The following is a 57,671-nucleotide window of genomic DNA, read 5'->3' as shown; positions in this document are numbered from 1 at the left end:
AGGGCAGCCGGGGGCTTTACGACTATCTGCAGAGTGTGCAGGGCTATTTGGCACCTCCTATATTCGTGGTCTTCTTCTTCGGCATTTTCAATAAACGCCTGAACGCAAAAGGGGCTCTTTCTGCCCTTATTGTTGGGTTTGGGCTGGGCCTCTTCCGCCTGGCCATTGATACGCCGGTGATGCTGACCGAAGGCTTTGCCTACGAAGAAGGCTCAATATTCTGGATTATCAACAATACTTTCTTCCAGTATTACAGCCTGTTTATCTTCCTGGTGTCTGCTGCAACCATGTTGATTGTCAGCTATGCCTCGGAAGCACCGGATTACAGCAAGATCAGCGGACTGACCTTCGGTACCGTAACCGCCGAGCATAAAGCAGAAACCAAATCCAGCTATACGCGTGGTGATGTGATCATCTCAGTGCTGGTGGTGGTATTGATTTTCCTGGCGTATATTTACTTCAACGGTTAAGCCGGAAGACTTTGGGGCTGAGACGAGTGGTGGTTCCAACGATCGTCTCGGCTTTCTGCCTGATTCTGTAAAGCCCTTACGATATGAAAACGCTCCACTTGTTCCCGTTGCTGCTGCTAAGCCTTTTGGGGTGCGCTGATGCAACGATTCCGCCTTTATCTAATGCCTCTGGCAGCCTGCAGTGTACGCTGGGTATTGATACGGAGGGTCAGCCATTTTACCTCTTGTCTTATCAAGGCGCTACGGTACTGGATACCTCCTACCTGGGTATTCGCCTGGAAGGTGCGGATTGCACCCGAGATATGGAATGGGTATCGGTAGGGGAGCCTTCCCTGAAGGCAGTGCGGTATTCCATGACGCATGGCAAGCAACAGACGGTCCGTTACACTGGGCAGCAGTACCGGGCTGTTTTACGGAACGCAGCCGGGTTTGAGTTGGAATTCCATTTTTACTTATCGGAACAAGGGTTTGCCTACCGCTACTATTTTCCGCGCGCACCAAAGGACAGTATCCTGGTTTTGGAAGAAGCCTCCGCGTATGGCTTTCCCAATTCTACACTGGCCTGGATGCAGCCCATGTCCAAAGCCAAATCCGGATGGAAGGAAACCAACCCGTCCTACGAGGAAAATTACCTGATGGAGGTTCCTGTCTCCACCCCTTCCCCAATTGGCGAAGGGTTTGTGTACCCGGCTTTGTTTAAGGCCGGAGCGCATTGGTTGTTGGCTACGGAAGCTGATTTGCACCCGGGTTATTGCGGCACGCGGTTGCGGTATGATAGTATTTACATCGGGCATTCAGCATATTGCCGAAATTCCGGAAGGGATGCAAAAAATGCCAGCGTACGTAGCTGATTACCTGCGGGATATCCCAACGCAATGGGAAGAAGTGAAATTCCTGGACGGATATCCGGGAAAATACGCAGTGATCGCACGCCGCAAGGGAGAAGTCTGGCACGTAGCGGGCATCAACGGAACGGATAAGGAGATTTCAGTGCGTTTAGACCTTTCATTTGCTACCGGGGAGCAGGGGGTACTGCTGTACGATGGCCCGGATGGGCAGATATGGAAAGGGGAAGCTTCGGCGGGCCCGACTGTTGTCCGCTTGCCAGGCAGCGGTGGTTTCGTGATTAAAATCTGATGAAGCACGCGCCCATGAATCAAATCAAGAAAAAGGACCGTGATGAAGTTTTGGACTGCAGGGCTATTATTTTTAACCACAGCGTTCGCTGCCGCCGCACAGGACCTGACGGAAGGCCTGGTGGGCTACTACAGTTTCTGCGGATGTGAGGCAACCGACTATAGCGGGAACGAAAACCATGGAACCATCATAGGAGACCCCGCCTGTATCCCCGGCATCAAAGGCGAGGGCTTTCTCTTTAATGAGAATGGCGGGAATACGGGCTGCAGCACAGTCAATACAGACTTCATAGAGCTGCCCACCTTTGGCCCTATCTGGAGCGAAGGCATTTCAATCTGCGCCTGGGTGGAATACGAAAACATCGCCAACTTTGAGCGCATAGTGGATATCGGTAATGGAAGCGGGGACGATGGTGGCGCTCCGGTATGGTTTGGCAGGGAAGGCAATTCCGATAACCTGACGTTGGAAAGCTGGGTCAGTGCAGATCCCAATGCCAACCGCACTACTGGGCGCCTCGTGGCAGAAGGCGCCATCACCAACGGGCAAATCGAGTTTTACTGTGCGACGATTGGGGGCGATAGCATGAAAATTTATGTCAATGGTGTATTGGTGGCGCAAAAAGCGGGGCATCCAATCCTCAATGTAGAGCGCACTTCCAACTACATCGGCCGGTCCAATTGGTGCAACGCCGATCCTGATTTCCATGGGTTTATGGATGAAGTCCGGATTTACAACCGGGCACTGTCTGCCGCGGAAATCCTTCAGATGTACGAAGCCCCTTTCTTTGCCACGCCACCCGTAGTGGGCATCTGCCTGGGCGATAGTGTACAGCTCCTGGCGCAGGGTGGGGCAGCCTACGAGTGGTCGCCATCCAACTACCTGAGTTCAGATACAGTCGCGGCTCCTATGGCTTCACCACCGGTGCCGACCGAGTACAGCTGCAAAATCATTTTTCCGGATGGTTGTTTTATCACTGATACCGTATTGGTTGAAGTGGATCAGGATACCATGGTAGCCGTAGACACCACTATTTGTGCCAATCAGGATTACTATGGGTATCAGACACCAGGTACGTACAAGGATGTATTCACGACTCGTTACGGCTGCGACAGCATCCGTGTGCTGCAGTTGTCGGTACTGCCCAATTTTCTTTCTGCGGAGGAGGTTCTCATCTGCGAGGGCGAAAGTTACCGGGGGTTTACGGAAACAGGTATTTATGAAGACACCTTGCCTGCGCTTACCGGTTGCGACACCCTCTACCGGCTTTCGCTTCAGGTGGAAAGCCCTGTTATTAATAATTTGGGCATACAATCTGCAGACTGTGCCAGAAATAATGGTGCCATACAGTTTGAAATAGGGGAAACCAGCCGGGCTATTATGGCCTCCCTCAATGACGCGCCGCTTTCAACTTCTGATGTATCTGGATTAACGCCCGGAGCCTATGCGCTGCGCCTGACAGACGATGCAGGTTGTACCCGGGATACCCTGCTGACGGTTCCGCAGGCTGATTGCCCCCTTTACGTCCCTTCCGCTTTTTCTCCCAACGGTGATGGCCGGAACGACCGCCTCCGTCTCTACGCCTGGCCGGAGGCAGGGATTACCATTCGGACTTTTCGCATCTACAATCGCTGGGGCAGCCTGATGTATGAGGCAGAAAATTTCGCACCCAATGATTCGGGCTATGGCTGGGACGGGACCTACCTGGGCGAACGGCTTAACAACGGGACTTACCTTTACACTATTGTCGCTGTAAATGCGAGGGGAAAAGTGACTACCCTGACCGGTGACGTTCAGCTGGTGCCCTAACAAAAAAAGGGCAGCGCTTCTGCGCTGCCCGACAGTCAAAATAGTGTATGAATAGTAGTAGTAGTTAACGCTTGGTGCTCTTAAAGATCTTCTCACTGCGGACCTGACCGCTATCGTAAGCTTCCGCTTTTACATAAACGCCAGGCTCAAGATTGTTGAAGTCTTCCCCAACCTTCCGGCCGTCCATAGTGAAGTAGGTTACGCTGATGAGTTTGCCGTTAGGCTTGTCTTCAAAGATTTCCGTTGTAGAAGTCGAAAAATTAGGTGTAACCGTTATGTTCTTCATATAGCTGTACTGCGGGTCGAAGAAGGTGCCATCCGGGCGCATATTGTCACTCCAGAATGACCCGGTTCCAATCACCAGGGTTGCAGCATTCTGCATAAAATCAATGATCTGACTGTAGTCTGTGAGGTTGCCCGCGATGGTCACATCTGTGCTGCTTTCATTATAAGCCAGCTGATTGTCCACGTAAACGGCATAGCCTGTTTGGGTGAACTGCAATTTTACATTTCTCCACTGATTGCCGCCCAGGAAATCGGTATCGATTCCAAAGTCGATCAGGTTGGCGTCAATGAACATGCCGTTGTTAAAGCCCAGGTAAGAGCCATTGGTGAAATACATCCGGCCCAGGGCATCATCAAATAAGGCAATGAGGGAGCCCAGGACTTTGATCGAGTCCACACCTTCATAATTGTATACATCAAAGGCAATTTCTGCTTCTGTGAAGTCCTGCCCCATCAATGGATTGTCAAAAGATACATCAGGATTAGCCGCAGTCGAGGCCGCCTCTGCGACATCGATGACGAGTGCTCCTTCAAATGTTGTTGTGAATACCGGGTCAATGGCGCTGATGTCAATTGTAGTTTGCTGGGCGTGAACCGCACTAAAAGCCAGAACGGCCACAATGAGAAAGTAAATTTGTTTCATTACACTGATTTTAGATGGTAGAATAATAGTTACCTGCTTATTTGCTGCCGCTCAATGGTTGGTTAAGCCACGAGAATTCCATCACAAGGTGTTGCAATTCATAACACTTTGCGGCCTGCAATCAGGACAGCCTTAATTTTTCTAAAGTAAAGATAATAAAAATAAATGTAAAAAGTACACTTATATTAAAAAAGCCCTGTACAATTCTGATCACTAGTGGTTTAGGTCATATCGGGCTGAGATTAGGGAATGGTAAGTTTTTAGTTGAGCGGGTGTAGATTGGGCGCAACTTCAGCTGCTGCAGATAATCCTATGAAAGCAATCTTTACGTAACTAAGAAAAAACCTTGGCTCTATGCGGCTTTGAGCGGGTATTCAAGGCACCGGCTCCGGACCTGTTGTTTATGGTTTTTGCATTTGGGCTGATACATGGTTTCGGTTTGTCTACCCGCCTGCAGTCGTTTGAGCTTGGTGCCGACCAGTTTCTGGCTAAGATACTGAGCTTTAATGTCGGCGTAGAGGTGGGGCAGGTCCTTGCACTCATCCCCATCGTATTTGTGCTGAAAAAAATACAGCAGGCGAAGCATTACCCGGTCTTTTACAAAGTCGTTAATATTGGCTTGATTGTGGCAGGGGCTGCTCTGCTAGCTTATCAGTTGTATGGATTTTTTAGTGGGCAGGGGGAAGTGGCTGCCACTGTACATACACATTCGTGATTGCATTTACTTTCCGGTCCAAATAACGAGCGCCCGGTGCTGTTGCAGCTACCGGGCGCTTTTTAATGCGATTAAATGTCAATTAATCACACGACGTAGTCCGCTCAATATCGCAGTAAGTCGACCACCAGGGGTTAAACTGATTGTCCTTCTCGTCGTTGCTCATCGCCAGTAAGGCCTCTACGTCATCCCCATACCGCAGGTGCATATGAATGGGGTCGCCATGTGGTGAACGGGAGAGGACGTACTTAAATGCCGCACAGTCTCCGTCGTAGTCTTCTACTTTTTGGAACACATCCCAGATGGATGTCTTGGACTGCTCCGGGAAGTAATGCGGGTCTGGCCGGCTGCCGATGTACTGATAGCCGCACTCCGCCAGCTTTTGCTCCATATCGTCATGGGCGTAGAAAGCCATACGGGAGAGCGAGCCTTTGTCCTCACTGGTTTTCAGCACGAGGCGGCTGGGGTTGCGTGGGTCATTTTCCGTTAGGGAGTCGTTGGGGTTCATCCGAAACTCTCCGTTCATCGCCAGGTAGCGGAAAGCCGGGCTGCCATCTGCATTGGGGTGGCTGTGTCCGTCGCCTCCATGCCCGTGGGTGTGGGTACCTGCACCATGATCATGCGTATGTGCTGTTCCGTCGTGAGTATGGGTGTGACCGTCTTCCGCATGAGAATGGGTACAGTAAACGATGAAGAAGGAAAGGGCTGCCAAAATCGAGGCAGCAACGATTGTACTCTTTGGGTTTTTCATATCTGCAAGGTTTGAATTTTTGTAAAAGAATAGAGCTGAGGCTTACCGCAAGGGGCGCCTCAGCCCAGCGTGTTACTCTTTAGAAGCCGTACCGTACGCCAACGCTGTAATTCCGCAGTGGAGCGGGCGCAAACGACCGGGCATCCACGCTGCCAAATACCGACTCTGCGTAGCGGGCATTAAACAGGTTTTGGATTTCCATGAAAATCCGCCCTTCCCTCGAAGACTGCTTGTTGAAATTGTAGAAGAAGGAAAGATGGGATACCGTATAGCCCTCGTAGGAAGCTTCGTTATCCGGCGAAATGAAGTACCGCCCCACATCCCGGAACCGGAAGCGGCTGCCAAGCCCGGACGAGGTGACATAGGAAATATCCAGTGTGCCGATGGTCTGAGGTACGCCAGTCAGGCCTTTGCCTTCCAGGTTGTCCTCCGGATTGTTGGTGATCTCTGTCTCAATGTAAGAGAAGGTACCCGCCAGGCGCAGCCCGGGCAGGGGCGTCAGCGCTATTTTGGATTCTACCCCCATGCGGCGGGTTGCTCCGGCATTGAAAAACTCCAGAGAGCCGGGCGGGTTCTCCACGATTTCGTTGGAAGAGTCCAGGATGAAACCGGCAACATCCAACTCCAGCCAGTGATTAGGCAGGTAGGTAGCACCTACTTCATACTGCCACAGCTGTACTGGCCCGAGGTCTAGCCCGGCTTCATATTTCAAAGCGCTATTGGGCAGCGAAAAGCCATTGGAAACACTCGCCCGCAGGTCGAACCCTTCATACAAGGTGGAGCGAACGCCTACCTTCGGGCTAACGTTGTACAGACCGTCAATTTGGTCATCCACTGCGTCTTGCCCGGGGTCATTCGCTTCAAAGCTGCCGAAGTAAGTGTCATACCGCAGCCCTATGGAAGGACGGAAGTAAGGGCTGATGTCAAATTCTCCCTGTGCATAAGCCGATACGGACTGAATCGTAAACAAGCGGTCCTGTGTCTGCGCCTGACGCACCCGGTCTTCGGTGGCCCAGCGCATCCGCTCCGTTTGCTCGCTGTAGAATTCCAGACCGGCAATCCAGTTGATGGAAATACCGGAGAGCTCACTGTAGCCATTCAGGCTGGCACCGGAGGCATACACATCGCGGGTGTTGAACCGCTCCGACTGCCCGCCGGGCTGGAAGCCAAACTTAGCAAAACGGGTAAATTCCTGCTGCACCGCATACCCAAACACCAGCAGGCGGAGGTTGTCGCTAAAGCTGTGGTTGAGATCAAGGCGCTGGGTGTAAAACTGCTTATTGCCGCCGTCGTTTTCCCCATTGGGGTCCTGCAGGTTCCGCCGGTCATCATCCTCAAACTGAGTTTCGGAAATGTAGCCCGGGGCATTCCACTCGCTGCTGTGGCCGCGCAGGGACAGGGCGATGTCCGTTTTATCGCTCAGATCATAAGAAAACCGGCCCGTGAGGTTGCCGCGCAGCGTTTCCGAGTTTTCGGAATACCCATCGGTGCGGAAAAGCTGGAAGGCGAGGTTGGTCTGCAGTTGGTGATCGGACGCACCGAGCGGGATGCCTTTGCCGATGGCAACCTGCGCATCAAAGGTGTTAAAAGAACCGCCGGTAACGCTTACGTCCTGATAGTTGCCGCCTTTGCGGGTCTCTAATGCCAAAGTGCCGCCCTGTGCAAACCGGCCGAACAGTACGGATGAAGGACCCTTATAGACCTTCATCGACTTCAGGTTGAGCGGAATGAGGACGTTCAGGTCGGCATAACCATCGGAGTGGCCCTCTGCTTCGTTTAGCGAGATGCCATCGATTTCCACACCAGCCTCACCGGCGTGCCCGCCGCCGCCGAATCCGCGGATGGAGAACTGATCGGCTACGCCTCCCTGCCGGTAAGCGACGAGGTCAACGCCCGGCACCTGCTCAATCAGCCGCAGGGGCTGTTCGATATTCAGGCTTTGGATTTCCTCCTGTCCGATGATGTCAACGGTAATGGTATTGTTTTCCCGGTTGAGGGCTTCGCCGCGGACGTAGATTTCGCTTAGGGAGGTTGCCGTCTGCCGGAGGGTGATGTCGACCTTTGCTGTTTGCCCGGCTGCTACTACGACGGGCTCGCTGTGGCGTTTGTACCCCACAGAACTTATGTCGAGGGTGTAGGTGCCCGGCGACAGGTTGGCAATGGTAAATTGTCCGGATTCGTTGGTGGTCGCGCCCTGGGAAGTGCCCCTTACGGCGACGTTGACGGCTACCAGCGGCCCTTCAGCATCGGATTGTATGGTGCCGCTAATATTGCCATTGGACTGACCCCAAAGCGAGGCTGTACTGAGACTGAATAGCAGGGCAAAAGTGAGTTTTATGAGTAGTTGTGTCTGTTTCACAATTATAATTTTTGACAGGCAACAGGAGGTTGCGTAGTGCATGTCCTGTTGCGTAAGGAATTGGGCCCGGGTTTTCCAGGCTTTAGAATACAGGCATGAAGGGGGCCTCACAGTACCACACCCATCTTCAAGAAAAGACAGGCTGTTTTTACTGCACTACGGTAGTTTAAGCCAAGCCAATCTGACTGCAAAGCAGAGCAATTGCTTCGGCACCTTCATGAAATAGAATAAATGGACGGAATGAGTTAGTTCAGGATTCTGGGAGGCGGGCAGGGTATAAGCGGGTGGACGGACTGATAAAGCAAAAGCATGCCGACCGATAGGGCACTGAGGCTTGTCTCGGGAGCAGAAGCATAATGCATTGTGCTTAGCAGTCCGGTAAGGCTCAGCATGAGCCAGTTGAGGTGGAGGAGGCACTGCTCGGAAGCCTCCTGATCAAATGCGCTAAAGGTATCCAGTAAAAAGGTAATGGCCCCATGATGCGTATGATGGTGGCCTGCATGGTGTGCCTCTGCATGATGATGGGCATGGCCTGCACCGTGGTGGTGCGTGTGCCAGTGGACTTCTTCTCCTTCAAGGGCGTGCGCTAGCCAGTGTATCAGGGCTCCGGTGCCTGCGCCAAAAATATTGACGCTAAGCATGACGAGCAGGAGATATGTGGTGGCTTTTTTCATGCGACTAAAGGAGTGTGTCTCTTTTAGTCAAGGTACGGCGATTTACCGGCAGGCAGATTAAAAACAGGGGAGATTCTTTTGCGAAAGCGGTAGATGCGGTCGTTTTAGGGCTTTTCAACCTCCGCTATTGACGATTGGCGGCCCATTTTAAGTACCCTTCCAGCTGACTCATGAGGTAGTAAGGGAGGTTGACCAAGCGGTATTCGTATCCGGCGGGTGTCCGGGCGTTCTCCACAGATATAGTATTATTGAGAAACCGGATGGCAAAGGGCGGTTGGCCGCGCTCTACAAACTGATGCAGGGACCGCAGCCTCCCCTGTGGCCCGGCTTTTACCTCAATCGGCAGGAGCTGCCCCTCATAGGGATAAACCAGGTCCACCTCAGCATTAGCGTTGGCTTTTTCTCTTACCCAGAAATGGGGCTTGAAATCCTGATTGTTGTGAAGTGCAATCAACTCCTGACTCAGTAAGTGCTGCACGATAAATCCCCGGTAAAGGCTGTTTAAGTCTGCCAGGCCCAGAAACTGCGATTGGATTTGGAGGGTATGATTCAGCAACCCCGTATCAATAAACTGAAGCCGGGGGCGTTTTTTCAAGTCAGTGATGACAGGTGGCGTAAGCTGTGTGGTGGGGTAAATTAGGCGAATCACTCTGGCCAATTCGAGGTTTCGGAGGGCTTCGCCCACTTCCCTTGAGCCATAGTTGGAATGGCCAAACCCTGCAAACTTAATCCGGTCATGCTCCATTGGCGCAGACCGGATGATGTGCCGCAGGACCTGCCGTTGCGTATTGTTACCGGCGTATTTCTCGATATCGTCCAGGTAAGCCTGCCAAAGACCAGCATAGAGAGGCGCAAGGCCGGACAGCGGTGTACCATCGGTGTAACGCTGTACCACTTCGGGCATCCCGCCAAGCAGAGCATATTCATGGAACAGGATGCGCAACTTTTCGTGTGCAAAATCCGGAACGGGGATGTGCTGTAATGCCTGCAGTGCCCGATCCTCGCCTTTCCATTGCAGGAACTCCTCAAAATTGAGCGGGTGAAGATAATAGTGACTGACCCGGCCAACCGGGAAACTCCTGACTTCACCCAAAGAGAAATCGAGCAACGACCCGGCAGCAACGACATGAATATCCGGGCGCTCTTCGTAAAAATAGCGTAGCAGCCGGATTGCTTGCGGGCTTTCCTGAATCTCATCAATGAAGAGTAGTATTTTTGAACCTGCACCGGAAATGTTGCGCTCGAAAAAAAGAGCCTCCATCAACTCGTTTACCTCGAGGTGCCGATGGAACAATGCCTGTATACCGGGCTTTTCAGCATTAAGTTCAATGAAATGATCAAAGTTGCTTGCCAGCATGCGCACGAGGGTCGACTTGCCTACCTGTCGGGCTCCGCGGATGAGCAGCGGCTTTCGGTTTGGGCTTTCTGCCCATTGGATCAAATCTTCTAATGCCCGGCGCTTTTTGATCATAAATCCAGGTTTTGTAATGAATAACCCCTTATTTATGACAAAAGTTGTAATGAATAACCCCTTATTTGTAACAAAACTGGGTTGGTTACTTTGAGCTGATGAAGCTCCGGGACGGATTTTTCCCTGTCACTTAGGTCTGTTAATACCTACAGGTCTAACTAAAGAGTGCCGTTAAATTGGAATAACTCTGTGCTGTACGCCTGTCTGATTGGCTATGGCAGACCGGTACAAAAGGCGAAATCTAAAGCGCTAATACATTCCGTACCTACGGCACGGATAAACTTTCGAATCCAAATTTTCTACCAATATAGCGTACCCAAAGGCACGCTAATTGTAGATTTAAAACCACTGTAATAGAGCAACAGCAAAAAAACGCTCGAAGCGTAAGAACAAATTTGTCAATATGATGTGCCTTTAGGCACAAAATCTAGGTAAAAAAGGGTTTAGGGAGAAGGCTCGTGCCGTAGGTACGGAATGTGAAACGCTAAACCAGGAATCGCTATAATAAAACAACATCCATGAGAAAAATCTTCGATGAATTTAAGGAGTTCGCGGTCAAAGGCAATATGATTTAAGTATTCTGGTTCACCAGCCACTCCCGCGCATTTACAAACGCCTGAATCCAGGGTGACACCTCATCCTGACGGCCAGCGGGGTAGTGCGCCCAGTTCCAGGGGAAGATGGAGCGCTCAATGTGCGGCATCGTAGCCAGGTGGCGGCCATCCGCGCTGACGAGCATAGCGGTGTTGTAGGCACTGCCATTGGGGTTGGCAGGATAGGCTTCGTATCCGTACTTCGCAACGATGTTGTAATCGGTTTCAGCGCCCTTTAGGTCAAATTTGCCCTCGCCATGGGAAATCCAAACGCCCAGGGTGCTGCCCTCAAGACCGGATAGCATCACGGAGTTATTTTTGCCGATTTTCACAGAAGTGAAACCGCTCTCGTGCTTATGGGAATCATTGAAATCCATCAGCGGGTGCGGATCCTGTTCCGGGTAGATGAGCCCGAGCTCCATGAATAGCTGACAGCCGTTGCAAATGCCCACCGAGAGCACATCCTCGCGGGCGAAGAAGTTTTCCAGCGCGGTTTTAGCCTGCTCGTTGTACTTGAAAGTGCCTGCCCAGCCCTTGGCAGAGCCCAGCACATCGGAATTGGAGAAGCCGCCCACAGCGCCAAGGAATTGGATGTCTTCCAGGGTCTCCTTGCCGGTCATCAGGTCGGTCATGTGCACGTCCCGGACTTCAAAGCCAGCCAGGTACAGCGCGTGAGCCAGCTCGCGTTCGGAGTTGCTACCCTTTTCGCGCAGGATGGCGGCTTTGGGTTTGTGGGCATTCTCTTTTAGCTCCGGCAGTCGGCCGCTGAAATGGGCAGGGAATTGGTACTGCAGCGGCTGTTTTTTGTAATTGGCGTAGCGCGCATCAGCCAGCCCGTTGGCCGTTTGCTTTTGGTCGAGCAGCCAGGAGGTTTCGTACCAGGCGTCCCGGAGTTTGGGGATGTCGAAGGTGTGCTGCTCCTCACCATTTTGGATGCGCAAAGCATCTCCGGCCGTTACTGTGCCGATGCGGTGGCAGGGGATGGGGGAATTGACCAGTGCGGTGGCGCTTTCTTCATCTCTGAGTTGCAAGACTACACCGGCATTTTCTGCAAACAACACCTTGATGATGTCCTGTTCTCCTAGCGGGCTCAGGTCGAGTTCGGCAGATAGATTATTGTCGGCGAAGCACATTTCCAGCAGAGTGGTGATCAGGCCGCCGGAGGCTACGTCATGCCCGGCAACGACAGCTCCGCTTTTTATCAGATCCTGTAGTGCATTGAAGGTATTCGCCAGCTTTTGAGCATCCTTTACGTCGGGCCCTTTCGAGCCGATCTTATTGCGGGCTTGCGCGAAGGAGCTGCCGCCGAGGTGGAAGTCATCCTGCGAAAGGTTGAGGTAGTACACCGGGCCAGCGTCCTTTTGGAAGACCGGCTCAACAACCTTATTGATATCCGAGCAAACGCCTACCCCGGAAATGATCACCGTACCCGGCGCCAGTACATCCCCATCCGGGTATTTTTGTTTCATGGATAGGGAGTCCTTGCCCGTAGGCACGTTGATGCCAAGTTCTATGCAAAAGTCAGACACGGCCTGCACCGCTTCGTACAGGCGGGCGTCTTCCCCCTCGTTGCGGCAGGGCCACATCCAGTTGGCGGAAAGGGAAACGGATTGGAGCCCTTCCTCCAGCGGAGCCCAGACGATATTGGTCAGTGCTTCTGCAATGGCATTCCTGGAACCGGCTTTCGGGTCGATCAGGGCATTGACCGGAGCGTGCCCGATGGAAGTAGCGACGCCATGTGGAGTGTCGTACCCCAGCGCCATAACGCCGCAGTTGTTTAGGGGTAGTTGCAGCGGGCCGGCGCACTGTTGTTTGGCCACCAGGCCTCCCACACAGCGGTCTACCTTATTGGTCAGCCAGTCTTTGCAGGCCACGGCTTCGAGGCGGAGTACCTGCTCCAGGTATTCCTGAATCCTGTCAGGGTCATAGTCTACGGCCTCGTACTGCCGCTCCACGGCCTGATCTTCCATAATGGTCTTCGGAGAGCTCCCAAAGAGGTCCGCCAGGTCGAGGTCCAGCGGCGTTTCGGCTTTGGATTCGGAAACGGCTGAGAAGCGCATATCGCCGGTCACTTCACCGACCACGTACATGGGCGCGCGCTCCCGTTCTGCGATTTTTTGCAGTAGCGGGATGTCCTCTGCCGCAACGATCAGGCCCATGCGTTCCTGAGACTCATTGCCGAGGATTTCCTTAGCCGAGAGGGTGGGGTCACCTATCGGCAGAGCATCAAGGTCGATGCGGCCGCCGGTTTCTTCCACCAATTCGGAAAAGCAGTTGAGGTGGCCCCCTGCACCGTGGTCGTGTATGGCAACGATGGGGTTCTTAACGCTTTCCACGAGGTTACGTATGGTATTGGCAACCCGCTTCTGCATTTCCGGGTTGGAACGCTGCACGGCATTCAGGGTGATACCCGTGTCGAACGCGCCGGTATCGGCTGAGGAAACGGCGGCGCCGCCCATACCAATGCGGTAGTTGTCGCCACCCAGCAGCACGATTTTATCGCCTTTCCGGGGCGTTTGTTTCAGGGCCTGATCGAGGATGCCCGAGCCCACGCCCCCGGCCAGCATGATGACTTTGTCAAAACCCAGTTGGCGGGCGTGCTCGGCGTGCTCGAAGGTGAGCAGAGAGCCCGCAATGAGGGGTTGCCCAAATTTATTGCCGAAATCAGAAGCCCCATTGGAAGCTTTGATCAGGATATCCATAGGCGTTTGGTAGAGCCATTTCCGCTCGGGCACGGCTTTTTCCCAGGGGCGGTTTTCCATCAGGCGGGAGTAGGCGGTCATGTATACCGCTGTTCCGGCCAGAGGCAAAGAGCCGATCCCACCTGCCATACGGTCCCGGATTTCCCCTCCGCTGCCGGTAGCCGCCCCGTTGAAAGGCTCCACCGTGGTCGGGAAGTTGTGGGTTTCGGCCTTTAGGGAAACGACCGTATCCACTTCTTTTTTGCTGTAGCTGGAAGGCTCGTCCGGGCGCTCAGGTGCAAATTGGCGGAGCTGTGGGCCCTTTAGGAAGGCAACGTTGTCCTTGTAAGCGGAAACGATGCTGTTGGGATGGGCTTTGGAGGTCTTCCGGATCATGGCAAAAAGGGAGTCCGGCTGTTCCTGCCCGTCGATCACGAAGGTGCCATTGAAAATCTTGTGCCGGCAATGCTCGCTGTTGATTTGCGAAAAGCCGAAGACCTCTGAGTCGGTCAGCTTGCGGCCAATACGCTCCGCCACTTCCTCCAGATAAGCGACTTCTTCCTCGCTGAGGGCCAGCCCTTCCGCCGCATTATAAGCTGCGATATCTTCAATAGGGCGGATGGGCTCCGGTTGGATGTGTATGGTGAACAGCTGCTGATCGAGCCCGTCGAAGCGTTGCTTCAGCATAGGGTCGAAGGGTGCAGTTGCCGAGAAAGGCGTGTACTGCTCTATTCTCTGTATGCCGCTGATGCCCATATTTTGGGTGATCTCCACCGCATTGGTACTCCAGGGAGAGACCATGGCTGCCCGCGGCCCAATGAATTGCCCGTCGATCGTCTGTTCATCGAGCTTAGGCTGATCGCCAAACAGCCAGGTGAGCTTGGTCACATCGCTGTCGGTGAGGGTGGCTGTAGCCTGAACGGCAAAAAGGATTCGTTGGGGGTCTCCGAAGAAGTGGATCATCAGCTTATGGATTTAACATTTGCGTCAAACCACAAAGGTCGCTTGTTCGGGTTAAATTGCCAAGGTTTTGCGGTGGGGAGTTGGGATTTCTCTCCGGGGCGCAGCTATTGCGAAGAGAAGGGCTTTTTTATTTGCTTTTTCTTACGATATTGAGTTTGTATTACTCAAAGGTCCAAACCCGAAACACCTCTAATGACCATGACTCAGACCGCCAAGTGCAAGCGCTGCAACCATGAGCTCTCCGGTGAATTTTGCTCCGCATGCGGGCACCCGAACAACCTCAAGCGGATTGACAGTCGCTACCTGCTGTCCGAAATCAGCAGTGTGCTCAATTTTGACAAAGGCATTCTGTACACGGTTCGGGAACTGCTTCTCCGGCCCGGGGAAAGTGTGCGCCGGTACATCCGGGAAGACCGCAGCAAGTTGATGAAGCCCGTCATTTTTGTCATCGTTTGTTCGCTGCTTTATACGCTTGCCCAGCAATTGCTGAATTTTGAAACAGACTACGCGGGGGCCAATGCAAAGGCAGCCGGCGAGTCTGCCGTTAGGAATATACTGGTATGGATGCAGAAAAATTATGGCTATGCCAATATAATGATGGCGTTTGTCATTGCCTTCTGGGTTCGGCTGTTTTTCCGAAAGGCCGGCTACAACTACTTTGAAGTCCTGATTCTGCTGTTTTATGTGCTTGGAGTGGGGATGCTGATTCTCGCTGTATTTGGGATCGGTGAAAGTCTTGTGGGGCTAAGGTTGCTTAGCTTAGGCGCGTTGATTGCCTATGTTTATGCCGGATGGGCCATCGCCCGCTTTTATAATAAACGAAAGAAAATTAACTACCTCAAAGGCATCTTAGCCTACACGATAGGAACGGTAACTTCATTTGCGGCAGCCATCCTGATCGGCATGTTGATTGATGCAGTGACTTGAATTTAGAAAGGAAAGGTCCAGAGATGTGGCTCCGTGAATTGAGGGGCTTGTAGTTTACTTTTTTAAGATTTAAAGATCAGTTAATTACAGTGAGATCAGTTGATGAAATTATGGGTTAGAGGAAGCCGTTTTGAGCAGAAAGCTGTAAATTGTATGAAAAACTACGAAATGGCGCCCAAAAGAATTAATATCGTACATAAAGGAAGCGACACAGGGAATATTGATTATTTCAGAAGTCTCAGTAAATTGGAAAGGTTGGTTCACCTGGAGCAATTAAGAACAAAATATATGAAGTGGAGCCATGATACTGAACAAGGATTTCAAAGAGTTTATCGGGTTGTTAGAAAAGCATGAAGTTAAATATTTGGTAGTTGGCGGGTACGCGACAGCCTATTATGGTTACCCAAGGTTTACTCAGGATATTGATCTTTGGATATGGACAGCCCCGGAAAATGCCCGGAAAATTAAGAATGTATTGTTAGATTTTGGTTTTGAATCTTTAGCTGTTTCAGTATCGGATTTTGAAAAATCAGATCAAATTATTCGAGTGCGTGACAAAAAAGCGGGGCATCTATTATGCCGCCATTTTCCGGAGGCGGATTTTGCGTTCTGAGCCAACGACAAACTGGACAAAATCCTCCATGTCGCCATTTAATTTTACAGCTCTTAGATCCATCACTTTTTGGGCACTGTCGCTGCTCCACCGCATGCCGCTCTGCTCCATACGCTCTTTGACCAAATGCCCACAAGTGGACTCTGCCATAGCTGAGCTTATGGGGTATCCCTTCTTGATAAAAGCCAGATAGTCCATCTTATGCTGATGGTTGGTAAAATAGGTAATGGCTTTGTTCAGCTGTTGGCTTTTACTTTTGGATAATTTTGTCTTATCCCGGATAGCCACTAAATCATCAATGACTTTTTGCGTTTTGCTGTTGAGCAAGTCCGTGAGCATATCCCTGACCCAAGGCGTGCGCAGCTTGGACTGCTCGCCAAAAACGGCAGTCGCGGCTGCCCAAACATATTCCAGCACATGGATAATATCCAGGATAATGCCATCAAAGGCATCTTCCAAACCGTATTTTTTGACCGCTCCCAAGACTTTGTCCTCTAGCCCGATGCCTGCGTCAATAGGGACAACGAAGCGGCTGTCTGTATGGCTAATCCGGTTTTTGATGTCCTGTATCCCATAGTCCACCGCCTTGTCCTGGTCTGCTAAAAATGCCCTGCGGTGGATATTTTCGTGCCAGCCATTCTTTTTTGAGCGCTGCTCTTGTTTTGGTTTTTTCTTTATCTTTTGAGGCTCGTTTTCCACTCCCATCAAAGCATCGGCAATGGCTTTGACACTACGTTGCTTAGGCTTAAAGCTGGAAGTTACTGAAACAGTTGCCATCTGCTTTGTCCCTGGTTTCTCCCCTTTGCCCAAGCGGGCTTTGGGGTTGCCCGAGCGGGCTTTGGGCTTTCTTACCTTCGGTACGCCCTTGCCGTCAAAAGAGGCGCTGAAGCACACCGCTTCAGGTTCTGCCTTAGCCGGGCGGGCCTCATAATAGGCTTCCACGTATTGGCCCAAATTAAGAGTGTTGCGCACCGAGGACTCCCAGCGCAAATCCAAATTCAGCAGCTTGTTAAACAGGTGCACGCTTTCACGGAAATCATTCTCTGATGCACTTTCGCCCACTAATTCCTGGATATTGTAAGACCAATAGCTCCCTCGGGGCAACTGCAGGTGCTCATCCAGTTTATATACAACCCCTTTGTCACTGGCCCAGTGGCTCGGGCGCTGTATGGATAAGGGCCCAAACAAACTTAAATAGCGCCGCGCCTTCTTGCCCTTGCTTTGGCAAGCTGCTTGATTGTCCACGTCGAATTCATAACTCTTGCACTGTTTTAGCTTCCCGGCTATGATGTACCGGAGCAGCAGCAGCCCGATGCTCAGCAATTCGCTCAGCAAGCCTTTTTCAATGTCATGCATGGCATCCGAAGATTCGACGTATCCATCGCTAAGGCACACTAATTCTTCAAACTTCTGATTTAATCGCTGGGTAAGTTGCTGTTTTTCCATAACTTCATCCGGGAGGTTTGGCTGTCGTTAATTGTTTTGTGTCAAACTCAATTTACGACTTATTGGCTCAACCTCCCTTTTTTACCCATCCCCGCTTTTTTGTCACGCACTCAAATTATTCAGTTAGGATATCCTCCTAACCGGATAGACATACTGACGTCTATAGATGGAGTAGACTTTAATGATGCATTTATTAAGCATGAAGTATTTCAGGATGAATCGGGAACGATAAAATTTATTGGTCTGCAAGATCTTATAAGAAATAAAAAAAGTACAGGCAGGCTTCAGGATTTGGCCGATGTGGAAATGCTGGAGCGCGTTAACAGAGACAGAGAAGATCAATAAGACAGCTCTGAAAATCCGTCCCAAAATGTAAAGCCGAACGATTGCATGTCCGGGAGGCAGTATCATTGTGCCATTATTCAAGTAAAAAGCATACCATGATACCACCCCGGACAAAACGATTCCTCACCCGCCTGCTGCCCTTTGGGCTGATCTGGTTACTGGCTGGCTGGGTATTCCTGCTGATTGAGCATGCGGCGACAGCTGGCATCGACACCCTGCCTTCCACCGTCATACAGATGGACTGGCGCATATTTGTAGTGGCTAGCTTTGCGGTGACCGTAGCTGGCTTTTTCACCGGCTATCTGGAGCTGCGATTCCTGGACCCCTGGCTGGGGCACCTGCATTTTGCGCGGCGCTTGTTTCTTAAGCTGATGGCCTATGCCTGTATTTTTTCGTTTGTGATCTTGGTGACTTTCCCGGTGGCAGCAAGCCTGGAGATGGGCGTAAGTGTGCTGCAGCCCGAAGTATGGACCCGGTACCTAAATTACCTCACGAGCATCACCCACCTGAGCACAGGCGTGCAATTGGGCGCAAGCCTGCTGCTGTCCCTGTTTTACGCTGAAATCAGTGAGTTTATGGGGCAAAATGTCCTGAATAATTTCTTCACCGGGCGTTACCACCGGCCAGTAGAGGAGGACCGGGTTTTCATGTTCCTGGATATGAAGTCTTCCACGACGATTGCGGAACAGCTTGGGCATCAAAGGTATTTCCACCTGCTGAAGGCCTACTACGACTGTTTTTCGGAAGCCATCATCGACCACGGCGGTGAAATCTACCAGTACGTCGGGGATGAAATCATTCTTTCCTGGCCGTACCGGCAGGGGCAAAAAGACAACCGTCCACTAGATTGCTTCTTTGCCATGCGGGGCAGCCTGCGGTCCAAAGCCCTGTGGTTTAAGCAAAATTTCGGGGTAGTGCCTGCCTTCAAAGCCGGCATACATTTAGGCAGGGTGACCACGGGTGAGATTGGGATGATCAAAAAGGAAATCCTGTTTTCCGGCGATGTGCTCAATGCCACCGCCCGCATTCAGGGGCTGTGCAACAGCTACGGCGTAGACCTGCTCCTTTCTGAGGAAATGCTGCAGCAGGTGAAGCTGACGCCTGCCGATCAGGTGAAAAGGCTGGGTGAGGCGACGCTCAGGGGGCGGTCCGCTTCTGCTCACCTCTTTACCGTTCAGCGGACAGTACCGGAGGCTGCACGAGTCACCTCCCGATGGATACCGGCGGTAGCGCTGCTTTAAAGCATCAGCATGATCAGCGTCAGGATGATGCCCCCGGCGGTGAAATAAAGCCCCTTTTTGAAGATATCGGTACCCGGCATGAACATCCAGAATGCGGAAATCACAAAAAACAGCAAGGATACTCCGAAGAAAATATTGAGAAAATACAAAGGGCTATTCGTAGTGGCTTTGTGTAGGCTCGTCATTTTATCCAGCACCAGCGGTAATTTCTTCACGATATACTGAGCCATGCCAGTAGACTGATCAAAGGTGCCATTCTCAAAGTAGACCAGGCTGCCCTCTGTTTTTTCGACCTTGAGGTTCTTAATGTTGAGCGCCTTTCCGAGTTCAGCAGTGGTGGTGGCCGGAGGGAGCTGTTTTTCAATTACGGTTTCTTTTTTGAGGAAGTCCGTTTTGCGGAAAATCAGCACCACGCCGCTAATGGCATAGACGGCCATTATGCCAGCCAGAAAGAAGCCAAGGTAACGGTGGTAAACCCGAAAGGTGTTGCTGAGCTTTCGTTTGTCCATTGAGCAATGCTTTTGTGAGGTGTAGTTGAGTATTTGGCAGGGCTAGGCAAAGCTACAGACTCTTTTCTGTTTCCGGTCAAATGGAATGCTTCAATCTACCAAAATAATACGCCCGCTCACCGTACGCTGAAAGGGCAGCTGATCCAGTTCCCGGAAGCATTGGAGGCGGGCACGCCAGAAGTAGGCACCGGCTGCCTGAGGGAGTTGCGCCTGATCAACATTGGCGGCGCTGCCTGACCATACTTTTTGGCCTGCGGCCGTAAACAGCTCAAGGGTGTAATCTTCTACATTCCGGGAGGGGATGGGGGCTAGTTGGTTGGAAAGCCGGATAGGAGAGGGCATAATAAGGTCGCAAAAACAGCCATCCGTCTCAACGTTAAAAGTTTGCTGTATAATATCGCAGCCGAAGAAGTTGTTAACGACGTACTGCCCGGGCATCCGGGTTTGCAATTGTTGCTGCACATCCTGCCCAACCCATTGGTAGCTATCGGCATCGGGCAGGGCTTCGAGCCGGGCATTGCCGCTGTCGCAAATGATGGTGTCCTGTGGTGGCAGTTGGGTAAGCATACTTCCTGTTTCGCCGCAGCGGGTCAGTTCCACCTGGTCCACAAAGTAGTAAGCCCAGAACCGGCTATCCTCAACTGCCGTTTCCTGAAAGGTAGTACGGGGCTGATCGTATAAATTGCCAATTAGCAAGTACTGCTCACCGCCTTGAGCAAGGTACTGCCCGCGGATTTCCATCCATCCGGATGTATCGGATAATACCCGCCCTTCCTGGTTTTTAACTACGTAGTAGTATTTGCTTAAGCTATCCTGCTCCGGGCGCTCCCGTGATAGCATAGCCCCAAAGTCATCGGTCATATAGCCTGACTGCTCGGAAAGGCTGACCTGAAAGCTTAGTGTGTAGACCTGTCCGGCCTCCAGCGGTTCTGTTAATTGAACGGCAAGGAACTCTCTGACATTCCAGGGGTAAACGATCATCCCTGCGTAGCCATTCCCTTCGAAGGGTTCCTGATAGCCACGCTGATTGAAAGGCACACCCGCAATTGGAGGGTAGGTCCTGTGAAAGAATTCCGTGGTGTATTCAAATTTAAACCAGTCTGCTGTAGCATTGACTCCATTGACGCTCAGTTCCGGATGCTCGAAGTACGATTCAAAGCCTGGGTTGGGGACGAGGTTTTGAGCATCTGTCCCGAAGCCGGGCAGTAAAGTACAGGAAAGAGCGACAAGCCTGAACAGGTATTTTAGGTAAGCCATCATTCGTTCGGTTGATAAAATATAAAAATAGTCAGAAAACGCTTTCCTTTTGGCAAAAGCCCGGAGCTTTGTATTTTGAGTGACTAAATATCAACGAAAACCAACTGCTATGAAGCACATGCATTCCCACTTTCTGCTGCTGACCTTTTTGATTACTCTACCCACCTTGATAAGTGGGCAAGCGCTGCAGCAAGTCGTTCCGGAAAGCGTCGGTTTTTCCTCCGGACGTTTAGCGCATCTGGACCGCACTTTTCAGGATTATGTGGATAACGGGCAGTTGCCTGGCGCGGTGGTTCTTGTGGCCCGCAATGGACAGATACCCTACTTTAAAGCCTTTGGGGACCGGGATATGGAAACGGGCGAGTCGATGCCTAAGGATGCCATCTTCCGCATCGCTTCCCAAACCAAGGCGATCGTCAGCGTTGGGGTTATGATGTTGCAGGAACAAGGACGCCTGCTGATCAGTGATCCGGTGGGCAAGTATCTGCCGGAATACATGGAAACTACCGTGGCAGTAGCGAAGGAAGAAGGCGGGTACGAAGTGGTAAAAGCTGAGCGCCCGATCACCATCCGTGACTTGCTGACCCACACGGCAGGTATCGGTTATGGCTACGGACCGGCAGAAGAGGTCTGGGAAGCCGCTGGCATTCAGGGTTGGTACTTCGCGGACCGGGAGGAGCCGGTGCGGGAGACGATACGGCGGATGGCCGCTTTGCCCTTTAATGCACAGCCTGGTGAGCGTTTTGTATACGGCTACAATACGGATATCCTCGGCGTGCTGATTGAGGTGGTCTCCGGACAGCCTTTGGAAGCGTTTCTCACCACTCGCATCTTTGAGCCCCTGGGCATGGAAGATACTCATTTTTACCTGCCTGAGGAGAAAGTCAGCCGCCTGGCTACGGTCTATTCCAAAGAAGCGGACAACCTGGAACGTGCGCCCACTCCCGGGCACATGCGTGGACAAGGCCACTACGTGGAAGGCCCCCGGACCAGCTTTTCCGGCGGGGCAGGCCTGCTCAGTACCGCTATGGACTACGCCCGCTTCCTGCAAATGATGCTCAATGGCGGCACTTACAATGGGCAGCGTATCCTGTCCCGCAAGTCAGTCGAGCTAATGACAGTTGACCACATGCGCGACATCCCTTACGGACCGGATGGGCAGGGTTTTGGGCTCGGTTTTAAGGTGGCTGCCGATCTTGGTGCCCGAGGTACGCTTGGCTCAGTGGGCGATTACGGCTGGGGCGGCGCATACCATTCCCATTATTGGGTCGACCCGGCAGAGGAGCTCGTGGTGGTCTACTTCACGCAAGTCATCCCTGCCCGAGGGCTGGACGACCACGCGAAGCTTAGGGCGCTGGTGTATCAGGCGCTGGAGTAAGGGCGTAAGCTTTATTTGCGGTTTTTTTGCTCCGGCAAAGCAAAGGCCACGACCAAATTCCCTGGTGATCTGAGCAACAGCTTCAACAGCATTCCCATCTTGCTGCACGGTAATCAGATTAGGAGGCGCGGGCGGATCGCAGTCCCAGAGGTCGTGGTGGACAAAAAATGCGTAGTCGCTTTAAAGTTAAATAAAAAAGGGCCGGCTTGGAGACCGGCCCGGCAATTGGGTTCGTTAGGCGCTGCAGCAGCAGGCGGCTTGGCTAGCCTGCCGCTTTAATCCAGATTAAAAGGTGCCGGTGCTTTTGCGTCGTCCGGCGCAATCCGGTACGCCACACTGAAATTGATCAGGTAATCCGCGAATGCGGCATCGCCGTTGCGGGGCTGCCCGGTGGCCTGCTCAGTTTCCAGGTCGGTAAGGCTCTGCGGGCGGTTGCGGAGCATAGCGACTGGTACAGAAAGGCTGAGCGTCGTCCGGCTGTTCATGAGGGTCAGCCCGGGCTCCAGCGACAGCACTTCTCCGGGCCGCCGGAACCCCCCACTGCCGCCGATGAGGTCCTCTACTGGCACGGCTTCGTAACGGGCACCAATGGATACGCTCAAAGCAGGCACAGGGGTATTGTAGCTGAATCCGCCCCGCAGCCCGTATTGGTCCGGTACCGACATGATGGATTCATTTTGCAGAATCGGGCTAAGCGTTTCCCGAAATGTGCGAACGCCATTCGTCTCCCTGGGATTGGCCAGGTAAAAAGCACCAGCGTAAGCAAAAAGTGTGGGAGACAGCTGCTGGAAGAACTGCAAGTCTACTGTCAGGCCAAAACCGCCATCGCCAGGTTGGATAGACTGGTCTACGGGACGGACCTGAGGGGTGCCTTCCGGTCCGACGTTGTAAAAAATGTCCGTTGCATTATAGTCGCCCGTGGGTAGCTTCACGCCCAACCCGAGTGCGAGGTTGCCCTTGGGGCTGCGCGCAGGGTCGAAGAGCCAGTAACCCAGGCCCAGCCGCACATCAGCAAGGCCGCGGGAAAAGGTCGTATTGCGCTCCTCCCGGCCATGTTCGTATAAGGAAGAACGGGTGTTGACCACAAATGGGAGGATGGCCGTGGCGTACATTCGGTTGCTCAGGCTGTAGTTGACCGAAAAGTCCCAGGCGTGGGCATGGTTGATGACTTCCGTCTCATTCGAAACCCGGTCGGGCTCCTCGTGCGTGCCCCGGAAGTGGCGGAAGGATTTGAAGTAGCGGTAGTTCATCCCGATCTGCCATTCACCAGCAGACAGGAGGTTGGAGGAAAGATTGTTGCCGCCACAGGAAGAGAAGTGGCGGATGGCCACGCAGCCTTGTCCCCGCAATTGCAGAGTACTTAGGCTGGCGAATAGCATTAGGGTCAAAATACTTTTATAATGGGTATTCATTGAGAATAAGTTTTAGATGGGCAGGCACGGTACAGACAGGTCTCTAAGTAACAGTCAACCCTCCTGAATCGCGTTCAGGGAGTCCGTGTGCTCCAAAGATTTAAATTGGCCAATTGATTTCAGGTGAGGAAATCAGGCTCTGGGAGGAGGGTCAGGGAGCGATAGGCTGGCCGTGGAGGCTGGCTGCTGAAAGAAAAACGAACCCCGGGCAGTGGCGACCGGCACCGATGGCAGAGGGTGCAGCGGCGGGTCTACCCTGAATTTGGAAAACAGCTGGTCGAGCAAAGCCCGTCCGCTGTTCGAGTCTTCTGAAACTGGGGGCATAGCCTGCAGGTACTCTACCAATTGGGTGGAGTCTGCCGCGATTTTGTAGTGTATGGTTTCGCCTCCGATTTCTTCTGTTAAAATAAACTGGCTGCTGTAGCCAATCAAAGCCGGATGAAAATCTTCTTTAATGATAGCGACCTGATAGGAGGCACCGGTGCTGGCCTTGAGAGCCTCCGCCAATTGTGCCTCACGCTGGTCCATTTTGCGCTGCACTTCTATAATATGGAGCGTTTCCACCACTAAATGCCCGGCCATCCACTGGAAGGTGATTAGGAACAGCAATAGCCATGAGGTTAGTGGTCGCATGCAGTCAATTGGGTAGATCTATAGCTTAAAGGTAGGAAATTCTTTGTATAAACTACCTACCGTTATTTTTATCCGTCCTGTTATTTGAAAATGAGATGCAAGTGTGCCGTTTTTTGCCGGAAAAATGATTATTTGCGGGACTATCGGTCATCAAAAATCACTGCCTTTATGTCATCAAAAATCGTCTTTGCTATCTGGCTTCTACCCTTGTGGTTTTGCGTTGCCTGCTCGCCTAAATTTGCAGAGCATAAAGAAAAATCTTCTGCTACAAACCCTGTTTTCCCCGGTTGGTACGCCGATCCGGAAGGGATTATCTTTGGACAGCAGTATTGGATTTACCCCACTTTTTCCGATCACTATCCGCAGCAGCGGCGGCCCTCCAAAACGACTCCGGCACAACTGGCCCTGCGCAAAAACGCCATCAATGAGCAGTACGTGGAGCAGACTTTTTTTGATGCCTTTTCTTCCCGGGACCTGGTCCACTGGGAGCGCCACCCGAGGGTATTCGATATTGAATGGGCAGACTGGGCTTCCTACGCCATTTGGGCGCCAGCCATCACTGAGGCGAATGGGCAATACTATCTTTTCTTTTCGGCTAACGATATCCAAAGCGAAGCCGAAGTGGGCGGCATAGGCGTGGCGGTGGCTGATCAGCCTTCGGGGCCCTTCAAGGATGCTTTGGGCAAGCCTCTGATTAGCACTTTTGAGCATGGAGCACAACCGATAGACCCTTTCGTATTCAAAGATGATGACGGCCAGGCGTACCTCATCTATGGCGGATGGCGGCACTGCAATATCGTGAGGCTGAGCGATGACCTGCTGCGTGTGGTACCTTTTGAAGATGGCGAAGTGTACAAGGAAATTACACCGGAGCAGTACGTGGAAGGGCCTTTCATGTTCAAACGGAACGGGCGGTATTACTTCATGTGGTCGGAAGGCGGCTGGATGGGGCCCGACTACAGTGTGGCGTATGCCATTGGAGATTCTCCCTTCGGCCCGTTTGCGAGGATTGGCAAAGTGCTGCAGCAGGACACGGCTATTGCTACCGGGGCGGGGCACCATTCAGTCATTATTCTGCCAGAGCAGGACCGCTACTATATGGTCTACCACCGCCGTCCGCTGGGTACTGATAACCCCCATCACCGGGAGGTTTGTATTGATGCGTTGCGGTTTGACGAAGAAGGATTGCTGCTTCCGGTGAAAATGACCCGGCAGGGGGTAATGGCGAACCCGCTTCAGTCGCCCTGATAGGTTTTGGAATCAATGCTTCGGACCCAATCGGACACCCTGAGTGGTAAAGGACAACCCCTGTTGGCCAGATGTCGAAATCATAACAGCCTCAAACAACGGCGCATTCCCAGTTAAAGGAGTCCGCCAGTCGAACAGGAAATTAGCACCGGTGCCCCCTTCACGGTCGATTTCGTCAATAACAATTTCAACGGTTTCCATAGGGGCAATAAAAATAGGCCTTGCAAAGTAGTTTCGGATTGGGGTGCCATGAGTATCGTAGTACACGGCCTCTTCAATATAGACCGTATCCTTTCGGTTCACATTGCGCAGGCTGATGGTCGCCGTGAGGTCATGGGTGCGGTGCTCGGTCTGACTGTAAATCTGGGAATAGACCGATAAGTAAGTCGTGCCTGAAGCCAGGGAATCAGGGTTTGGGATTTCAATCATCCGCTTTTCTCAATTGACGGGGTTGATGGAGCTGATTTCCTCCCTGGGGGTGCAGGAAGCTAAAATAAGTACAAAGGCTAAAATGGAACCGTTTTTCATGATCTGCCGCATTTGATTTACAGGGGTGAAGCTACTGCTTTTAGCTAAGAAGCTAGTTTTCAATCTCCCTGTGGATCAACTCCAAAATGGCTTCCAGCTCCTCCATCAGGGGCAGGTAATGCGTGTCAGTAGTGCCTGCGCAGGCCAGCAGAAAGAGGAGCAGGTGGTTCTCAAAAGACTTAGATTGCAGTAAAGCCAGATTAGAATGTGGCTGGGCGGATGGCGACAAGTCGAGCCCATCGGCTGTCTGGCCAGCTTGCTCCAAAACCGTCCGGATACTGTAGCGGTCGCTTAGGAAGGTATTGAGAATACGCTTGCGTTCCTGTTCCTGGTCTTGTTCCTGCCGGGCGACATCCTCCACGGTGGCCATCCAGTTGGTCAGCCGGCGGCGCAGCTCAGGATTGGATAAGTCGCGGAGACTGCCGGAGTTGATCATCTCGTTCAGTAGCGAATTGTTGGGGTTGAAGGCGATATCGTAAGCGAGGGTGCTGTAAATCAGCTTGGAGAAGGCAGCCTCATCCGTGAGTGTCGTAGAGTCGGACATAAAGCGGAGTAAGGTGCGAGCGCCTTCAGCGTTTTGCTGATTGAGGGCGATGAGGTTTTTAAGCTTGTATTGACTAACCTTAAACTCTTCCTGCAATCCCTTTAGGTACACTTGTTCCTTGTTCCGGGTCAGTCGCTGCTCATTGCTGTTGTTGATCGCCAGGGCGATGAGGATGCCAGCGACCACCAATACGATTTCGCCAAGTGCATATAACAGGTACTGACTGACGCGCTTTTCAGCAATTAACTGCTGGCGGATTTTCCGGAAAAACTTGATCATGGTCTTGAGCTGCTTTTAGTTAAAAGTCTGTGTCCGCACCATCCAGCTCCAGCTCCTTAATCCAGATATTCCGGTACAACACATCGTGCCCTTCGGCCTGTAGTTTGATGCCACCGGGAGTATCTGTAATGCCAAAGCCTTTATCGTTTCCGCCGTCTAATCCGGAGAACTTTCCACCCCAGACTTTATTGATGGGTACATTTTGGTGCACCTTATGACCATTGAAATACAGGCTGACCAGCGGTTGCTCCACGAGTTTGCCACCCTCAAACCGGGCCGCGCGGAAGGTGATATCATAGGCATTCCACTTACCGGTTCCATTATAAAAGGCGTAAGGGGATTCCGTCTCGTTAATGACTGTGGCCATGCCATGCTTTGTGCTGTCTCCATCCAGGATTTGAATTTCATACCGGTTTTGCAAATAAACGCCACTATTGCCCCCCTCATTAGGCACCAGAAACTCTACATGCAGGCGGAAATCCCGGTACTTCTTTTTCGTTACAATATCGGCTGCACCGTACAAGCCGCCTTTTGAGGCAGGGTCGTTGCTGTTCAATGCCGTGCCTTCATCAACCGGGTCCTCGACGATCTGCCACTTGATGGGCAGTGCTGCTGAAAAGCGCGGGCCTTCCCAGTACGTCCACTTCTCCTCCAGCATGGCTTTTGATCCGTCAAATAGTACTTCTGCACCCTCCAAAGGCTGCATATTAATACCGGGGCGTTCCTTTGCTGAAGCGCCGGCGGTCTCCTTGTTTAGCGCGGGGGAACAAGCACTTAGCAATCCAATGATAAGCCCCCCTGCAATTAACCAGACCAGATACTTGCTTTCCATGAGCTGTTATTTTTGAATGCTGAATTTAAGAGGGATTATTTAATTAGAATAGCATTTCGACTATTGTTAATGGGCATGATGTACAGAACCATGGAAGGAAGGGGATTTAGGGAATGACCTATACATTCCGTACCTACGGCACGGGGGCCCTTTTAAAGCCAACATTTTACCTACATAGCGCACCTAAAGGCGCGTGGATTAACTCAGAGAAATTAGAAGTTTTGCGAACTTATGGGGTAATCACTTTCCTAACTAACGCGCAGGTGATTTGCTCAACGCCTGATAAACCCATTCCGCGCTCCTGACTGCGCCTTCCATATACCCCGGGAAGGCATCTGCCGTTTCCGAGCCTGCAAGGAAAAGCCGGCCATTCCAATAAGGCTTTCGGTACATGGCGTGCCCGTTGTTTTGGTGGGGGAGGACTGCGTGTTCGTAAGGGGCATAGGTATAAGGCTCCATTGGCCAAACGGTCTCTTCGTAGGAAGCATACTCCAGGGCAGGTTGCCCAAAGAACTTCAAAAGTTGCCCTTCAACCAGCCGTTTTCGGTCAGGGGCGCTCAGGTTTGCCATGTCATTCCTGAGAAAACCCTTTAAAGCAAAGTGCTCCTCCTCAGCATCTGTATGGTCATAAAGCTCTGTGAACGGGCCCGTATGACTAAAAGCAGTCCCTGTATGCCCATGCTCCCTCCAAAAAGGTTGTGCATAAGCTACCCCGGCTTTGATGGACTCGCCCATCCAGGTGTGGGTTTGTTGCATGAGGCGGATTAAGGCAACTGGCAGGGCAGGCTGTAGCTCGATACGGTGGCTCAGCAAACTAGGCGGAAGGGTGGAAACGACGACTTTGGATTTGATCGTTAATGCTCCACTAAAGGTATAAACCCCATCTGCTTTTGCATGAATCTTTTCACCCGGTGTATCCAAAAGCACAGCCTCATCCGGAAGATGCCGGGCAAGTGCTTGTATCAGTGCGGAAGTGCCTCCCTGTATCCGGTAGCTGGGTTCGTTGTTGGGGGGAAGGGGGACAATCTGTGCCGTATCCTGCTGATGCTGCTCAAACAGCGCCTTAGTTCCCAGGCGCTGCTGAAAAACCGGGAGCTTCAATTCCTGCAGCAGCTGTACCAGGTGAGTGTGCTTTTGGCCCAGCCAGGTAGCGCCCATGTCAATTTTTACGCCTTCAGTAGTGGTCTTTGTCCATATCCTGCCGCCCAGCCGGTCGCGGGCCTCAAGGATTAGTGCAGCGTAGCCTGCCTTTCTTAGTAAGTAGTTTAGCGTCAGCCCGGTCAGCCCGCCTCCTATGATTAGCACATCTGTTTCTTGCATCATTTTTTATCTTCTTTTGGACAAACACCCCGGGCCAGGTTTTGGATGAAAAGGGGAGGTTTGGATGAACTGCTCCGGCACTTATTTGTTACACTTTTCTGACAATATTCCTTATCGCCTGCCTGTTTGTTGTATAGCTATTGTCTATGTGCCTATAAATACAATAAATATTGTTTATCCTATCTTTACATTTTTAAGCAACCAAATAACCATTCACCATGGAAAAAAATACAGAGCAAAGCAAGCCGAATAACGGTAAGGTCTGGGATGTGAATCAATCCAGCCGCTGCCCGTTTATGAACGGCAGGCTTGAGCACGGCGCTGGTGCGGGCGCTTCCAACCGCGATTGGTGGCCCAATAGCCTTAATTTGACCATCCTCCGCCAGCATTCCGAATTGTCCAACCCAATGGGCAAGGATTTCGACTATGCAAAGGAGTTCCAAAGCCTGGACTATGAGGCGCTGAAAAAAGACCTTCATGAGCTGATGACCGACTCTCAGGACTGGTGGCCAGCCGACTGGGGCCACTACGGGCCTTTCTTCATCCGTATGGCCTGGCACAGTGCGGGTACCTACCGTATCGCCGACGGACGGGGTGGTGCAGGTGCGGGTACACAGCGTTTCGCGCCACTGAACAGCTGGCCGGACAACGCCAACCTGGACAAGGCCCGCCTTCTCCTGTGGCCTATCAAGCAGAAGTACGGTAAGAAAATCTCCTGGGCTGACCTTATGATCCTGACCGGTAATGTGGCACTGGAGTCTATGGGCTTCAAGACCTTCGGCTTTGCCGGTGGTCGCGAAGACGTTTGGGAACCGGAAGAAGATATTTACTGGGGACCAGAGGGCGAATGGCTGGACGACAAGCGCTATACAGGCGACCGTGAGCTGGAAAATCCACTTGCTGCCGTACAAATGGGTTTGATTTATGTGAATCCGGAAGGGCCTAACGGCAATCCTGACCCAATTGCTTCGGCACACGATATCCGCGAGACTTTCGGCCGTATGGCAATGAATGACGAGGAGACCGTAGCACTGATTGCAGGTGGCCACACCTTTGGCAAGACCCACGGTGCCGGTGATCCTGAAAAATACGTTGGCGCAGAGCCTGCAGGGGCAAGCATCGAAGAGATGAGCACCGGTTGGAAAAACACACTTGGCGAAGGTAATGGTGAGCACACCATCACTTCCGGTCTGGAAGGTGCCTGGACAGACACGCCAACGCAGTGGAGCAATAAGTACTTCGAGAACCTCTTCAAGTACGACTGGGAGCTGACCAAGAGCCCGGCAGGTGCCCATCAGTGGCAGCCAAAGGGTGGCGCAGGTGCAGGCACCGTGCCTGATGCGCACAATCCGGAGAAGAAGCACGCGCCATTCATGCTGACTACAGACCTTGCGCTGCGCATGGACCCGGCTTACGAGAAAATCTCCCGCCGCTTCTACGAAAACCCGGACGAATTTGCTGATGCTTTCGCCCGTGCATGGTTTAAACTGACCCACCGCGATATGGGGCCAAAGGCTCGCTACCTGGGACCAGAAGTGCCTGCGGAAGAACTGATCTGGCAGGACCCGGTACCACCGGTAACCCACAAGCTGATCGAGGAGGAAGATATCACCAAGCTGAAGCGCATGATTCTGGCTTCTGGCCTCACCACTTCGCAACTGGTGTCCACAGCTTGGGGCTCCGCTTCTACTTTCCGTAATTCCGACAAGCGGGGCGGTGCCAATGGTGCACGCATTCGTCTGGCGCCGCAGAAAGACTGGGAAGTCAACAACCCAACGCAGCTGGCGAAAGTCCTGGAAACCATGGAAGGCATTCAGAAGGAGTTCAACGGCGGCGCAATGGGTGGCAAAATGGTCTCCATGGCGGATCTCATCGTACTCGGTGGCTGCGCAGCTATCGAAGAAGCGGCTAAAAAGGCGGGGTACGACGTAACTGTGCCGTTCACACCTGGCCGTACTGATGCCACGCAGGAGCAGACCGACGCATCATCCTTTGATCCGCTGGAGCCTGCAGCAGACGGTTTCCGCAACTACATGAAGACGCAGTACTCAGTTTCCGCAGAGGAAATGCTGGTGGACAAGGCACAGCTGCTTGCCCTTACTACGCCGGAAATGACGGCGCTGGTAGGCGGTATGCGCGTATTGGATACCAATTACGATCAGTCTCAGCGCGGCGTATTTACCGATCGCCCGGGTACGCTTTCCAACGACTTCTTCGTGAATGTCCTGGACCTGAGCACCAAGTGGAAAGCGGTTTCCGAAGATGAGACCGTATTCGAAGGCCGCGACCGCAAGACTAACGAGGTGAAGTGGACCGGCACGCGTGTCGATCTCATTTTTGGTTCCAACACAGAGCTTCGCGCTATCGCAGAAGTTTACGGTTGCCAGGATGGAGAAGAGCGCTTTGTGCACGACTTCATCGCAGCCTGGAACAAGGTGATGAACGCAGACCGCTTCGAGCTGAAGCAGTAAACTCTATAGCGATATATAAAGTTGAGAGCAGGTAGTCCGGCAACGGGCTGCCTGCTCGTCGTTGTGGCCTATGCGTTCGGGATTATATACCGGGGCGTTGCCGGGCGGATATCCCGCTAATTTTGCTTCCGTAATCAAAACCGAAGTGAAATGAAAAATCACCCGACTGCCCCCAAACAGCTGGCCCGCCTGACCGGGCTTCTTTATCTCATCGTGATCATTTGCGCAGGCTTCAGTCAGGGCTATATGCGAGGTACGATAGTTGTGCCCGGCGATGCTGCCCAAACAGCACTGAATATCCTGGAGCAAGGCGGTTTGTTCCGGCTTGGGCTGGCAACCGACCTGATCGCCTTCACCGCAGATGCCGTCATAGCCGTACTTTTTTATCAGTTGTTCAAGCCGGTTAACCAGACCCTTTCGATGGTGGCTGCCGCCCTGCGGTTGTTGGCACACCCCGCGATTGCCAGCCTCAACCTCCTCAACCATTACCTGGCGCAGCACGTGCTGGAATCAACAGAATGGGCGCTGTCGCACAGCCCGGAGCAGCTGTATGACCTGTCCCTGCTGTTTATGGATGCACACCGGGCGGGTTATTTAATTGCGGGCGCGTTGTTTGGCCTCCACTGTCTCCTGCTTGGCATATTGATCTACCGGTCTGATTTAATCCCTAAAGCTTTTGGGGTATTGATGAGCCTGGCAGGCCTGACTTACCTGATGGAAACATTTGGCGTTTTCCTCTTCCCCGGCAACGATGCATGGCTGGCGCTTCTGGTGGGCGGCGCGGCAGCGCTCGGAGAGGTATCCCTGATGGGGTATTTGCTGGCCAGGGGAGTGCGGGAGCGTTAAGAAATCCAGAACCGAAGGAAGTCCAGCACTTCCCGCTGAAAGGCCCAGAACTCAATATCCCGCCACCAGCACCAAAGGCCTGTCAGCGCGCCGTAAATCAGCAGGTGGCTGACGGCAAAGGCCCAGAGAATGCAGCAAAGGACATACAGCCAGCCGATCCAGCTCAGCGGGTGGAGGTAGGAAAAAAACTCGCTGCCTCCGGAGCCTTTTACGGGCCGGTTGAAGCGCTTCATCACCCGGTGCAAATGTGCTTCAAACCAATCTGCGAAGAAGCAGGGCAGGGAGAAGATGGGGAATTGCCGCCCTTTCATGCTCCGGCCAATGGCTTTCCACCGAAGGTCTACATCGCGCGCAATACCAATTTTAATCCGCCCCGGATTACGGGTGGACATGCCGAGGTAAATAAACCGGTAGCCAAAAAGGGAATAGAGGAGTTGCTTCATCGCTGGGTTTTTTCTTTCCGGGGCTAAAATACATATTTGTTGAAATTTTTTGTGTTCGCCGTTGGTTTTTTTGGTTTTTTGTTGAGAAGGGCAACGCCAGAGGTTTTAGAAAGATGTTTTTCAGAGTGCCGTCAACCAACCCATACTTCCCCACCTTATAGTAGAAAAACATGTATGACCTCATCATCATCGGCGGTGGGCAAAGTGCTCTGGCGTGTGCCTATTACCTTCGGCGCACCGGTCTTCGTTACGTGCTGCTGGACAATCAGCCGGACTGTGGAGGCGCATGGCAGCATGCCTGGGATAGCCTGACCCTGTTCTCTCCGGCAGAACAAAGTTCCCTGCCTGGCTGGTGGATGCCCAAATCCAGCCATCCTTTCCCAACCCGTGCAGAAGTCATTGACTATCTCTGCCGCTATGAGCAACGGTATGAGGTGCCAGTCCACCGTCCGGTTGACGTAAGTGCCGTGTCCCGGCAAGCGGACCGGTTTCAGGTAGATACAAACCAAGGGCGCTACTCGGCTCGTGCCATTATTTCTGCGACTGGTACCTGGGGCAAGCCCTTTATTCCGGATGTGCCGGGCAGGGAGACATTTGAAGGTATGCAGCTGCATTCCGCCTTTTACAAGAGTGCCGGCGCTTTTGCTGGACAAAAGGTGCTCGTAGTTGGAGAGGGCAATTCCGGCGCACAGATTCTGGCAGAGGTTTCCAAGGTGGCAACTACAGCCTGGGCAGTTCGCCGTACTCCTCAGTTCCTGCCCGATGATGTGGACGGGCGGGTGCTTTTTAATGTCGCTTCCGCAAAATACTACGCTGAACAAAGGGGCGAGCCCTTCGATGCCAAAAAGTTTGGGCTTGGAAATATTGTAATGATCCCTTCAGTTCTGGAGGCAAGGTCACGGGGTGTCCTAAAGGCAACAGGGCAAATCGCATCCGTAAACCAAACCGGCGTGGTCTGGGCCAATGGAAAGGAAGAAGAATTTGATGTGATTCTCTGGTGCACCGGTTTTGGCTATGCTACCGGCCACCTCAGGCCACTGGGGCGGCAGGATGAGCGCGGGCGGATGCCCACTGATGGCACCCGGTCTGCAGAAGTGCCTGGGCTATGGCTGGTAGGGTATGGCGGGTGGACGGGATTTGCCTCGGCAACGATGATCGGAGTCGGGCGGTCAGCCCAGCGAACCGTGAAGGAGGTTGTGCAATGGGTTGGAAAGTAAAATGCGCTTTGCCTGCGAGGTTAAACAAAATATTAACTTGACATCGTATGCAACCCTGTGAAGAACAAAACCTTTATAGTCAACTGGCAATTACAGGGTAATTTTCCGCGCCCCTCGCCAATGGACAAAAGCTAACGTGAGTCGCTAAAATAAGTGGATCTACGGCTTTTGCCTTTAAAGGAATACTCAAAACTACTTCTGCTCCTCAACTAAACCATAGACCGTATCTTCAAAAACTTTCTGAATGTCCCAGGCGGCAAAGGGATACATTTGGAGCATCAAAATCGCGATCACTTCTTCTGCCGGGTCAATCCAAAAGGTGGTGGCGAAGAAGCCGCCCCAGGAGTAGCTGCCAACTGAGCGGGCTATGTCCGTTTCTGTTTTTGCAGAGAGTACCCCAAAGCCCAGCCCCATGTCATTATCACCAGTCTCCAGGTGGGTGGAGGTGATCAGGCCTACCGTCTCAGGTTTTAAAATACGGGCTCTGTTAAGCGTGCCCTTTTGGAGCATCATCTTGCAAAAGAGGAAATAATCCCAGGCAGTGCTGCTAAGGTCTGCACCGCCGGAAAAGAAGGTTTTTGCGCCCTGTACGGGATAGTTGACCAGGGGATAATCTGTAGGAGTTGGTGGCCCGTTCTCAGAAGATTGATAGACCGGAACGAGACGGTCTGCCTTTTCACGGGGCAGGTAAAAGTAGGTGTCCTTCATCCCCAGAGGTTTAAAGAGCCGCTCTGAAAAAAACGCATCAAGAGGCATCCCTGACCAAATCTCCACCAGCCGCCCCAGCACATCAATGCTGAGGCCATAGGTATAGCGTTCCCCAGGTTCGTGCATTACCGGTAAAGTAGCCAGCCTTTTTACGTTCTCTTCCAGGGAGATGTCTCGCTCTTCAAACCCTTCTGAAATGTTAGCTTTCGCATACAATAAGGATAGTGTATCGTTGTCATAGCCATAAAACAGCCCCGAGGAATGGGTGAATAACTGCCGGACAGTCATAGGCTGAGTTGCCGGGCGGGCTACAAAGCTGGAATCTTCCCGGTTCACCCGTTCCAATACCTGAAGATTCTTGAATTCCGGTATGAACCTGGAAACGGGATCATCCAATTTGAATTTTCCTTCTTCGTACAGCATCATTGCAGCTACCGCAGTGACCGGCTTTGTCATAGAAGCAATACGGAAAATATCATGCACAGAGGAGGAGGTTTGATTTTCAAGATGGCTGAACCCAAATCCCTTATGGAAGACCATCTCTCCTTTGTGGTAAACTAACGCAACCCCGCCCGGCACCTTGCCCTGATCTACATAATCCATTAAAGCTCGCTCCAATGGCTTGAATGATTCGGCAGCCATCTCGGCCGGAGCATTAGGCTCCATATTTTTATTCCCCCTGGGATTACAGGCCAGGACGGTAAAAAGCAGCAAACCGGAGAAAACAGAGCAGAAATAGTTCATATTGACTGGGTGGGCAAGGCGCCAGACGAAAATAAAGCCGGTCACCAGGCCGTATTTACCGTTTGATGATGATTTTTTGCTTTGAAGTTCCATGTTGCGCTTCCACTACGGCGATGTAAACACCTGCTTTCAGGTTCTGCAAGTCAATTTTTGCTGCTTCAGTCGGCCCCGGAAGGAAAGAAACCACCACTCTTCCGAACAGGTCAACAAAATAGACGCTTTGGATTGGGCCTGCATCCGAACGGAGCTGCAGGAATTCCTTTGCCGGGTTCGGGAACATTTGAATCCGGTCATCTCTAATAAAATCGTCAACAGATACAAGAAGACAGGTGCCGAAATACAGTGGGTCCAGTACGATGTCCGCCTCTTCAACGATAAGCTGCCTTTCAGGTGCGGATTCGGCACCGAAGTTGCAGTCCTCGGGCACACTTTCTTCACCTTCCCAGTTGTCCTGCCCGCCGTTGACATAGGTAAACGGATAAGTCCGGTTACCATCCAATTCGACGGTTGCACTCCAGGTACCATTGCCCTGATCAGTTAGGGCCGTCCAAATCCAGGGATCCTTGATGACTACTTGTACGTCATTATTGAGTACTGTTTCATTGCTCATATCTACCTGAAAGGTAACGTTCACTTTGGGTGTTGGTGCCTCATCGCAGCTTCCATAAGCAACTGCCGGTAACTGTGTATCTACAAGTGGAACAGTTATAAAACGGAAACCATCCTCGTTGGCACAGTCATCAGGTACCGATTCCGTGTCATAGTCATTATCCGGGTCTGGTCCGGTCTGATAGGAATACCGGTAGGTAAGAGATGATTCCACCTGCCGCTCCAGTGTGTAGGTATAAATACCATCCTCGTCCTCGTCGGTCATCGTATACCATTCATTCCAGTTATCATCCATATACACCCATACATCGCCACCGGGATGGAAGTTATCGACGGCATTGATGTTGACCTGGAAAGTGATATTGGCATGAGTGACCGATTCGTCGCACCCACCAAAATTGACCACATTAAGTACGACGTCCTCCTGTCCTACGGTGACCTGTCTTTGGGGAGCTGAAGGTGTTCCGAAGTTGCATTCATCCGGCAGGGTCTCTTCTCCGTCCCAGTTGTCCTGACCGCCATTTACAAAGGTATATGGGTAGGCGTTGTCGGCATCAAGCTCCACGGTTGCGCTCCAGATACCATTGCCCTGATCAGTCAGTGCCGTCCAAATCCAGGGGTCCTTGATGACTACTTGTACGTCATTGTTGAGTACGGTCTCGTTGCTCATGTCTACCTGAAAGGTGACATTCACTTGTGCTTCCGCAGCTGCAAGGCTGAAGAGGGCAAAAAATAGTAGTAGTATATGCTTCTTCATCTTAACTGGTTTTATTAGTTAGGAATTTATGGTGTTGTAAAAAAGGGCAATAGCGTTGCGAGCTTGCCGTTGTAAATGTTAGGAGTGTTATTCTTTCCAGATAATAGCCCGCCCGGCAAAGTGATCGTATAGTATTGTGTATGATCCTGCCTGATCGGTAAACTTCAGGTCTGCGCTTCCACTTCCGGACCGGGTTGGAAGCCAGGAGATGGGATCAACCACCTGAAATCCACCACCGTCTTGCTCCCCGACGATGTAATCAGGGTCGAAGCCAATATCAAGGGGGCCCCAGCCTGTATTCTGCCCGATAAACTTCAGGCTTACGTTATCCGAAAACTGCAGCCCTTCTATCAGGAAAATATGATCGCCAAAACCAGATGGGTTGCGTTCCATTGGAATAGCCTCTTCCGGATTCCAGTCTAGTGCAGGATAGTCCGTAAAGCCATTCCCCACGATAAACATGGTTTCCTGTAGCTCAAACCCTGTTTGGTCGACTTCCTCGGTGGTATACTGCATATTGTAGGGGTTAAACCGGACTTTGAAGTATGCGGGGTAAAAATTACTGCCTGCAGCATCAAGCAGAATAGGAGCACTGTCTTCTGCATTCACCATGCCTAAAGAAGGGTCTGTATTATCAACAAGCCCCCAGTTGTCCGGCACCCATGCCAGTTGTCCGATAAATTTGATTTGGTTGAAGTCATCCTCGGGCCAGGCCGGGACGGTGATTTCAAACCATTGGTCATCTTCGGGGTCTTTAAGCATAGTGTAGCCACGTTCTGCGTTCCACGGCCACCACTGCAGGCCTCCGGCTGCGTAGATATTATCATAGGTAACGTCCCCACCAGTCAGGTTGACCACCATATTAAGTGTGATCGACCGGTTGGAAGTATTGTTGATGGTAATCGTCCCGTTATGAACAGCATTATCTGCTGAAGCTGGGATCGTATAGGTATAATTCAGATCGTATTGATTGGGGTTATCTGGTAGCTCAATAACCTGATCCAGTGCGATGCCAAAATTTTGCATCGAGATGGAAGAAATGCCCTGAACATCAGAGATTGCCCCGGTGAAAGTAATTTCGTCGCCTGGTAAAGCGGTAAAATTCAGAACGAGCCCGTTGGCTTCCGGAAGCCTGGCGACATCAACTATCGTTTGAAACTCCTGTCTGTTCTGGTCTTTATCTTCCAGAATAATATCTACAGGATAAATATCAGAGGTGATATCTTCCGGGATGGTAAATGAATAATCAAGGAAGTACCTGGTGACCTCATTGGCAAACACAATTTCTTTATTGAGCAGCAGGTCTTCATTCCTGAGCAGGATAGAGGCAAAACCGGCACTGGATTCGAAGGTCCCGGTAAAGGTAACTTCATCACCAGGAGAAGCAACGATTTCTTCAGGTACATTCTCTCCGGTTGGCGGTGGAGCAGGGTCCTCATCCTTAGAGCAGGAGTACAAGGCTGCAGCCAGGGCAACAATGAGCAGATAGGAATGGATGGTAAATTTCATTGCGCTGTTGATTTTATTGTTAAAGCTGTGTTGGACAAATCTAAGGTTTGTCAGGCCAGCGGAAAGGTAGTGGGCTGTCCAATTATCAGGGTGGTTTTGTTCAGAAAGGGGTGTTTGCTACCGTTTCTTTTTAAGCGCTGACGGATTTTTGCCGATTTGTTTTTTAAAACATACCCTGAAGTGCTTGAGGTCGTTAAACCCCACAGAATAGGCCGCCTCGGAAACATTCATGCCCTGTGCGATGAATTCAGCACTTTTCTTAATTCTCACAGAACGGACAAAGGCATTTATCGACAAGCCGGTTAGAGATTTTATTTTACGGTACAGGGAAGTACGGCTATACCCAAGTTGGCGGGCGAGATCAAAAACGGATAGCTCATCCGCCAGGCAATGGGTTACGATATATTCCTCCAATTCACTCAGGAAAGCCAATTCTTTTTTCATCAGAGGAGACACTTCAGTGGGTTCGTTGTCAGTGCCAGCATTGGAAAAGTAGCCCATGATCTTCCGGCGGTTTTCTAAAAGCGTATTCACTCTGGCATTGAGAATGGAAAACTTGAAGGGCTTGGCCAGGTAATCATCGGCGCCCATTTCCAGGCCTTTCACTTCATCCTGTTCTGTCCCTTTGGCCGTAAGCATGATGATGGGGATGTGGCTGGTCTGCTGTTCATTCTTGAGGTAGTGGCATACCTCTGTCCCACTGATACCCGGCATCATGACATCGAGAAGAATCAGGTCCGGTCCGTACTTTTTTGCTAACTCCACCCCTTCTTCTCCATTGGTGGCTTTGAGAATTTTAAAACTGTCCCGGAATTTCCCCTCCAGCAAGTTGAGAATGTCCGTATTGTCATCAATGAGGAGGAGTATCTGCTGATCTGTTTCGGTGATTTCGTCATTTTCAGCTTCGCTATCCACAACCTGTACCGTTCCCTGAACCTCCGGTGCCCCCAGGGTTTGGGTATCTGCAAAGTGGGCATTGCCTTTTAGGAATTTCACAGTGAAGCAGCTACCTTTTCCGACAGTGCTTTCTACTTCAATGTCCCCCTGATGCAACCGTATAAGGGATTGCGTCAGGGCTAAACCGATACCTGTGCTTGTCGATTTATCCTCAAGTCTGTAATAGCGGGTAAATATCTTTCGGAGCTTTCTTTTCGGTATGCCCACTCCCGAGTCCAGCACTCTTATAAGAATATACTGCTCATCCTCATCAACGCTCAGGGTTATTTGCCCTCCGGAAGGGGTGTTTTTGAAGGCGTTGGAAAGCAGGTTGTTCAGGATCATCGAAAACTTATCCTGATCAGCCCAAAGCATAAGCCCATCCAGAGGAAGCGAAAGCTTTAGATTGATTTGGTTGTGGCGGGCCATTTCCCGAAAGCCCTGCAGAAACTCCGACAGATAGTTATTCAGGTTAAGCTTACTAATCTTCAAATCAGAAACACCAGTTTCTACCTGCCTGAACTCCAGCAGCGAGTGTATGAGCTCCATCAACCGGTTGGAGTTCTTCAGGGCGACATCGAAAGACCGGTTGATTCTCGGACTGGTTTTTCTTAGGGGTTCCATTTCCTCTAATGCCACGCTAAGAATGGTCAGTGGAGTCCTTAGTTCGTGTGAAATATTGGTAAAAAACTCCAGCCGCTCATCGTGCAGTTTTTTCTCTTCATCCCGCAACTTTTGCTCAAAAAGAAGCTGATTTTTAATCCGGTATTGCTTCAACCGGTAGTAGAGTATGGCGTAAATGCCGGACAGCAGAATTAGGGTGAAAACAACGATGGCGATTTTGGTTTTCCAGAAAGGAGGGGAAATAATAATGGGGATAGAAACTTCGTCATTATACTGCTGATTGTCAAAGTGGTTGGCTTTTACCCGGAAGGTGTAGGTTCCCGGCGGCACATTCCGGTAAGTAGCGGTAGTCTGACTACCCGCCATGTTCCATTTTTCATCGTATCCATCAAGGAAGTATTCATAGTGAATGTCCCACGAGAAGGGATAGCTGAGAGACTGATAGTCAATGGAAAAGGTGGTGTGCCTGTGGTTTAGCTGCACTTCAGGCAGGTATTCGATGCTGCGATCAATAATATGCTGCTCGCCCGGGATGATTTCCTGATTGAGGACACTTAGCTTCGTCAGTTGGATATTGGCCTCCCCGGCGATGGAATACAGATTATCCGGATTGAAATAATTAACGCCTTCTATGCCACCAAAAAAGAAGAGCCTGTTGCTCGCTTTAAGAGCAGATCCATCGTGAAATTCGGCTACCTGTAAACCTCGCTGCCAGTCGTAGTTATAAAAAAGCTGTTCACCAGGGCTAAAACGTGAAATCCCTCTATTGGTACTGAGCCACAAGTACCCCGATTGATCTGCCAGTATAGCATGTACCTTATTACTGGCCAAGCCATCTTTTTCAGAGAAAGACTCAAAAGATTGCGTTGCAATATTGAACCGGCACAATCCTGCCGAGCCTGTCCCCAGCCATAAATTCTGGTCTCCTCTGCTGCAAATAGAGAAGATTATACCGGGGGCAGGCTGAAAGGTATCGTTGGTATAAAAGCGGTTGATTTCCTGGCTTGCCGGATCATAGGCAATCAATCCATCCCCAAATGTGCCCAGCCATAATCTTCCGCCAAACGCATGTATGGCTCTCACATCGTAGTATTCCAATCCTTTAACAGGGTCAAAGCAATCTTCTTCCCGGTTATACTGTAAAACACCTCCCCGATTTGTACCAATCCAGAGTCGGCGGGAAGCATCTTCATAAATACAGCGGATATCATTGACCGGCAACTGTGCAGGAGCCTGATAGTGGTAAAAACGGTTTGCGTTTTTATCATATCGATTAAGGCCTCCTTCGTAAGTGCCCAGCCATACTTGCCCGGTATGATCGGTGAAGGCACTGAGTACCGCATTGTCGCTCAAAGAAAAAGGATTATCCGGTTCATAGCGGAATCGTTCCACCACCCCTTCTTCCGGGTTCCACACATTCACCCCATCACCGTCGGTGCCAAACCATATATTACCATGATGGTCTTCGGCCATTCCCCAGACTTTGCTGATCGAAAGACTGTTCTCCTGGCCGGGTTCGTGTTTGAGGTGGCCGAAGCGCTGTTGCCTCGTTTCCGCAAAGTTGACTCCTCCCCCATCTGTTCCTATCCAGATTTGATGGTCTTTGTCACGGAAAATCGCCAGGACTGTACGGTAGGACAAACTTCCCGGTTGCTGATCCGGAAAATAATGCGTGAAGGCAGCTTCTTTTCCCCTCTGAAGGATATCCTCCTGATTAACGACCACAAGACCGTTCTTCCTGGTACCGATCCATAGCTGGCCTTCCTGGCTTAGATGAAGAGATAAGATGTCCTTATCGAGGACAAAGCTGCGTTCCCCCTCTGCATAGGGGAAGTTGGTCAGGTGGTTTTCCTCTATATCGAAATAGGAAAGCCCATTGTCAGTACCCATCCAAAACCCCTTTCTACCATTAGGGCAAAATGTATATATGTTTCCGGAAGCCATGGGCCTGCCAGCAATAGTGCTAAGGTGCCTGATCCGGCCGGAAGGAATATCATAAAGGTCAACCCCGTCTCCCCTGTTCCCAATCAGCAAGAGGGAATCTCCTAAAAGCCCCAGCGTATTGATGTTGTTGGAAGAGAGCGACGTGCCCCTGGGCGATGTGTCAGTCAGGTAGCGAAAGGGAGCTTTAGGCCCGTCTCTAAAACTGATCCCACTATAGTAAGAAGCGATAAATATTTTTCCATCTTCCGTTTCTACTATATCTGTGGGCGAGTTATCCAGTAAGAGCCCCTCTTCGGATCCCGAAGGGATGCGGGAAATACGGTGTTGCTTGAGGTCAAAAAAATTCAGCCCGTTGGCAGCCATGACCCAGAGGTTGCCCCGGCGGTCAATGAATAAATTATTGATCTCGTTGCCCGATAAGCTATTTGAATCTCCCGGTTCCTGCCGGTAAGTCCGGAAATTAGCACCGTCGTACCGGCAAAGCCCATCGTTAGTGGCAATCCAAATGAAGCCGAGTGAATCCTGTTCAATAGCAGAGATAGTGCTGCCAGGCAACCCTTCTGTCATACGGATATTCCAGAAATAAAGGCTGTCGCTTACCTGATCCGCCTGCAGCAGAACCGGGAAGAGTAACACGCAGAAGCCCAGCGAAGCAAACCGCATAAGCACGTTTTATTTTCAAAAGTAAATAAATGCCCTCCAATCGCAAATCCACCTGATAAAATGGACAATTCTTAACGGGTAAATGGACAGAAAACCACCATTTGGAACTGCTTTCTATGCTTAGATTTGCTCATGCATCAAAGCTATAAGCCCTATGGGAAAGTTTTCCGACCAAATCAGACTACTGGCAATAAGTTTATTGCTGACCCTTTTTGCCGGGCCCTCGTTATTGGCCCAGGATCAAACCGTAACCGGCGTGGTTTCATCCGGGCAGGAACCGTTGGCCGGTGTATCCGTTTTTGTCACAGGCACAAATAACGGAGCCTTTACCAGTGTGGATGGGGAATATACCATCAAGGTCAATGCAACCGATACACTGGTTTTTAGCTATCTGGGCTATGAAACCATTCAGGAACCGGTCAATGGGCGTCAGCGGATTGATGTTCAGCTTTCTCAAAGCGCCTATCAGCTGGAGGAAGTTGTAGCGGTGGGGTACGGAACCGTTCGTAAAAAAGACCTTACCGGAGCAATTTCCACCGTCAAGGGGGAAGAGTTAGCAATGCGGAATGTGGCGGACGTTACCCAGGCTTTGCAGGGAACGATGGCAGGGGTACAGGTATCTTCCAATAGCGGTGCTCCGGGCAGTGGGGCGTCTGTGCTCGTCAGGGGCATTTCCACCATCAATGATAACTCACCCCTATATGTGGTTGATGATATGCCGCTCAATGACATTAGCTGGTTGAACCCTAAGGATATTGAGAGTGTGCAGGTCCTCAAGGATGCGTCTGCGGCTGCCATTTTTGGTTCCCGGGCATCGAACGGGGTGATCATCATACAGACCAAGAAAGCCAAAGCAGGTAAGCTAAGCATCGTGTTTGACGGGACCACCAGTATTCAGCAGGCCGCCCAGGCCCCTCCGCTTGCTGATGGCACAGAATATGCCCGGGTTGCCAATCAGGCAGCGGCAAACTCTGGCCTGGAGGCACCCTTTTCCGATCCTGCCGCCTTCGGTGCAGGAACTAACTGGTGGGAACAGGTTACGCAAACTGCTCCGATCCATAATTACTCCTTAAGTATCAATAAGGGTACAGAAGACCTGAAAGTGTCTACAGGCTTTTCCTATTTCAATCAGGGAGGGCTGATCAAAGGAGGGGATTACGAACGGATCACACTCAGGCTCAATACAGATTTGAAAGCTGCCGAATGGCTTCGGATCGGGCAGAATTTCAACCTCAGCAAGGATGTTACGGTAAATGGGCCAAATTTGGTTTGGGATGCGGTCAGGGCAGAACCTATTATCCCGGTTTATCTGCCGGAGTTTGAGCAGACCGGCAGAAATGAGTTCAGCCGTTTTCATCCTACGACACGAACCGACCTTTCCAACCCTATGGGCGCTTTGGCTCGCAATTTTGACCAAACTGATTATCTGCGGTTGGTCGGGAACACCTATGCCATTCTTGACCTGGGTCGCGGTTTCTCCGCAGAATCCCGCTTTGGTGTTTATTTCAGCAACTGGGAAAACAACTGGTTTTCTCCTGATTACTACATAGAACCAACTGACCGCCTTGATGTGAATCAGGTGGGCCGGTCTCACAATAACCGGACCAACTTCAACTGGAATAACCTATTACACTATACCCTCCAATCTGACATCCATAACCTGAAAGTCACAGCCGGGTATACCATGGAAAGTTTTGAACACCGGACGCTGAATGGCGCCGGGAATGCCGTGCCCGGGAATGCGCCTGAATTCCGCTACATTGAAGCTGCAACAACGGCATTTTGGGCGCAGGGGTTGAATGAGCGCAATACGCAGGCTTCCTATTTGTCGAGAGTGGAATACGGGTATAAGTACCGATACCTGATCTCGGCATCCTTTCGTGCCGATGGTTCGTCCAGATTCTCTGAGGAGAACCGCTGGGGGTTTTTCCCTGCGGTATCAGCAGCCTGGAATATACAGGAAGAAGCTTTCCTGAAAGATGTCCGGTGGCTTTCTCAGTTGAAACTCCGTGCCGGATGGGGGCAGGTTGGTAACCAGAATATCAACAACGACGCCCTGCTGACTACGCTCGGGCGGGCCATTTATGTATACGGCGCAGACGAAGCCCTTGATGTGGGAGCCGCACCTGCGACTGTTGGCAACCCTGACCTGCGATGGGAAGCTGTGGAAGACCTGAACTTCGGGCTGGACTTTGGGCTGTTCAATCAGTCCATATCTTTTACAGTAGATTACTTTGAGCGGAGGTCCAAAGACATGCTTATGCAGATATCGATCCCGGCCTATCTGGGCGCAGCCTTCAGTACCCCCTGGGCCAATGTTGGCCGCCTTGAAACCCGGGGTATCGAACTCACAGCGGCTTATCAGAAGCGGGTAAGCACTGACCTTTCTTTCAATATCAGGCTCAATGCCTCACGGGCACGCAGTACCATGAGAGAACTTGCCTTTGGCGAAGAAATCTGGTCAGGCAACCATCAGCGCCTGGACCTTCTGACCCGGACTGCAGAGGGTCAACCGGCGGGTGCTTTTTACGGATGGGTGACCAACGGGATCTTCCAAAATGAGGAAGAGGTGATCAATCATACCGATGAATTTGGAAACCGTATACAACCTCTTGCCCAGCCCGGTGACTTCCGCTTTATGGATCTCAATGGGGATGGTAGGCTGGATGACAACGACCGCAGAACTATTGGCAACCCGGAACCGGAGCTGACATTTGGGCTCAACGTATCCATGAATTACAAGGCCTTCGACCTCTTTGTGCTGTTCAACGGGGTTTACGGAAATGATGTTCTCAATGCTCTCCAACCTTACACCCACGCCGGCAATGGGGTTTACAACGCTTACAGGGGGGCTCTTTTTGACGCCTGGAATGGAGAAGGTACTTCCAATACACAGCCACGATTGGCAGTAAGAGATGATAACCAGAACTTCAGATACTCCGATTACTTCATTCAGGATGGCACTTTTCTGCGCCTCCGGTCTGCTCAGATTGGGTACACAATTCCCGCTGCGCTGTCCCAAACTGTGAATATCAACCGGGCCCGAATTTTTATCGGTGGAGAGAACCTGTTTACCTGGACCAATTATTCTGGTCTTGACCCGGATATAGGAGGCAGCGCACTGGAGCGAGGCATCGATTGGGGGCAATATCCATTGCCACAGGTGTTTATGGCTGGTGTCAATATCACATTCTAATTCTTCAACTATTTTGTCATGAAACGATCAGACCGTATTTATATCCTGCTCCTATTTCTGGCTACTGTTTTATCCGGCTGTAAGGATTTTCTTGATCAGCCGGTTCAGGGGCAGCAAGTGCTGAGCAATTATTTTGCGAACGAGGAAGAATGCCTCCGGGCACTCACAGGCTGTTATGCTTCGCTTAGCCCACAGGATTGGTGGGAAAATGACTTTTTTTATCTGGTTGGCGATATCTGCTCGGATGATGCCTTTAAGGGGAATTCTATTGAAGGAGATCAAAGGGACTTTGGCGACCTCGCCCGCTTTTTGATTACCCCTCAAAATGAGTGGATAGAAATCAAGTGGCGGTATACCTATGAGCAGATCTACCGTACCAACCTGGTTATAGAAAACGTTCCTGAAGCACCGATTTCGGAAGAGCTGAAAGCGCAAATTGTAGCTGAGGCGAAGTTCCTCAGGGCCTTTGGCTATTTCGAGCTGGTTAGAAACTGGGGAGGCGCTCCATTGATTCTTGAACCGCTTACTGCAAATGCCCCCAAGCAGTCAAGAGCTTCTGCTTCGGAGCTGTGGGCGCAAATTGAAACCGACCTTCAGGAAGCTATTGATTTCCTGCCCGAAAAATCTGCCCAATCTGCCTCGGAGCTGGGGCGGGCTACAAAAGGGGCAGCTCAGGCCTATTTGGCGAAAGCCTACGTTTACCAGGAAAAATGGGCAGAAGCAGAAACACTGGCGAGCCAGATTATTGCATCAGGAGAGTATAACCTCAATGACCCCTTCTCCCGGGTCTGGAGTGTGGATAATCCCAATGGCAATGGCTCCATTTTTGAAATCCAGCAAAAATATGATGATTTGTTTGATGCCGGAAGCGCACTGCCGGTCATCACCAGAAGCCGGGCTGATGGGGGTTGGGGATTCTGCACGCCTTCCAGCCATCTGGACAATTTCATGGGTGACGACCCCCGCCGGGATCTCACCATCATCAAGCAGGGCGATTATGTAGATGAGGCTCACCCGCAGTATGATACGCAGTTGAATGAAAATGAAAGCGGCAGGACGAACCGTAAATACTACCTGGAACTGGCAGACCGGCCTACACAACAGGAACACCTGCGTTCTCCGCTCAACCACATCTTATTCCGGTATGCTGATCTGTTGCTGCTCCATGCAGAAGCAGCCTGGCATATTGGTAATGAAGCAGCAGCCCTGACGTCCGTTAATGCCGTGCGTAACCGGGTAGGGCTTGACCCGGTCAGTTCCACCGGTCAGGACCTGCTCCTGGATATTTATCACGAACGGCGCATGGAGCTGGCAATGGAAGGGCACCGTTATTACGACCTGAAACGGCAACGAGGTATTACGCAGCCTGGTTTTCCACGCCTGAAGGAAGTTATGGAGGATTTTGTAGACTATAACCTCAACCGGAGTACAGACCCCTATGACAAAGGGAATGCAAAAGGGGCATTGTTTGATGTAAATGTCCATACCCTGTTCCCTGTGCCGCAGGTGGAAATAGATCTGTCTGAAGGGGCGCTTACGCAGAATCCGGGGTACTAGACTAGTGGTCTGTCAAGTGTTAATTTATGGGTTGAGTGGGAGCGAATTTTGAGGCTAATCAAGGCGGATGTTCCCGCGCATAGCAGCGCTACGTAAGGGGTTGTCCAACGAAGAGTAGCCTCAAAAGTCGCCGCAGGCAACCCCTAGTTTTAGCCTTGACAGACCACTAGCAGCGTTTACAGTTTTTTTATGGCGTTCGGGGTTTAAGACTCGCAGGGTTAGCAGCTTATGTAGAAGTTTTCCCTTTATTTTAATTTTGAAATTCATCAAGACATGAATCTTTGCTGGTCGCTCTTGCTACTACTGCTTACCAATATGTTATGTTTTTCGGTAAAAGCACAAACACCCGACTGGGAAAACCATGAGGTTTTTGGAGTCAATAAACGGCCGGCTTATGCCCATTCCTTTCCCTTTCGGGACATAGACCGTGCCATAGACAATCAATTTGAACGGTCTCCTTATTACAAATCACTGAATGGAGCGTGGGACTTCAAGTGGTCGGTAAACCCGGCACAGCGGCCGGAAGATTTTTTTAAGACCGGCTTTTCTACTAAAGAATGGGATAAAATACCTGTGCCGGCGGATTGGCAGATGGAGGGGTACGGCACACCGATTTATACCAATGTCAATTACCCTTTTGAAGCCAACCCACCTTTTATCCCGCATGAGTACAATCCGGTAGGTTCTTATGTGACCCATTTTGATGTCCCGGAAGCCTGGCAGGGAGAGCAGGTGATCCTTCACTTGGGAGGTGTCAACTCAGCATTTTACCTCTGGGTCAATGGCCGTAAAGTGGGGTATGCACAGGATTCCAAACTTCCCTCAGAGTTTGATGTCACCCCTTACCTCAAATCGCGCAACAATAAGCTGGCACTGGAAGTGTACCGCTGGTGCGATGGCAGCTATCTTGAAGGGCAGGATATGTGGCGCTTCAGCGGGATTGAGCGGGATGTCTACCTTTATGCGCTTCCTTCAACTCATATTGCCGATTTCTTCGTTCAGGCAGGGCTAACCAACAATTATCAGGATGGAGTCTTCCGGTTAGAGGCCGCCATCAATGGTGCAGGCGCAACAACTCAACTGGAAGTCAGCTTAAAGGATAAGGATGGGAAAACGCTTTTTTCGAAGACAAAAGATGCCCGTTCGGGCGGGGTAACCTTCGAAACCACCCTCCCAAAGATTAGTTCATGGAGTGCGGAAATACCCAACCTTTATCAGGTTTTTCTTACGCTTAGGAACGAGGAGGGAGAGATCATCGAGATCAGAACTTCGAAAGTGGGGTTCAGAACGATAGAAATCAAAGACCGGCAGCTGCTGGTCAACGGACAGCCTGTGCTGATGAAGGGAGTAAACCGCCATGAGCATGACAGGATGAAGGGACATGTGGTGTCCCGTGCGGACATGCTGGAGGACATCAGGCTCATGAAGCAATTCAATATCAATGCGGTCCGTGCTGCGCACTACCCCAATGATCCCCACTGGTATGACCTTTGCGACCAATACGGTCTTTATGTAGTTAATGAAGCCAATATTGAGTCCCATGGGCTTGGTGTATATGATGTGCCCTCCAATGGGTACGTAATGAACAATATACTGGTCCGGGACCCATCCTGGCTGCCTGCCAAAAAAGACCGGGTACAAAGGATGTTTGAACGGGACAAGAACCATCCGTCCGTCATCACCTGGTCCTTAGGCAACGAAGCCGGGCAGGGAGACAACTTTAAAAAGCTCTACAAATGGCTCAAGGATAATGACCCCACCCGCCCCGTACAGTATGAGCAGGCATGGACGGATGATTACACAGATATCGTAGCACCGATGTATGCGCAAATTCCCTTCATCGAGGACTTCCTGAAGCTGGAGGATGAGCGCCCCCTCATTTTGTGCGAGTACTCCCACGCTATGGGCAACAGCAATGGCAACTTCAAAGATTACTGGGACCTCATCCGCAGGGAACCGCAACTACAGGGTGGGTTCGTATGGGACTGGATGGATCAGGGGCTGCTTAGGCACACCCCTGCCGGGCAGGCATATACCGCTTATGGCGGGGATTTTGGGCCTGAGGATATCATTTCTGATGCAGATTTCTGCCTCAATGGTTTATTGTTTGCAGACAGGTCGCCCAAACCCGCTTTATGGGAAGTCAGGAAGGTGTATCAAAACTTCTGGTTCGAAGCGGTCGACCTTGAAAAAGGAAAAATAAAAATCAGCAACGAGCATTTTTTTCAAAGCTCTGAACCTTATGACTTTAGATACGAAATCAAGTCAGAAGGCATAGTGGTTGAATCAGGGCTTCTGGCATTATCAAAGCCCATACCACCCACCGGAAGCAGGGTTGCTGATATTCCGTTTGATATTGATCCGCAGCCAGGCAGGGAGTACTTCCTCAATCTTTATGCAGAGCTTAAAAAGGAGAATGGTATTTTACCACAGCACCATGTGGCCGCTACAGAACAATTCCTCCTGCCCTTCTACCAGCCTGAAGGCGCCGCCGCAGAAGAAGGAGCCGGCAAATTGAGCAAAATGGAAAATCAAACGCATTGGTTCGTAACCGGGGAAGATTTCGTCATCATCTTCGATAAATCGAAGGGTAATCTCTCGGATTGGAAATACCACGGCAGAGATTTACTGGGAAGAGGGTTACAACCCAACTTCTGGCGGGTACCAACCAGTAATGACCGGGGAGCGAAAGCACATGAACGGATGGCTGTTTGGCGGGATGTCGAACAGCAAAAAGTATTGACGGCGCTGGAAGTTAGTCAACCAGATGAATCTACAGTGAAGGTTGAAGCCAAAGCTGAACTGGGGAAAGCGCGCTCTGCTTATCACGTTACCTATCTCATCAGGGGTGACGGCTCCGTGGACGTGAACGTGGATTTTGCCAAAGGAGACCTAACCCTTCCCGAGCTGCCTCGTTTTGGTATGAACCTTGAAATGCCCGGTGATTTCAACCAGGTCAAATGGTATGGCAAAGGCCCGTATGAGACGTATCAGGACAGAGCATCGGCGGCTTTTGTAGATGTTTACAGCGGGAGGGTAATAGACCAGCACACGCCTTACCCTGTCCCGCAGGAAAGTGGCAACAAAACCGGGGTACGCTGGATTCAGGTTACTAACGAACAGGGACTTGGCCTGCATATACAGGGTGGGACCGTCCTTAATGCAAGCACCTATCACTTCACGATTAATGACCTGGATAGCGGGCTGACGCATTACTACGAGCTTCCGCACAGAAACCTTACTGAGGTAAACATTGATCTTGCTCAAAGAGGCGTTGGGGGAGATAACAGCTGGGGCAATGAAGTGCATACACAATACCGGCTAATGGACGACGAGTATAGTTACAGCTTTACCATCAAACCAATAAACGATCAGACGTACCGATGATAAAATATACAAGAGCGTTAAGTTTTGTTTTTCTCTTACTCACGGCAGTAGCCTGTAATAAAACAGATACGGATACGATATCCGGAGTAGACCACCTTGGTTTAACCGCATTGGGCAATCAGAAGCATCAGACGATAAGGAACTTTGGGGCTTCTGATGCATGGAGCTGTCAGTTTATTGGCAAAAACTGGCCGGAAGACAAAAAAGAGCAGATTGCAGACTGGCTCTTTAGTATGGAAAGAGATGAAGAGGGCAACCCTAAAGGCATTGGGCTTACCGCCTGGCGTTTCAATATTGGAGGAGGTAGCGCAGAGCAGGGTGCAGCCAGTGGTATAGGGGATGAATGGCGCCGGGCAGAATCCTTTATGACTGCTCCGGGCACCTACGACTGGAGCAAACAGGAAGGGCAGCGGTGGTTTCTCCGGGCAGCGCAAAGCAGAGGAGTGGAAACGTTTATTGGTTTTGTCAATAGCCCCCCTGTTCATCTGACTAAGAATGGAATGGCTTTTTCTTCCAACGGGCAGAGTTGGAACCTGCCGCCTCAGCTTTATGAGGCTTACGCCGAATACCTTGCTGAAGTGGCAGAAAACCTGGCTAGCCTGGATGGAATCACGCTCAGTGCCATCAGCCCCTTTAACGAACCCCAGTGGGACTGGACCAATAGCGGGCAGGAAGGGACACCTGCCCGGAATAGCGAAATGGCGGCAGCTATTCGAGTCATTAACGAGGCATTTGAAACCCGGAACCTGCCAACACGTATCGAAATCCCGGAAACAGCACAACTTAATTATCTCTACGAGATAGATAATAAGCCAGAGCGGGGCAGTCAGATTGAAGCGTTCTTCGACCCTCAGTCACCTGATTATGTGGGATCGCTCTCACATGTCGCCCCAAAAGTGGCAGCCCATAGTTATTTTACAACCTGGCCGGTTGACCAAATGGCTGCCACGCGCCTCCAGGTCAAAGATGCTGTGGCAGGCAGCACTACGCCTGTTGAGTTTTGGATGACTGAATACTGCCCCCTTGAAAACAACAGCTACATCAATGGGAATGGCCGAGACCTTGGCATGCTAACAGCCTTGTACGTTGCACGGGTTATTTTTTCTGATTTGACATTGGCAAACGCCAGTGCCTGGCAGTGGTGGCTGGGCGTGAGCCCCTACGATTACAAGGATGGCCTGGTCTATACCGACTATGATAAATTTGATGGCAATATTTACGATTCCAAGACGCTTTGGGCGTTAGGGCATTTTTCCCGCTTTGTCCGCCCGGGCATGAAACGGATTTCTGTTTCCCGAAATGACTTCCGGCAGGCGGAAGCAACCCTGGAAAGCACTATGTCCACTGCATTTGTCAGTGAAGATGACTCCATCTTCACCATGGTAATTATCAATTTCTCCGAGAATACGATCCCAATGGAACTACAGTTGGACGGGCTGCCTGCGTATAATGACCTAAAGCTTTACCTTACGGATGCCCTTTCTGATCACAATCTTTCTGATCGGGGTGCTTTCAAGGTAGGAAACCGGTACGTGATTCCCCCGAGATCCATCGTGACCATTACGAATCAGGAATAACAAAACCACTGAACAGCCGAAAGCAGCGACAGGGCAGAAACCATGCGGTTATATCAACCTCCCAATCAGCCGGATACACAAGAAAAAAATCCCGCATTTTGAGCAATCCAAAATGCGGGATAGATAGCGTAACACTTTTTATCTGTGCTTATTCCGACATAACGGTGATAGGAAGGCGTGCCATAGTGTCTTCCCAGCCAATCACCAATTCGACTTGGTTATCACCTTTCTCAACGAAGGTCATGGAAAGGGCTTCCAGCGTTTCCGGTGTTTTCTCGGTAGGTACCACGACCTTCACGACATTATCCTCCTCATTGTGATTAGGTGGGCCCCAGGATTGTACGTTCTTGTGGATGATGAATTCCCAGTTGTCTTTATTGACGGTGGCAAAGAGCCCGTACCGGCCGGCCTTAATTTCAGTGCCACCAATCGTCACATTCCTGAAGAAGGTCAGTTCTGTGGTTTCGTTCGCGCCCACGCGCCACATGCTTCCGTATTTCAACAAGCCTCCAAAAATAGTACGGCCTTTCATTTGCGGGCGGGAATAAACTGCACGAACCAGTGGCTCATTAGCCGCGAGCTCCGCTTCTTCCACGTAGTTGCGTAAGCGGGACATATTAGGATACTGCACCAGATCCATAGGGCTGGTGTCTTCTCCCGACATGATCGGTGGGTTGAGGTTTATCGGTAACGCGGCACGGGTTTGGTCCCATTCCAAAACCATATTTACGTTGTAATCGTCAATTTTTTGAAAGCCTATGGTGAAGTATTCACGCACATTAGCTACTGAAGTGGTGGGTACAGATACCGCAGCGATGTCTTTAGTAATGTCGCGGTTTTCAGCACCTCCGATGAAGCGCTCCTCAGAGATTTTGATGATCCACTGTTGTGGATAGGGCTGCGCAAACATAGTATAGGTGCCAGCCGGTATATAGGTGCCGCCAATTTCTACGGGTTGGAAAAAGGTGACCTCGGTCGCTTCATTGGCACCCAGGCGCCAGTCCTGTCCCCAGGGCACAAGCCCGCCAAAGATTTCACGGCCTTTCTTCTGAGGGCGGCAGTACAACACCTTGATTTGCTGAACCCGATCGGGGTCATCGTCATCCAGGTAGTTTTGGAAGGCTGCAGCGCGCGGGTAGTGCGCCGCGTCCATCGGGCTTGGGTCCATACCGGAAAATTTGAGATCCTGGGCATTTAACCCCATGCTGGCACCCAGCACCAGGCAGAGAAACAGAAGGATGTTAAGCTTCATTGGTTGAATTAAATTTGATGAAATGATGGGGTAAAAGTAGGGAATTATGCGTGACTTACGTTAGTGCAGCAGGCCTTCCCCAACGATTTGTCCATCCCCTGCCTTATCGGCTCGGATACGTTCTGCCTTTAGGTGTCGGGGCACATGCTCCGCTTCAATCCAGGCCCGGGGCATTATCCCTTCGCCCAATCCACAATTAATTGTTTTTCGGATCCGCACTGCGGAATCCTCTGATGTCCTCCTCCAGCTCTTCATTGAAGGCATCGAGCACTTCCTTCGGTTGGGGGTTCATGGATACAAAATCCTGAAGCTCGGCTCTGAGGTGCATACCACCGGCTTCGTTATCTTCCGCCCACCCGAGGCTTTGCCCGGTATTGCACCATGGGCGTTGCAGGCAGCCCGGGCAGTAGCCGCTACATCCGTCCAGGGTCCAGCCCTCGCCCTCCATGCGCTCCGTTTCTTCTTCCAGCATCTCGCAAAGTGCCATCAGTAAAATGGGCGGGGGGAGCTCTTGCAGGTAAATGCCGATTCCGCTTTTCTTCAAAGCATCCATCCGAAACGCTATGGCTTCCCTGATTTCCTCCTCCGTCATCTCTGGGATGGCTTTTTCCAACGGCGGCAGCCCGGCCTGCTCCCGGAGCTTCATCGTCAGCGGGGCTCCTTCCAGCCACAGCCGGAAGCGGTACCAATCGTTGTCCGGCGAGATCATCGGAAATATCGGTGGGAAGGGCTTATCCAAAAGCTCCATGCCGTGAATAATCCGCACTAAAGTATAAGGGAAGTATAAAAATCTTGCTGGTGAGGAATCATGAATCCAGAGCTTACCCCAAACGATACCAAATCCCCGGCTCCGTGATCAGCAAATCCGGTGCATTGGGATTGTCCTCTATTTTCTTACGTATTTGCCCGATATAAACCCGGAGGTACTGAGTTTCCTTTTGGTAAGCGATGCCCCAGACTTCCTTCAGCAATTGTTGATGCGTTAGTACCCGGCCTTCATATTTAGCAAGTAGGCAAAGCAACTTATACTCCGTGGGTGTGAACCGCAGCAATAGTTGGCGGCCGAAATAACGGCGTAGTCCTTACTTTCTAAGGTAAAGCGGAGCAGCCGCCTGATCTAACGCTATTATGGCTAATTGGCTTATAGTCAATCTCTGCGCACTCTGCGTCTTTGCGTGCGACATACATTTTTGAATACTCTCCTTGGTTGTTCTCAGGGAAGCTTCTCATGGCTTGTCCGGGAAAACCCAGCGGAACAGCCGGAATATCCCATCTACGATGGCCCTTAGCAGGCGGATAAGGAGCAGAAAGGGAGCCACAAGCACAAGCATGAGGCAGCCTTGCCAAACAATACCTTTGCTTATTTGGGTAGGAGGATAAATTTGCAAGCCGGCTTGCAGTACTCCTGCAACCGTGCCGTCCAGGAATTCGCGCCCGGGGTAACCCCATTCTTGAGGGTCATAGCTTCCGGAACTGTATTTATATACGGTAAAGTCCCAGTCATCGGTCTGCGGCAGATAGGATAGGCGCCCAATTTTAGTGAGCTCTCCATCTTTTTCAATCCGACTAAGATAAGCACAACCCCTTTTAAATTCCAATTTATGCAGCATCTTGTGCGCTCTATCAAACGCAAGGACGGCTTGCTCGGCTTGAGCTTGTACCTCAGCGGGGATAGCGTTCTTTTTTGGCATTGAGCAGTTTTTTATTGCTGCAAAGATAAATAATGAGGATCGGAAATAGACCACTAGTGGCTCAAGTCCTAAATCCTTGATAACCCAAGCCTTGACCTTTTGCCCGCTGATGAAACCTGCAAGCCTCGCCGTAGCTTCGGCTATGGCTGCGTTTCCAGGCCTCATCAGCGAACAAAAATTCCTGTGGCTTAATTATCAGAGATTTAAAACTTGAACCACTAGACAGCAAAGCCCGCTCAAAAGCCCGATATCATTGAGAAAAAATCAAGCGTATCTGCTCAGATATTACATTCAACAGTTTAATGCAAAAGTGTAAAATGGGGTTAACAGAAATTGATAACCTCCAGACTTGGCCCATTCAGCGGGTAAGTCGGGTGTCTGGTGCTTTCAAGCGTTATCTTTGAGGGTAAACCATCTTTTGCGGCATCCTGAGCCTTCACTTTTTTGCAAAAGGGCAAAGATTAAGCAACCAAGCTGCCTACCTCCCGCCAACTCATTAAGAAATGATCTCCAATGGGCTGAGAATCTTCCCCGCCGTAGATGACGGTAGGCTGAAAAAGGGGCACATCTGCGGTCTTACTAAACCAATCTAACTGCTTAAAATAATCATTCCGGTAAGTCGTCCCGCTTTTAATTTCAATGGGCCGTATCTGCCCTCCAACGTTCAACAACAAATCAATTTCGTGTTGGGAGTTGTCTCTCCAAAAAAAAGTCTAATCAGCGTCGTCTTCCCACTTTGTCTCGGCCCTGTAATGGTCAAAACGGGAAACTTGCCGACTAATGACGCGATTGCTGGTTCAATGTGACGTTTTATCATGCTCAAAAATAAGCATTTATACCTTTTTTACAAATTGATGAACCCATTCATCAATTTGTAAAAAACCTTTCTCTGGCAATTGTCGTGGGTAACGCTTGGGAGCAAGCTAAAATGACCGAAGGATCGGCAACACTGCTTTTTTGCGCTCGCTATTCGAGCAGGTGTGGGCGGAGGTTCCACCGGCGGAGCGAGAGTAGAAGTGAGGGTTGATGGGAGACCATTTTAAAATGGAATGAACTATAATTTCACTATTTGCAGATATTATGACCTACTTGCTTTCCGTCTTTTGATGAAATGCCTGAAAATTTACTCTTGATTGATATCATCAATTATGAGTTCGCTTTGCCGGGCAAATTCGAGTAGTCTCTTTGCTTCTTTTGGTTTGTTTTCGTGTTTTTCTTCAGCCATTGGGCTTGCTCTTTTGCCGCTTCCAAGGTGACGGGCGACTGCTTGGATAAGCGCATCATAGCCAAAGCCACTCTTTCCTGAAATGAGATGTTGTAATTCATATTTTATCTGATTGATGTTCATTGATTGAAACAGATTTGGGGGTAAATTCCGAACGAATGAACCTGCAAAATAACCTTTTGGTAATTAATATTAGTTAATCCACGTACCTGCGTACTTGTTTTCCTGAAATCAAGTTTGTAAAGTTGGTGTGCCCTGTAATTATTGAACATCCTCCCCTGTTACTGCCTCAACCGCGCCGCCCCCACATCATAATAATAATCCCCAATCGTCCCATCCATAACCTTCTCCACCAGCTCATCAATCACAAAAAGCGGCACCAAAAACCACTCCCGCACCCGCACCGGCTTCCCAAACCGGTCTTTGATCTCAATGTCAATCCGGGCTTGGTCGAAGAATTGGTGGATGAGCTTTTCCAGCTTGAAGCGGTTGATGTTGGCGAGCTGATAGGTGGCGACGACTTCCACATCGGCCATCAGGAAGGTGGGCTCGTTTTTGGCATTGGCAATCCGGCGTTTCACATCGCCATTAGTGACGCCAATCTTGTGGATGACCTTCCGGCTTTCCTGTATCGTGGGATGGTCGGACTGACTGCGCAGGACGTAGATGGTGCCGGTCGCTACATCGTCTTCGCTGCTTTGATCGGAGAATAGCCCGCCCAGCTTGGGGTCGGTGACAAAGCGGCTCGTCTCGTCTTTGTACATGGCGCGGATGAGCGACCGCAGCAGGATGTTGCTTTCCATGCCGTTGGAGTAGATGACGCGCAGCCTTGCGTCTTCTTCCCCGTTTGGGGCTTTGAAAGACTCCCCAACCTCGGCGATGTAGGCCATCTGGCCGCCCACAATAACAAACTGGGCTTTCTTCAAATCGGTCTTGGTAAAGCCCGAATCTTTACGAAACTGAATGGTTTCCCGTATGCCACTATCCAGCTCCTGCTGTACCCGCTCAAAGAGGGGCTTGAATTGGTCGAAGTCCTCGCAGCGCGTACGGTTGGCCATTTCTTCCACGGCTCGTTTGTCGGCGCTCGACCGGACGTGCTTCAGGCGGGTGATGGAGGAATCGTCTTTCACCTCTACGCCCAGCTCTTGCAGCAGGGTGTCGTCGTCTATGTCATCGGGTATGGAATGGCCGGCGGCTGGCTCAGCGGTGAGCAGGTTTTGATTGTCCAGGTCTTTGAGCAGTTCCACGCATTCTT

At 51.1% G+C, this 57,671-nt stretch carries 46 protein-coding genes (2 of these 46 cut by a window edge); 18 read left to right on the top strand and 28 right to left on the bottom strand.

The window, feature by feature from the left end; genetic code table 11:
* The 4 genes from IX84_RS02935 to IX84_RS30605 all read left to right on the top strand — a co-directional run.
* A protein-coding gene (locus tag IX84_RS02935) for a sodium:solute symporter (RefSeq protein ID WP_044216420.1) crosses the window boundary here: on the top strand, positions 1 to 470 show its 3' end. It extends 1,285 nt beyond the left edge of the window; the window shows 470 of its 1,755 coding nt (coding positions 1,286-1,755); the start codon falls outside the window, past its left edge; the stop codon is at positions 468 to 470.
* A gap of 83 nt (positions 471 to 553) precedes the next feature.
* The gene (locus IX84_RS02930; RefSeq protein WP_081968580.1) at positions 554 to 1,321 is read left to right on the top strand and encodes a glycoside hydrolase family 97 N-terminal domain-containing protein; all 768 of its coding nucleotides are present in this window, start codon (positions 554 to 556) and stop codon (positions 1,319 to 1,321) included.
* Positions 1,302 to 1,607 carry a glycoside hydrolase family 97 C-terminal domain-containing protein gene (locus tag IX84_RS02925; protein ID WP_044216416.1) on the top strand — a complete coding sequence of 102 codons (306 nt, stop codon included), beginning with the start codon at positions 1,302 to 1,304 and terminating at the stop codon, positions 1,605 to 1,607. The genes IX84_RS02930 and IX84_RS02925 overlap by 20 nt, the downstream gene beginning before the upstream one ends.
* Positions 1,608 to 1,649: 42 nt before the next feature.
* Positions 1,650 to 3,413, top strand: a complete 1,764-nt coding sequence (locus tag IX84_RS30605; protein WP_052515715.1) for a LamG-like jellyroll fold domain-containing protein — start codon at positions 1,650 to 1,652, stop codon at positions 3,411 to 3,413.
* Positions 3,414 to 3,477: 64 nt separating this feature from the next.
* Here the strand turns inward: IX84_RS30605 and IX84_RS02915 are convergent, their stop codons facing one another.
* The gene (locus tag IX84_RS02915; protein WP_044216414.1) at positions 3,478 to 4,341 is read right to left on the bottom strand and encodes a hypothetical protein; all 864 of its coding nucleotides are present in this window, start codon (positions 4,339 to 4,341) and stop codon (positions 3,478 to 3,480) included.
* Between the two features lie 346 nt (positions 4,342 to 4,687).
* Between IX84_RS02915 and IX84_RS02910 the strand changes: the two genes are divergently transcribed.
* Complete coding sequence (locus IX84_RS02910; RefSeq protein WP_052515714.1) at positions 4,688 to 5,056, top strand: HupE/UreJ family protein; 369 nt, start codon at positions 4,688 to 4,690, stop codon at positions 5,054 to 5,056.
* Positions 5,057 to 5,138: 82 nt separating this feature from the next.
* Here the strand turns inward: IX84_RS02910 and IX84_RS02905 are convergent, their stop codons facing one another.
* The 5 genes from IX84_RS02905 to purL all read right to left on the bottom strand — a co-directional run bounded on the left by IX84_RS02905 (position 5,139) and on the right by purL (position 14,548).
* Complete coding sequence (locus IX84_RS02905) at positions 5,139 to 5,807, bottom strand: hypothetical protein (RefSeq protein WP_052515713.1); 669 nt, start codon at positions 5,805 to 5,807, stop codon at positions 5,139 to 5,141.
* A 79-nt stretch (positions 5,808 to 5,886) separates the two neighbouring features.
* Complete coding sequence (locus IX84_RS02900; protein ID WP_044216412.1) at positions 5,887 to 8,166, bottom strand: TonB-dependent receptor; 2,280 nt, start codon at positions 8,164 to 8,166, stop codon at positions 5,887 to 5,889.
* Positions 8,167 to 8,411: 245 nt separating this feature from the next.
* Positions 8,412 to 8,840 carry a hypothetical protein gene (locus tag IX84_RS02895; protein ID WP_044216411.1) on the bottom strand — a complete coding sequence of 143 codons (429 nt, stop codon included), beginning with the start codon at positions 8,838 to 8,840 and terminating at the stop codon, positions 8,412 to 8,414.
* A gap of 124 nt (positions 8,841 to 8,964) precedes the next feature.
* Complete coding sequence (locus tag IX84_RS02890; protein WP_044216409.1) at positions 8,965 to 10,311, bottom strand: ATP-binding protein; 1,347 nt, start codon at positions 10,309 to 10,311, stop codon at positions 8,965 to 8,967.
* 571 nt (positions 10,312 to 10,882) lie between these two features.
* Complete coding sequence (gene purL, locus IX84_RS02885; RefSeq protein WP_044216407.1) at positions 10,883 to 14,548, bottom strand: phosphoribosylformylglycinamidine synthase; 3,666 nt, start codon at positions 14,546 to 14,548, stop codon at positions 10,883 to 10,885.
* Between the two features lie 192 nt (positions 14,549 to 14,740).
* Here purL and IX84_RS02880 point away from each other — a divergent pair, with 192 nt between their 5' ends.
* Positions 14,741 to 15,475, top strand: coding sequence for a DUF3667 domain-containing protein (locus tag IX84_RS02880; protein ID WP_081968577.1), 735 nt, complete (start codon positions 14,741 to 14,743; stop codon positions 15,473 to 15,475).
* Positions 15,476 to 15,776: 301 nt separating this feature from the next.
* Positions 15,777 to 16,088, top strand: a complete 312-nt coding sequence (locus IX84_RS02875; RefSeq protein WP_052515712.1) for a nucleotidyltransferase family protein — start codon at positions 15,777 to 15,779, stop codon at positions 16,086 to 16,088.
* Here IX84_RS02875 and IX84_RS02870 read toward each other — a convergent pair.
* Positions 16,050 to 17,534, bottom strand: coding sequence for an ISKra4 family transposase (locus tag IX84_RS02870; RefSeq protein ID WP_044216405.1), 1,485 nt, complete (start codon positions 17,532 to 17,534; stop codon positions 16,050 to 16,052). The genes IX84_RS02875 and IX84_RS02870 overlap by 39 nt on opposite strands.
* Positions 17,535 to 17,633: 99 nt before the next feature.
* Between IX84_RS02870 and IX84_RS02865 the strand changes: the two genes are divergently transcribed.
* Positions 17,634 to 17,879, top strand: coding sequence for a hypothetical protein (locus IX84_RS02865; RefSeq protein WP_152604896.1), 246 nt, complete (start codon positions 17,634 to 17,636; stop codon positions 17,877 to 17,879).
* A gap of 95 nt (positions 17,880 to 17,974) precedes the next feature.
* On the top strand, positions 17,975 to 19,120 hold the full coding sequence (locus IX84_RS02860) for an adenylate/guanylate cyclase domain-containing protein (RefSeq protein ID WP_044216402.1): 1,146 nt from the start codon (positions 17,975 to 17,977) through the stop codon (positions 19,118 to 19,120).
* Here the strand turns inward: IX84_RS02860 and IX84_RS02855 are convergent.
* Complete coding sequence (locus IX84_RS02855; protein WP_044216400.1) at positions 19,117 to 19,629, bottom strand: PepSY domain-containing protein; 513 nt, start codon at positions 19,627 to 19,629, stop codon at positions 19,117 to 19,119. The genes IX84_RS02860 and IX84_RS02855 overlap by 4 nt on opposite strands.
* Before the next feature lie 90 nt (positions 19,630 to 19,719).
* Entirely contained in the window at positions 19,720 to 20,889 is a 1,170-nt protein-coding gene (locus IX84_RS02850; RefSeq protein WP_152604895.1) for a hypothetical protein, read from the bottom strand.
* Positions 20,890 to 20,995: 106 nt separating this feature from the next.
* Between IX84_RS02850 and IX84_RS02845 the strand changes: the two genes are divergently transcribed.
* Positions 20,996 to 22,264: a serine hydrolase domain-containing protein gene (locus tag IX84_RS02845; protein ID WP_044216398.1), complete on the top strand. Its 1,269-nt coding sequence runs from the start codon at positions 20,996 to 20,998 to the stop codon at positions 22,262 to 22,264.
* A gap of 275 nt (positions 22,265 to 22,539) precedes the next feature.
* Here the strand turns inward: IX84_RS02845 and IX84_RS02835 are convergent, their stop codons facing one another.
* A complete protein-coding gene (locus IX84_RS02835) occupies positions 22,540 to 23,676 on the bottom strand; it encodes a phenol degradation protein (RefSeq protein ID WP_044216395.1) in 1,137 nt (378 codons plus the stop codon).
* A gap of 132 nt (positions 23,677 to 23,808) precedes the next feature.
* The gene (locus IX84_RS02830) at positions 23,809 to 24,309 is read right to left on the bottom strand and encodes a hypothetical protein (RefSeq protein ID WP_152604894.1); all 501 of its coding nucleotides are present in this window, start codon (positions 24,307 to 24,309) and stop codon (positions 23,809 to 23,811) included.
* A gap of 168 nt (positions 24,310 to 24,477) precedes the next feature.
* Between IX84_RS02830 and IX84_RS02825 the strand changes: the two genes are divergently transcribed.
* A complete protein-coding gene (locus IX84_RS02825) occupies positions 24,478 to 25,557 on the top strand; it encodes a glycoside hydrolase family 43 protein (protein WP_044216391.1) in 1,080 nt (359 codons plus the stop codon).
* A gap of 12 nt (positions 25,558 to 25,569) precedes the next feature.
* Here IX84_RS02825 and IX84_RS02820 read toward each other — a convergent pair whose 3' ends face one another.
* From IX84_RS02820 to IX84_RS02805, 4 genes are all read right to left on the bottom strand, one after another.
* Positions 25,570 to 25,986: a DUF3124 domain-containing protein gene (locus tag IX84_RS02820; protein WP_202965198.1), complete on the bottom strand. Its 417-nt coding sequence runs from the start codon at positions 25,984 to 25,986 to the stop codon at positions 25,570 to 25,572.
* Positions 25,987 to 26,137: 151 nt separating this feature from the next.
* Complete coding sequence (locus IX84_RS02815; RefSeq protein WP_044216390.1) at positions 26,138 to 26,908, bottom strand: DUF6090 family protein; 771 nt, start codon at positions 26,906 to 26,908, stop codon at positions 26,138 to 26,140.
* Between the two features lie 19 nt (positions 26,909 to 26,927).
* On the bottom strand, positions 26,928 to 27,740 hold the full coding sequence (locus tag IX84_RS02810; protein ID WP_081968576.1) for a 3-keto-disaccharide hydrolase: 813 nt from the start codon (positions 27,738 to 27,740) through the stop codon (positions 26,928 to 26,930).
* 252 nt (positions 27,741 to 27,992) lie between these two features.
* Positions 27,993 to 29,063: a flavin monoamine oxidase family protein gene (locus IX84_RS02805; protein WP_052515710.1), complete on the bottom strand. Its 1,071-nt coding sequence runs from the start codon at positions 29,061 to 29,063 to the stop codon at positions 27,993 to 27,995.
* 215 nt (positions 29,064 to 29,278) lie between these two features.
* On the opposite strand from IX84_RS02805, the gene katG reads away from it, so the two are divergent.
* Positions 29,279 to 31,531, top strand: a complete 2,253-nt coding sequence (gene katG, locus IX84_RS02800) for a catalase/peroxidase HPI (RefSeq protein WP_044216389.1) — start codon at positions 29,279 to 29,281, stop codon at positions 31,529 to 31,531.
* 150 nt (positions 31,532 to 31,681) lie between these two features.
* Positions 31,682 to 32,377, top strand: coding sequence for a DUF4386 domain-containing protein (locus IX84_RS02795; protein ID WP_044216387.1), 696 nt, complete (start codon positions 31,682 to 31,684; stop codon positions 32,375 to 32,377).
* On the opposite strand, the gene IX84_RS02790 is transcribed toward IX84_RS02795, so the two are convergent.
* A complete protein-coding gene (locus IX84_RS02790; RefSeq protein WP_044216386.1) occupies positions 32,374 to 32,820 on the bottom strand; it encodes a GIY-YIG nuclease family protein in 447 nt (148 codons plus the stop codon). The genes IX84_RS02795 and IX84_RS02790 overlap by 4 nt on opposite strands.
* Positions 32,821 to 32,990: 170 nt before the next feature.
* Between IX84_RS02790 and IX84_RS02785 the strand changes: the two genes are divergently transcribed.
* Positions 32,991 to 34,037: an ArsO family NAD(P)H-dependent flavin-containing monooxygenase gene (locus IX84_RS02785; protein WP_044216384.1), complete on the top strand. Its 1,047-nt coding sequence runs from the start codon at positions 32,991 to 32,993 to the stop codon at positions 34,035 to 34,037.
* 192 nt (positions 34,038 to 34,229) lie between these two features.
* Here the strand turns inward: IX84_RS02785 and IX84_RS02780 are convergent, their stop codons facing one another.
* The 4 genes from IX84_RS02780 to IX84_RS02765 form a co-directional block, all read right to left on the bottom strand.
* Positions 34,230 to 35,489 carry a serine hydrolase domain-containing protein gene (locus tag IX84_RS02780; protein WP_160213633.1) on the bottom strand — a complete coding sequence of 420 codons (1,260 nt, stop codon included), beginning with the start codon at positions 35,487 to 35,489 and terminating at the stop codon, positions 34,230 to 34,232.
* Between the two features lie 55 nt (positions 35,490 to 35,544).
* Positions 35,545 to 36,855: a T9SS type A sorting domain-containing protein gene (locus IX84_RS02775; RefSeq protein ID WP_044216382.1), complete on the bottom strand. Its 1,311-nt coding sequence runs from the start codon at positions 36,853 to 36,855 to the stop codon at positions 35,545 to 35,547.
* 87 nt (positions 36,856 to 36,942) lie between these two features.
* Entirely contained in the window at positions 36,943 to 38,364 is a 1,422-nt protein-coding gene (locus IX84_RS02770; protein ID WP_044216380.1) for a hypothetical protein, read from the bottom strand.
* 117 nt (positions 38,365 to 38,481) lie between these two features.
* A complete protein-coding gene (locus tag IX84_RS02765) occupies positions 38,482 to 42,531 on the bottom strand; it encodes a hybrid sensor histidine kinase/response regulator transcription factor (protein ID WP_044216379.1) in 4,050 nt (1,349 codons plus the stop codon).
* A 154-nt stretch (positions 42,532 to 42,685) separates the two neighbouring features.
* Here IX84_RS02765 and IX84_RS02760 point away from each other — a divergent pair, with 154 nt between their 5' ends.
* The 4 genes from IX84_RS02760 to IX84_RS02745 all read left to right on the top strand — a co-directional run bounded on the left by IX84_RS02760 (position 42,686) and on the right by IX84_RS02745 (position 52,248).
* On the top strand, positions 42,686 to 45,727 hold the full coding sequence (locus tag IX84_RS02760) for a SusC/RagA family TonB-linked outer membrane protein (RefSeq protein WP_044216378.1): 3,042 nt from the start codon (positions 42,686 to 42,688) through the stop codon (positions 45,725 to 45,727).
* Between the two features lie 18 nt (positions 45,728 to 45,745).
* Positions 45,746 to 47,284 (top strand): RagB/SusD family nutrient uptake outer membrane protein, encoded by a 1,539-nt coding sequence (locus IX84_RS02755; protein WP_044216376.1) that lies wholly within the window; start codon positions 45,746 to 45,748, stop codon positions 47,282 to 47,284.
* A gap of 273 nt (positions 47,285 to 47,557) precedes the next feature.
* Positions 47,558 to 50,671, top strand: coding sequence for a glycoside hydrolase family 2 TIM barrel-domain containing protein (locus tag IX84_RS02750; RefSeq protein ID WP_044216375.1), 3,114 nt, complete (start codon positions 47,558 to 47,560; stop codon positions 50,669 to 50,671).
* Complete coding sequence (locus tag IX84_RS02745) at positions 50,668 to 52,248, top strand: glycoside hydrolase (RefSeq protein WP_044216373.1); 1,581 nt, start codon at positions 50,668 to 50,670, stop codon at positions 52,246 to 52,248. The genes IX84_RS02750 and IX84_RS02745 overlap by 4 nt, the downstream gene beginning before the upstream one ends.
* Positions 52,249 to 52,396: 148 nt before the next feature.
* Here IX84_RS02745 and IX84_RS02740 read toward each other — a convergent pair whose 3' ends face one another.
* The 8 genes from IX84_RS02740 to IX84_RS02710 form a co-directional block, all read right to left on the bottom strand.
* Positions 52,397 to 53,500: a DUF2911 domain-containing protein gene (locus IX84_RS02740; RefSeq protein ID WP_044216371.1), complete on the bottom strand. Its 1,104-nt coding sequence runs from the start codon at positions 53,498 to 53,500 to the stop codon at positions 52,397 to 52,399.
* Between the two features lie 60 nt (positions 53,501 to 53,560).
* Positions 53,561 to 53,689: a hypothetical protein gene (locus tag IX84_RS34305; protein WP_262501598.1), complete on the bottom strand. Its 129-nt coding sequence runs from the start codon at positions 53,687 to 53,689 to the stop codon at positions 53,561 to 53,563.
* 7 nt (positions 53,690 to 53,696) lie between these two features.
* Complete coding sequence (locus IX84_RS02735) at positions 53,697 to 54,248, bottom strand: hypothetical protein (protein WP_152604893.1); 552 nt, start codon at positions 54,246 to 54,248, stop codon at positions 53,697 to 53,699.
* A 73-nt stretch (positions 54,249 to 54,321) separates the two neighbouring features.
* Positions 54,322 to 54,552, bottom strand: coding sequence for a winged helix-turn-helix domain-containing protein (locus tag IX84_RS02730; protein WP_044216369.1), 231 nt, complete (start codon positions 54,550 to 54,552; stop codon positions 54,322 to 54,324).
* A 174-nt stretch (positions 54,553 to 54,726) separates the two neighbouring features.
* Positions 54,727 to 55,191, bottom strand: coding sequence for a hypothetical protein (locus IX84_RS02725; RefSeq protein WP_044216367.1), 465 nt, complete (start codon positions 55,189 to 55,191; stop codon positions 54,727 to 54,729).
* Positions 55,192 to 55,652: 461 nt separating this feature from the next.
* Positions 55,653 to 55,865, bottom strand: coding sequence for a hypothetical protein (locus IX84_RS02720; RefSeq protein ID WP_152604892.1), 213 nt, complete (start codon positions 55,863 to 55,865; stop codon positions 55,653 to 55,655).
* A gap of 449 nt (positions 55,866 to 56,314) precedes the next feature.
* Positions 56,315 to 56,539, bottom strand: coding sequence for a hypothetical protein (locus tag IX84_RS02715; protein WP_044216364.1), 225 nt, complete (start codon positions 56,537 to 56,539; stop codon positions 56,315 to 56,317).
* Between the two features lie 158 nt (positions 56,540 to 56,697).
* Positions 56,698 to 57,671: the 3' portion of a GIY-YIG nuclease family protein gene (locus tag IX84_RS02710; protein ID WP_044216362.1), read on the bottom strand. Its footprint extends 235 nt past the window's final position; only the last 974 of its 1,209 coding nucleotides appear in the window; its start codon lies off the right edge, out of view — the gene reads right to left on this strand; its stop codon occupies positions 56,698 to 56,700.

Origin of the sequence: Phaeodactylibacter xiamenensis (assembly GCF_000759025.1) — a bacterium.
GTDB classification, from domain to species: domain Bacteria; phylum Bacteroidota; class Bacteroidia; order Chitinophagales; family Saprospiraceae; genus Phaeodactylibacter; species Phaeodactylibacter xiamenensis.
This window is presented reverse-complemented; position numbering and strand designations above follow the sequence as displayed.

Excerpts from the sequence above, each read along its gene's own strand:
- IX84_RS02780 (WP_160213633.1), bottom strand. The coding sequence starts at position 35,489 with ATGAACTATTTCTGCTCTGTTTTCTCCGGTTTGCTGCTTTTTACCGTC.
- IX84_RS02785 (WP_044216384.1), top strand. The coding sequence starts at position 32,991 with ATGTATGACCTCATCATCATCGGCGGTGGGCAAAGTGCTCTGGCGTGT.
- IX84_RS02870 (WP_044216405.1), bottom strand. The coding sequence starts at position 17,534 with ATGGAAAAACAGCAACTTACCCAGCGATTAAATCAGAAGTTTGAAGAA.
- IX84_RS02760 (WP_044216378.1), top strand. The coding sequence starts at position 42,686 with ATGGGAAAGTTTTCCGACCAAATCAGACTACTGGCAATAAGTTTATTG.
- IX84_RS02750 (WP_044216375.1), top strand. The coding sequence starts at position 47,558 with ATGAATCTTTGCTGGTCGCTCTTGCTACTACTGCTTACCAATATGTTA.
- IX84_RS02830 (WP_152604894.1), bottom strand. The coding sequence starts at position 24,309 with ATGCGACCACTAACCTCATGGCTATTGCTGTTCCTAATCACCTTCCAG.
- IX84_RS02735 (WP_152604893.1), bottom strand. The coding sequence starts at position 54,248 with ATGGAGCTTTTGGATAAGCCCTTCCCACCGATATTTCCGATGATCTCG.
- IX84_RS02890 (WP_044216409.1), bottom strand. The coding sequence starts at position 10,311 with ATGATCAAAAAGCGCCGGGCATTAGAAGATTTGATCCAATGGGCAGAA.
- IX84_RS02855 (WP_044216400.1), bottom strand. The coding sequence starts at position 19,629 with ATGGACAAACGAAAGCTCAGCAACACCTTTCGGGTTTACCACCGTTAC.
- IX84_RS02850 (WP_152604895.1), bottom strand. The coding sequence starts at position 20,889 with ATGATGGCTTACCTAAAATACCTGTTCAGGCTTGTCGCTCTTTCCTGT.
- IX84_RS02860 (WP_044216402.1), top strand. The coding sequence starts at position 17,975 with ATGATACCACCCCGGACAAAACGATTCCTCACCCGCCTGCTGCCCTTT.
- IX84_RS02820 (WP_202965198.1), bottom strand. The coding sequence starts at position 25,986 with ATGATTGAAATCCCAAACCCTGATTCCCTGGCTTCAGGCACGACTTAC.
- IX84_RS02745 (WP_044216373.1), top strand. The coding sequence starts at position 50,668 with ATGATAAAATATACAAGAGCGTTAAGTTTTGTTTTTCTCTTACTCACG.
- IX84_RS02775 (WP_044216382.1), bottom strand. The coding sequence starts at position 36,855 with ATGAAGAAGCATATACTACTACTATTTTTTGCCCTCTTCAGCCTTGCA.
- IX84_RS02875 (WP_052515712.1), top strand. The coding sequence starts at position 15,777 with ATGATACTGAACAAGGATTTCAAAGAGTTTATCGGGTTGTTAGAAAAG.
- IX84_RS02895 (WP_044216411.1), bottom strand. The coding sequence starts at position 8,840 with ATGAAAAAAGCCACCACATATCTCCTGCTCGTCATGCTTAGCGTCAAT.
- IX84_RS02790 (WP_044216386.1), bottom strand. The coding sequence starts at position 32,820 with ATGAAGCAACTCCTCTATTCCCTTTTTGGCTACCGGTTTATTTACCTC.
- IX84_RS02925 (WP_044216416.1), top strand. The coding sequence starts at position 1,302 with ATGCCAGCGTACGTAGCTGATTACCTGCGGGATATCCCAACGCAATGG.
- IX84_RS02740 (WP_044216371.1), bottom strand. The coding sequence starts at position 53,500 with ATGAAGCTTAACATCCTTCTGTTTCTCTGCCTGGTGCTGGGTGCCAGC.
- IX84_RS02845 (WP_044216398.1), top strand. The coding sequence starts at position 20,996 with ATGAAGCACATGCATTCCCACTTTCTGCTGCTGACCTTTTTGATTACT.
- IX84_RS02770 (WP_044216380.1), bottom strand. The coding sequence starts at position 38,364 with ATGAAATTTACCATCCATTCCTATCTGCTCATTGTTGCCCTGGCTGCA.
- IX84_RS02805 (WP_052515710.1), bottom strand. The coding sequence starts at position 29,063 with ATGATGCAAGAAACAGATGTGCTAATCATAGGAGGCGGGCTGACCGGG.
- katG (WP_044216389.1), top strand. The coding sequence starts at position 29,279 with ATGGAAAAAAATACAGAGCAAAGCAAGCCGAATAACGGTAAGGTCTGG.
- IX84_RS02725 (WP_044216367.1), bottom strand. The coding sequence starts at position 55,191 with ATGCCAAAAAAGAACGCTATCCCCGCTGAGGTACAAGCTCAAGCCGAG.
- IX84_RS02765 (WP_044216379.1), bottom strand. The coding sequence starts at position 42,531 with ATGCGGTTTGCTTCGCTGGGCTTCTGCGTGTTACTCTTCCCGGTTCTG.
- IX84_RS02905 (WP_052515713.1), bottom strand. The coding sequence starts at position 5,807 with ATGAAAAACCCAAAGAGTACAATCGTTGCTGCCTCGATTTTGGCAGCC.
- IX84_RS02825 (WP_044216391.1), top strand. The coding sequence starts at position 24,478 with ATGTCATCAAAAATCGTCTTTGCTATCTGGCTTCTACCCTTGTGGTTT.
- IX84_RS02915 (WP_044216414.1), bottom strand. The coding sequence starts at position 4,341 with ATGAAACAAATTTACTTTCTCATTGTGGCCGTTCTGGCTTTTAGTGCG.
- purL (WP_044216407.1), bottom strand. The coding sequence starts at position 14,548 with ATGATCCACTTCTTCGGAGACCCCCAACGAATCCTTTTTGCCGTTCAG.
- IX84_RS30605 (WP_052515715.1), top strand. The coding sequence starts at position 1,650 with ATGAAGTTTTGGACTGCAGGGCTATTATTTTTAACCACAGCGTTCGCT.
- IX84_RS02795 (WP_044216387.1), top strand. The coding sequence starts at position 31,682 with ATGAAAAATCACCCGACTGCCCCCAAACAGCTGGCCCGCCTGACCGGG.
- IX84_RS02810 (WP_081968576.1), bottom strand. The coding sequence starts at position 27,740 with ATGGAAAGCAAGTATCTGGTCTGGTTAATTGCAGGGGGGCTTATCATT.
- IX84_RS02815 (WP_044216390.1), bottom strand. The coding sequence starts at position 26,908 with ATGATCAAGTTTTTCCGGAAAATCCGCCAGCAGTTAATTGCTGAAAAG.
- IX84_RS02835 (WP_044216395.1), bottom strand. The coding sequence starts at position 23,676 with ATGAATACCCATTATAAAAGTATTTTGACCCTAATGCTATTCGCCAGC.
- IX84_RS02930 (WP_081968580.1), top strand. The coding sequence starts at position 554 with ATGAAAACGCTCCACTTGTTCCCGTTGCTGCTGCTAAGCCTTTTGGGG.
- IX84_RS02880 (WP_081968577.1), top strand. The coding sequence starts at position 14,741 with ATGACCATGACTCAGACCGCCAAGTGCAAGCGCTGCAACCATGAGCTC.
- IX84_RS02755 (WP_044216376.1), top strand. The coding sequence starts at position 45,746 with ATGAAACGATCAGACCGTATTTATATCCTGCTCCTATTTCTGGCTACT.
- IX84_RS02715 (WP_044216364.1), bottom strand. The coding sequence starts at position 56,539 with ATGAACATCAATCAGATAAAATATGAATTACAACATCTCATTTCAGGA.